Below are 57,671 nucleotides of genomic sequence, written 5' to 3' on the forward strand. Positions count from 1 at the left end.
CTGACCAGTTAACAATCCACTACACCCCACACCCCACACCCCACACCCCACACCCCACACCCTATCTACTACTAGCCACTAGCCACTCACTACTTGCTTTTTGATATTGCCACCTGACTCAACACCTGCATCGGTCCCAATTCTTTTAAGATTTGCATTTGTTGTTCGTTACGCACGAACATTGTGCCAGCAAATCCCAAAGAGTTGATGGCAATCGACTCAAAGCTTTCTTGAGAACGGGGAATCAACAGCATCCATTGGCGGGTTACGAGTAAGTTGTAAGCTCCTGCTTGGATGTTATTCGAGCCGATGTCATACTTTAGCCCCACTGCATTGAGCATTTGGTAGTAATAATTGAGCGTGACTGTGGCAGCTGTTTGAGGAGATTTTGTTTGAATCGGTTCTAGTTGTACGAAAGCATGGACAAAAGGCAAGCTTGGTAGAGTTTCGACTGTACCGCGATTAGTAGTTACCAACAAAGGTTCGAGGGGAATTTGGGGAAAATCTGCGGGTGTGAGTGGGAGGGGAACGATCTGCAAATGTTTGTGACGTTGGCTTGCGCCTGCTGTCTTGCCACCGTTATAGAATGTCAGTCCGTTAAACTCTGCCAGACAGATCCACATGGCAGTAAAGTCGGCGAGAGTTAGTAAGGCTTCCTGTTCTTCAAAGGCGCGGGTAATGAGTAGTAGGTGACAATCGACGACATTGAATTTATTTAGCAAACAAACATGAGTCTCGGAAATGTCTGCTACGTATAAGTTTTTGTCGTAGGGTAAAAAGGGATTAAAGTCTTTACCAGTCGTAGCATTTTGCCGATCCTGTTTTTGCTTTGCCTCGTCTTTGCGATTGAGATTGGTGGCTGTTCTGACCAGGAAACGCACGCCTTGCTGTTCTACAAACTGATATTCGGTAGGAATGGTGACTAAAGCCCCGCGTTCAAGGGCATGTTGGGTTATTGCGATCGCCCTATCCAGCAGCGTACCAGGTTGTAGTATTGTCCCGCGTGCATTCATGTCCTCTTGCATTATCGAATCTTGAATCGGCAGCGTAACTTGAGGCTTCTCGCCCTAGCTTTACCCAATAATGTACTCGATCGCCGTACTCTAACACAAAATATCTCTTGTCATGCGATGGTAGCGCGATCGCCTACTCCCCGATCGTGCTTTCAATTGGGTAAACACACGAGCTGTAAGGACGCACAGCCGTGCGCCCCTACAAATGTCACTCATACAGAGCAATTAACTATAGCGAACGTACTCGTCGCTAATCTTGAAGTAAGATGCGTTTAAATTCAGCGAATTGGGTGAAATACCCTGCAAGATCGCAATCAAATTTGGTTGGGTTTCTCCTACATTATTTGCATAGATTGCCGTGCCTGCTGGCAAGCCTTCCGGTGCTGCACCCAAACTGTATTCAATTATGTACTGAGATTGAGTTACAGGGCGGTTGGTTTTTGCTAAAAAGATTGTATCTTCATACTTATTGAAGTCAGTTATCAAAGCGTAGCTATCTCCTACTCCATAGTAAGTCCCTGAACCAGGTCTTCCTCCGCTACCTGCAAGGATAAATGTATCTTTTCCCGATCCTCCTGTCAGGACATCTTTCTCTGAGTCACCACGGCTGGAATCAACAGTACCGCGTAACCATCCACCACCAGCACCAATCAAGATATCGTCCCCAGATCCTCCATCTAAAACATCGCTCCCGAACTCGCCAACTAGTGTATCTTTGCCATTACCACCGTAGAGGCGATCGTTATCATCTTTTCTCACACCATAATCAGGACCAGAAATGACTCCATAGCCATCGCCAGCCAGTAGATCGTCACCATCATCGCCATAAATCGAATCGTTACCATAGCGACCGTAGATCGAATCGTTACCAGCACCGCCATAGATGCGATCGCTGTCACCAGTTCTGATTCGATAATCGTCGAGATCGCCTACTATTACATCGTCCCCTTTACCCCCATAGATGACATCTTCACCAAATCCACCCTCTATATAGTCATTGCCATCTCCTCCCTGTAAGTTGTCGTTACCGTCGCCACCGTATAGCTTGTCATCACCGTTGCAACCGTACAAAGTGTCATTACCGCTGCCACCGACTAGATAGTCGTTATCTTCGTCACCATACAAGGTATCGTTACCATCTCCACCACCTAAATAGTCGATACCTGCACCACCATAGATGCGATCGTCCCCTCCTAAACCGGAGATAGTGTCACTTCCTGCCTTACCATAAATTTTGTCGTTGCCATCCGTACCAGTTAAGGTGTCGTCTAAGTCCGTACCAAAGATATTTGCCATATCGATAAGCCTTTAATTCTAGTTAGTATGCGTAGCAGCCAGAAAAACTAGCAGTTAGGAAATTTGAAAATAAGACCCACTGAGACTTAGAGAGTCGGGAGAAACGCCTTGCAAGATCGCAATCAAATCTGGTTTTGCACCCAGGTTGTTTACATAGATTCCCGTCCCTTGTGGGAAGCCCTCTGGTGCTGCACCCAAACTGTACTCGATTGTGACTGCGGGATAGACTACAGGACTACTCTCAGTTTTGGCTAACGAGATAACATCTTCGTTCTTATTAAAGTCGGTAATCAGAGCGTAGTCACCATTGCCACTACCTATGTAAGAAGGTCCTACACCAGTCCGTCCAGAGCCTCCTGTAAGGATAAATGAATCTTTTCCCCATCCTCCTGTAAGAGTATCAATTTCACCTCTGCCGCGACTGACATCACCATCCCAGTGAAATACTCTTCCTCCAGCACCATTGATATAGTCGTCTCCATCACCTCCATTCAAATAGTCGTTACCGAACTCGCCAACCAACGTGTCTTTGCCTTTACCACCGTACAAGCGGTCGTTATCATTACTGCTGTTACCGATGAGTCCGCCGCTAATGATGTCGTCGCCGTCCTCACCATAAATTTCGTCGCTACCAGCGCCACCAGCGATGCGATCGCTACCTGCACCACCATAGAGGCGATCGTTGCCTACCTCAGTGTAGAAGTCGCCATAAATCGTGTCGTTACCGTCGCCACCAGCGATGCGATCGCTACCTGCACCACCATACAAGGTGTCGTTATCAGCTCCTCCTTTCAAGGTATCGTTACCGCTACCACCTTCTAGGAGATCGTCACCGTTACCACCATACAAGGTGTCATTTCCGTCTTCGCCTTTGAGAGTGTCTGCACCATAACTACCATCTAAAATGTCTTCACCTAAGCCGCCAGATAAAGTATCGTTGCCAGCTTTGCCATAGATTCTGTCGTTGCCGCTCGTACCAGTTAAGGTGTCGTCTAAGTCCGTACCAAAGATATTTGCCATGTCGATAAGCCTTTAATTCTAATAAGTATGCGTAGATGTTTTTACCCCGCGATCGCATTTCAAATCGCCACAACAAAACTATCCAAATAGTGTTTGGCTTTCAATGAAGTGAATCGTTAAATATATACCTAGCCAAAAACTAGTAAGCGATCGACTTACTGAAGTTAATTGATGCAAACCTCGATTAATTACCGCGTTTTGTCTTTGCTTACAAATAACATAGTCAATCTACAAAAGATCGGGATATTTTGCAAGTTAAACTGATGCGATATGGCTAACAATATAATGCTATTTTTGCATTGTTTTAGCGAATTTGTAATATTTTTTTAACAAATGTTTTTACAGATTTTCCTCTGTCTAAACAAGCCAAAAAAGCCTAGTTAACAACTAGGTTAACACTCTTATGTTCTTGGTAAAACACAGTATTATAGTAGGTTCTACTCGCTCTAAGTAATGATATACCAAATCAAATTGAGTATAAAAACACTACAAGCTGCAAACAGTGAACCGTTAACTGTCAACAGCAAAAGCGATAAGTTTACGACTTAAATAGAATTCGCTACATCACGACTAGAGTTTAACCAAGTGGAAATACTGAGACAGAAGTAAAACGTTAGTTCGATCGCTAAAATTAGGGCGAATCGATCGCATGAATACTGTATGAAACCATCGACATGTTTTCACACAAGTACACCACGATACAGGTAGGCGATCGCAATTTTTACAAGTCAGCTTTTACAAGTCAGCGATCGCCTTGTTCAGTTAAGCCTTACTAATCAGGCAAAACTCCTTATTAAGAATACCGAACATACTGGAAGTAGGATGCATTCAAATTGAGCGTGTCGGGAGAAACACCTTGCAAGATAGCAATTAGCTCTGGTGCTGCACTAGTGTTGTTCGCAAATTGCGCGTAAATTCCCGTCCCTGATGGCAAACCGTCAGGGGATGCACCCAGAGTATAAGTAACTTCAGTAAAAGTATAACTGGTGAATGGAGAGTTATCGTTGCGGCTGAGTTTAATGACATCCTCGTTTTTGTTGAAGTCAGTTATCAGAGCATAGTCATTGCTACCTGCGTAGGCAATGCCCTGACCGTCGCGACCAGCACCACTGCTTGTGAAGTTAAATGTATCTGCTCCAGCTCCACCAATGAGGATATCGATTTCTCCTCTGCCACGGCTGGCACTGCTATACATATCATTCGGTCTTCTGCCACCCGCACCATCTATATAGTCGTTTCCTGAACCTCCATTTACGACATCGTTCCCCCAAGAACCCGTCAACCAATCGTCACCACTGTCACCATAGAGGCGATCGTTACCGTAATAGCCGTTGAGAGAGTCATTACCGCTACCACCATGAATTTCATCTGTACCATAGCCACCAAACAAAAGATCGTTACCGGCATCACCGTAGATCCGATCGTTACCTGACTCGCTACCGTAGAGAGTGTCACCATAAACGGTGTCGTCGCCATCGCCACCACATAATAGGTCGTTACCTGAGCCGCCGGACACAGTATCTTTTCCGGCTTTGCCATAGATTCTGTCGTTGCTGTCTGTACCAGTTAAGGAATCGTCTAAATCTGTACCAAATATTACGGACATGATGTCAATCCCTCACTCAAAATAGTCGTAAATCGTAAAAAGTTAGTCTTGGTGTGTCTCAATTGCCAGCACAAACTTGTCATCCATAAACCATAGGAATGACTGAGTTTTGCTGGCTATTTCATGCGGCTAGAATACAAAGCCAGTTTTTATGTTTCCTGAAGAAATCCGCTCGATTCACATACTCTTTATATTTGGCGATCGCTATCTTTATATATGTAAAACTTTCAGAGAAAATATTCGTGTCTAACGTGTTTGTGCTTGAAATATCTGTATTTCGCGCCCTTGTTTTAAGTATAAAATAAAACACAGTAAATTTATATATTTTTAGTTTGACTACGAAAAAATGAGTGCGATCGCAAATTTGAAAAAAATAAATATGTATAAACACAAGTAAATGCAAGACTGCTAAACCTTGATAAAGCTAAGAACTATAGCCACCATTTTTTACCGAACTAAGGACTATATTTTCAGGAAATACTAAATATATATGCAGAAATAGACCTGGTAGCAAATTGCTTAATTTCTCTAAATTATCTGTTTAAAATTGAAAGAAAGTGTATTTTGATACTTGGTAGAACAATCTTGACTTTCCCGTACACCTAATGTTTCCGTAGGATAGATAAAGATTCACCTACAACGACAAGACTATCTGTGGCTAATCAAGAAGGAACCGCCCTACCTCTGGCGCAAACACCCCTCTATCACCTCGCTCTAGAACTGAAGGCAAGGTTAACTAGTTTTGGTGGCTGGGAAATGCCCGTGCAGTTTGTTGGAATCGGACAAGAACATGCTGCGGTCAGGACAACAGCGGGGATGTTTGATATTTCCCACATGGGTAAATTCGTCCTGCGGGGAAAACAGCTAGTCGCTCAACTACAAAACTTAGTCCCTTCCGATTTGAGTCGGCTGCGATCGGGAGAAGCACAGTATACGGTGTTATTAAATCCGCAAGCCGGAATTATCGATGACATCATCTTCTACTACCAAGGGGAAGATAATGACACGCAGCAAGGAGTATTAATCGTCAATGCGGCAACCACCAGTAAAGATAAAAAATGGTTGTTGCAACACCTCGACACAGAACAGGTAGAACTACAAGACATCTCCCGCCGGAAAATCTTAATTGCGGTGCAGGGACCGCAAGCCGTGGCACATTTGCAAAACTTAGTAGAAGCAGACTTATCTCAAGTCAAAGCCTTCGGGCATTTGGAAACCAAGATTTTAGGAGAACCGAGTTTTATGGCTCGGACTGGTTATACGGGAGAAGATGGATTTGAGGTGATGGTAGATCCAGAAGCAGGTGTCAAAGTGTGGCGATCGCTCGCTCAAGCTGGAGTCATTCCCTGCGGGCTAGGGGCAAGAGACACCCTGCGATTAGAGGCAGCTATGGCACTCTACGGGCAAGATATTGACGATAACACCACCCCCTTAGAAGCAGGTTTAGGCTGGCTCGTCCATCTCGACACCAAAGGCGACTTTATCGGGCGCGATATCCTAGAGCAACAGAAAACAAACGGAGTTTCACGACGATTAGTAGGGTTGCAAATGCCAGGGCGACACATTGCCCGCCACGGCTACCAAGTCTTATCTGAAGGTAAAGTCGTAGGAGAGATTACCAGCGGCACATTATCCCCCACGTTAGGTTATCCGATCGCCCTAGCCTACATTCCCACATCCCTCAGCCAGCCAGGGCAAACCTTAGACGTAGAAATCAGAGGCAAGACTTATCCAGCGGTAGTAGTGAAAAAACCCTTCTATCGGGCTAAGAATCGTCCGGCGAAGTAAGTCGTAAGTCGTAACTCACTACTCCCTACTCCCTGCTCCCTGATAACTGACAACTGACAACTGACAACTGACAACTGACAACTGACAACTGAAAAGGGATTGACTACTAGGCGATCGCGTCTATAGTAAAGCATATTAATTAACGATATATCCGCGATTTGGTTGAGGAACTGACATGGAGTTGGAATATCCAAGCGACCTGAAATATCTTGACTCGCACGAATACGTCCGCATGGATGGCGATATCGCTACTATTGGCATTTCTGCTTTTGCTGTCGATCAGCTCGGTGACATTGTATTTCTGGAACTTCCTGAAGTTGGCGATCGCGTCACTAAAGGAGAAACCTTCGGTTCCGTAGAATCAGTTAAAGCCGTAGAAGATATGTACTCCGCCGTGACTGGTACAGTCGTCGAACGCAATGAAACTGTACTAGAGACACCAGAACAACTAGCAGACGATCCCTATGGCGAAGGCTGGATGCTCAAAGTGCGTGTCGAAGATGCCAGCGAATTAGACGAGGCGCTCACTGCCGAAGAATATCGCACTCAGGTAGAGGGAGGCTAGGAAAGAGAGCTGGGGGAGCTGAGGAGGCTGAGGAGGCTGAGGGAGCGATCGGGAGAGATCGGGAGAGATCGGGAGCTGGGGGAGCAAGACAATTCAAAATTCCCCACACTCCACACCCTACACCCCACACCCCACACCCCACACCCTTTCTTCACTACTCCCTACTCCCTGCTCCCTACTCCCTTCATGTTGCAGAATATTAATAAGTCACTATTGGAGAAGCTATTTGTGGTACTAGACAGTCCTCGTATTCAACGCGATCGGCAGCAAAAACAAATAAGCAGCGAGTCAATTTCATTTCGACAAAGACACATTGGTCCTCAACCGATTGAGGTTGAGCAAATGCTAGAAGTGTTGGGGCTACCGACCCTTGATGCTTTGATTGACCGGACAGTGCCACAAGCCATTCGCCAACAGCGATCGCTCCAGTTAGAAGGCGATCGCAGCGAATATGCGGCTTTGGCGCAGTTAAAAGCGATCGCCTCAAAAAACCAAGTATTTCGGTCGCTAATTGGCATGGGATATTACGGCTGCATTACTCCACCAGTAATTCAGCGAAATATTTTGGAAAACCCAGGCTGGTACACTGCTTATACTCCCTACCAACCAGAAATCGCGCAGGGACGACTAGAGGCGCTGCTGAATTTTCAAACGACAATTATTGACTTGACAGGTTTGGAAATTGCCAACGCTTCTTTACTAGATGAAGGGACAGCCGCCGCCGAAGCCATGACTATGAGTTATGGTCTGTGCAAAACGAAGGCAAAAGCTTTCTTTGTCTCCCAAAACTGCCATCCCCAGACAATTCAAGTCGTGCAGACTCGTGCTAGACCGCTGGGAATTAACGTGATTGTTGGCGACCACCAAACTTTCAAGTTTGACGTGCCAGTATTTGGCGTATTGCTGCAATATCCAGCCAGTGACGGTACGATCTACGACTATCGGGCATTTGTGGAACAAGCCCATGCTGCGGGGGCATTGGTAACTGTCGCCGCCGACCCTTTGAGTTTAACTTTACTGACTCCCCCGGGAGAGTGGGGTGCTGATATTGCGGTAGGCAGCACGCAGCGCTTCGGCGTACCGATGGGTTATGGCGGACCTCATGCAGCATATTTCGCCACGAAAGAAGAATTTAAGCGACAAGTTCCAGGGCGGATTGTCGGAGTTTCTAAGGATGTTTACGGGAAAACAGCCTTACGCCTAGCACTACAAACTCGCGAACAACATATCCGCCGCGACAAAGCCACCAGTAATATTTGCACGGCGCAGGTCTTACTGGCAGTCATGGCTTCGATGTATGCGGTGTATCACGGTTCCGAAGGACTGAAACAAATTGCTACCAGAATCCACAAATTTACAGCAATTTTAGCAGCAGGATTACAGCAGCTAGGCTACACCATCAGTTCAGAATCTTTCTTCGATACATTACGGATTAATTTAGTCAATCGTAACTTAGATGATATTTTGCAGGCTTGCCAAGCTAAGAAAATCAATATACGGATATTTGATGAAAAGTCTGTAGGTATCTCTTTAGATGAAACGATCGCAGAAGCAGATTTAACCGACCTATTCGAGATTTTCGCAGGTAGCAAAAACCTACCCTTCACCATCGAAGAATTGGGGGCGGGTTTATCAGACAAATCTGTGGTTAGTCAGGCATCACGGCAAAACCCGCCCCTACAAGTTCCCACACAACTCACTCGTACCAGCGAATTTCTCACCCATCCCGTTTTCAACCGCTACCATTCGGAAACAGAACTGCTGCGATACATTTATCGATTGCAGGCAAAGGATTTGTCCTTGACAACATCCATGATTCCCTTGGGTTCCTGCACGATGAAACTGAATGCAACGGCAGAAATGATGCCCGTCACCTGGCAGGAATTCGGCAATCTGCATCCGTTTGCCCCACTGTCGCAAACGCGGGGGTATCAGATTTTGTTCCAACAGTTAGAAGCATGGTTAGCAGAAATCACGGGTTTTGCTGCGGTTTCTCTCCAACCGAACGCTGGTTCGCAGGGTGAATATGCTGGTCTGCTAACGATTCGGCAATATCATGAAAGTCGGGGGGAAGGACATCGGAATATTTGTTTGATTCCCCAATCTGCCCACGGTACGAACCCAGCTAGTGCGGTGATGGCAGGGATGAAAGTGGTGGCGATCGCCTGTGACGAACAAGGTAACGTAGACGTAGAAGATTTGCAGGCAAAGGCAGAAAAGCACAAAGACGAACTCGCCGCGTTAATGGTGACATATCCCTCCACCCACGGCGTATTTGAGGCACAAATTAAAGACATCTGCGCGATCGTCCATGCCTACGGCGGACAAGTCTACATGGATGGGGCAAATCTCAACGCCCAAGTCGGTTTATGTCGCCCTGGAGATATTGGGGCGGATGTCTGTCACCTCAACCTGCACAAAACCTTCTGTATCCCTCACGGTGGTGGTGGTCCTGGGATGGGACCAATTGGTGTAGCAATTCACCTCGCCCCCTTCCTCCCCGACACTTCTATTGCCCAAATAAGTAGCGATACTCATCCCTCACTCCTCACTCCTCACCCCTCCAATATTGGCGCTATCTCCGCTGCACCTTGGGGCAGTGCTAGCATCCTGACAATTTCGTGGATGTACATTGCCATGATGGGGGGCGAGGGATTGACAGAGGCGACTAAAGTGGCAATTCTCAACGCCAACTACATCGCCCGCAGACTAGAGCCACACTACCCCGTACTGTACAAGGGTAAAGCTGGTTTTGTTGCCCACGAGTGCATTTTAGATCTGCGATCGCTCAAGAAAACTGCTGGAATTGAAGTCGAAGACATCGCCAAGCGCTTGATGGATTATGGCTTCCACGCCCCGACAATTTCTTGGCCCGTAGCAGGGACGATGATGGTAGAACCCACAGAAAGCGAATCGAAGGAAGAATTGGATCGATTCTGCGATGCCATGATTGCGATTCGGCAGGAAATTGCCGAGATTGAAGCAGGTAAAGTCAGTCGGGAAGATAATTTATTAAAAAATGCTCCCCATACTGCCGAAAGCCTGCTAGCAAGCGATTGGCAACATCCTTACACCCGCGAACAAGCCGCCTATCCCGCCCCGTGGACGCGAGAACACAAGTTCTGGGTTGCCGTCGGACGAATTGATAGCGCCTTTGGCGATCGCAATTTCGTCTGTTCCTGCCAACCGATGGAGGCGTATAGCTAGGGGTTGCTTATAGACTTTGCTGACTAGGGGCGCACAGTTATGCGCCCCTAACCATCACTAATTCTGAGTTATCTCGCTATGCCTTCTACGATCGACTCATCCCCAGGCTTGCATACTTCTAAACTACTACGGCAGTTTCTAGAACGGCACGCCGAACAAGAGTATGTCAGTTTGGGAGAATTGGTGACAGAATTGGGCGATCGCGCTTACGGTCCTTTGCTGGTTATCTGCGCTTTACCAGAAGCATTACCTCTTCCCGTGGCGGGTGTGTCGGCGATTATCGCCATCCCCTTAATGCTGGTTTCGGCGCAATTAAGTTTGGGTTTTTCTCGTCCCCATCTACCAAAATGGCTGGCTAAACGGCGTTGGAAGCAAAAAAACTTAGCCAAGGTAGTAGAAAAAGGGCTGCATTACCTCGCAAAAGCTGAAAAAATCGTCCGTCCCCGTTGGGGTTTTATCACTTCGCGATTGGCACAAAGGTTGTTAGGATTATTTATTTTATTGATGGCGATAATTATTGCCTTGCCCATTCCGCTAGGAAATATGCTACCCGCGATCGCGATCGTTGTTATTAGTCTAGGTATGAGTGAAGGTGATGGCTTACTCGTCATTGTGGGAGTTGTAGCAGCTAGCGTTATTCTTGCAGTTATGGTCAGCGCGATCGGTTTTATTGCTAATAGTTTGAGAAGTTCTTTTCAACAACTCCGACAACAACTTAATTTTTAGTCATCCTAAAAGTATTTCTAATAGCAAACATAGAATTGAATACTCTTTGTTATCTTACGGCTTGTAAGACTAAACCAATAATTCCCCCAGCTAAAACCAGCCAAGCAGAATTAATCTTGAAGCGGAAAACAGCGATCGCGCTGGCAATTGCTAAAACTACAGTCACGATATCTATCAATGCCGTGCGTCCCAAAGTATACGAGACAACAGCCATTAATCCCAAAGAAGCAGCATTTACCCCATCTAAAAAACCACCAACTAAAGTAGATTGACGTAGTTTTGGAACCCAGGGATTGATAATACCAACTAGTACAAACGCAGGTAGGAAAATTCCGATTGTAGCTGCGATCGCCCCTGCATGACCAGCTAAAAGATAGCCGATGAAAGTAGCAGTGGTAAATACGGGACCAGGGGTAAATTGACCGATCGCGACTGCATCTAAAAGTTGTTGAGAGGTTAGCCACTGATTGCGTTCTACCAAATCTCGTTGCAAAAAGGCAAGTAAAACATAACCACTGCCGTACAGCACCGAACCAATTTTGAGAAAAAACAGAAACACATTCACCCAGCCTACAGGTGGAGTAGGGGTTGTACTACCTGCTTGTGCTAGCGGAAAAGATAGCGGCAACAGCCAAGCTGCCGCATTACCCCGACTGCGCCCCAGACTTTTTACCAACGTCACACTCAGTCCCGCCAGTAACAACAATACGATTTCATCCCAGCCAAAAAAAAAGGCAACTATGACCGCTACTGCTGCTATCCCCGTTGTTACATCCTTAATCGCTTTTTGACCTAACTTCCACAATGCTTGTAAGACGATCGCGATGATAACGGGTTTAATACCGTAGAGCAATCCTTCAGCTTGGGGTAAAGTTTGGTATTGCTTGTAGGCGATCGCCAATACCCAGACGATCGACATGGCAGGTAAAATAAAGCAGGTTCCCGCGATAATCAAACCGCGCCATCCTGCCCGTTCGTAGCCGATGTGAATAGCTAGTTCTGTAGAATTGGGTCCGGGGATTAAGTTAGTTACGCCCAGCAAATCGAGTAGTTTCTCGCGACTCATCCACTGTCTGCGCTTTGCCACCTCATCATCCATCATGGCGATATGCGCGGCAGGACCACCAAAGGCGATCGTACCTAACTTCAGAAATACGAGTGCTAATTCTTGCAGTCTTTGCTTTTTTTGCTGCGAATTGAGGGCAGCATAGGGAATTTGATGTTCTGATGATTGGATCTCTTCAGTTTCCTGAGACATTGATTGACAGTTGACGGTTGACGGTTGACGGTTGACAGTTGACAGTTGACGGTTGACAGTTGACGGTTGATGGTTGACTGATAACTGATAACCGATCGCTGATAACTGATAACTGATAACTGATAACTGATAACTACAGTTTCGCCAACGCTTTACGGGCGATCCGAGTTACGTACAGAGTTACCGTTACCGTAGCCATAAAACCAACTATGCGAATTATCCATACGACAGTTGAATTGGTGGGGCGATCGCTACTGCTGAGTGTGGCAAGGCTACCCGCTAGAGAACCAAGATATACATACATGATTGTTCCAGGCAACATTCCTACCGAGCCAAGGAAATAATCTTTGAGTGAAACTTGAGTGATGCTAAAAGCGTAGTTTAACAGGCTAAAGGGAAATATAGGTGAAAGTCTGGTTAACAAAACAATTTTGAATCCCTCTTTTCCGACTGCCTCGTCAATGGCTTGAAATTTTTGATTTCCAGCAATTTTTTTGGCTACCCAACCCCGTGCTAAATAGCGCCCAACTAAAAAAGCTGCGGTGGCTCCCAAGGTTGCACCGATAAATACGTAAATTGAACCGAAAATTGCTCCGTAAACAACTCCTGCGCCCAAGGTAAGAATTGTGCCGGGAATGAAAGCAACTGTGGCAATGACATACACTAAGATAAACGCGATCGCGCCTATAGTTCCGAGGTTTTCTATTCCCTGTAAAGTTTGCCGTAACAGTTCTGGTAAATTAAACCCCATCATGCCGAGACTTGAATTTCACCGCTACCACTCAACCCAAAAGCAGCATGAATTGCCTGGAGTGCAGCAACTCCTTGTTCTTGAGCGACGACACAACTAATTTTAATTTCGGAAGTCGCGATCATTTGAATATTAATTTGTTCTTGTGCCAAGGCAGCAAACATCTTTGCCGCGACTCCAGGTTGACCGACCATTCTCGCACCGACGACGCTGACTTTAGCGATCGCCGTATCTACCACGACTTGTCCCCAGCCATACTCTGGCGCTGCTTGTTCTAAGGCTTGCTTCGCCGCGATCGCATCCATCTGCGCTACCGTACAAACAATATCCCGCTTTGGCACGCCGTTGGCAATCCGACAGCGTTGAGATTGAATAATCGTATCCACGCTAATATTTTCCCGCGCCAACAATCCGAACAATCTCGCTGCCAATCCTGGGCGATCCGGTACTTGGAGAATTGCTAAACGGGCTTGGTTGATGTCTAGAGCTACACCGCGAACGGGAGAATTCGGAATTCGGAATTCGGAATTCGGAATTTGGAATTCGGAGTTATTTTTAACTTCTAACTTTTGACTTTTGACTTCCTCCCTGTCTAATACCACTCTCTCTTCTGCGATCTCAAAAGCTTCTCGCAGGGCTGCGACAGCGCGATCGCCGTCGGTTGCATCGATGACGCAACTGACTTTGACTTCTGAGGTAGAAATCATTTGAATGTTAATTCCTGCCTCAGCCAGGGTCGAAAACATTTGCGCTGCTACCCCAGGACGACCGATCATGCCTGCCCCATCGATGCTGACTTTGGCAATGTGCGGCTGTACCATCACTTCTGCTTCCTCCGATCGCGGGTCGGGATGGGAGCGTAATACGGGCGCGATCGCGGCGGCGACTGCTTCCGTCTGCTTCAGTAGCGAGGTCGTGACGGTAAAAGCAATGTCGTTGCTGTTACCTTCGTGGATCGACTGGACGATCAAATCTACGTCTAAGCCTTGACGAGCAATCTCGCTAAATAACCGTGCTGCTACTCCTGGGCGATCGGGGACGCGCAGCAAGGCGATTCTGGCTTGATCTGCGTCCAGTTCTACCCCATCAACCGGACGGGCAATTTCTAAATCTACTAGCGGGCGGGGTTGAGGTTTGGGCGAAACCACCCAAGTGCCAGGATCGCTCGTCCAACTGGAACGCACGACCAGCGGTACGCCGTAATTACGAGCAATCTCCACTGCCCTCGGATGCAAGACCTTTGCCCCCAAACTGGCAAGTTCTAGCATCTCGTTGCAAGTAATTTCTGTCATCAACTGCGCTTCTGGTACGAGACGGGGATCTGTAGTCAGAATGCCGGGAACATCTGTATATATTTCGCAACAATCGGCGCGGAGTGCTGCTGCTAGCGCTACAGCTGAAGTATCGGAGCCACCGCGTCCCAAAGTAGTAATTTCTAATTCTTCCGTGCTGGTAATCCCTTGAAATCCGGCAACAACAACGACTTTACCAATTTTCAGTTGCTTTTCAATCCGAGATGTTTGAATGTGTAAGATCCGCGCCCGCGTGTGTTCTGCTTCAGTTACAATCCCCACCTGAGCGCCCGTGAGCGAAATTGCTGGTTGTCCTAATTCTTGTAATGCCATGCTCAACAGGGCGATCGTCACCTGTTCTCCAGTTGAGAGCAACATATCCATTTCCCGGCGACTGGGATTAGCAGAAACTTCATGCGCTAGTTTGACCAGTGCATCGGTAGACTTACCCATCGCAGAAACGACAACCACCAAAGCGTTTCCTGCTTTCACTGTTTGGAGAACGCGATCTGCCACAGCTTGAATGCGTTCTACCGAACCAACCGAAGTACCACCGTATTTCTGGACAATCAGAGTCATAACTTTGAAAAGGGAGCAGAGATAAGGGAGCAGGGAGCAGAGGGGACAAGGGAGCAATTCTAGCTACTAGTCACCAGCCACTAGTCACTATTAAGATTAGCGCATAAGACTAGCACGAATTAAGGAGCGATCGCCTCGTTGCTACAATTGCTCGATTGATTGCATAAATACGGGGCAAACATCGCCGATTCCTTTGATTAACGGTAGGGTGACTGTAAAAGTCGTACCCATTCCCACCGTGCTTTCCAAGGTAATTTCACCGCTATGTGCTGCAACACATTTTTGCACAATTGCCAATCCTAAACCAGTCCCAGGAATCTTCTCGGCATTATTAGCGCGAAAAAACGGCTGAAATAGCTGTGCTTGGTCTGCTGGGGGAATACCGATCCCTTGGTCTTGAAATCGAAAGGTCACAGTTTTTTCTTCAACGATCAGTTCAAACTGTATCTGACCGCCAGCAGGAGAATATTTAATTGCGTTGTTGAGTAAATTACTTAAAATGTGTTTTAATAAGCTCTCATCCCAGACCGAACCATGCAAGCGATCGCCATGCTGGCAATGAAAAGTTAATATCAAGTCTTTGGCATTGGTACTTAATTTTGCTTCCTCTACTATGAAGTGGCAAAACTGCTCTAATTCGAGCGAGATGAGTTTGCATTTAAGTTTGCCTGCTTCAGCTTGGCTCAAAAGCAGAAATTCATCTAATAGCCTAGCCATATCGCTAATGGCAGAACGAATCAATTGAAAGTGAGCGAACTTTTTTTCTTGGCTTAATTTTTGGTCGTTATTTTGTAGCAATCCAGTTGCTAGTAGAATAGTCGTTAGGGGACTGCGAAAATCGTGCGAAAGTATGGAAGCAAAATCAGATTTAAACTGATTCATTTCTTTTGCTTTGATGAGTTCGGCAGTGCGTTCCTGCACGCTCACTTCTAAAGCTTGATTGACTGTTTTTAACGCTTCAGCTACCTGCTTGCGTTCGATCGCATAGCATAAAGAACGTATCAGCACGCCTGAATTTACCTGTCGCTTAACGAGATAATCCTGCGCTCCCTGACGGACTGCTTCTAGAGCCAGATCGTCATCATTCGTATTTGTCAGCACGACGATGGGAAGGCTGGGAACGGCTTTGAGTAATGGTATGAGCGATCCTAACCCGGCGCTATCCGGTAGAGTTAAGTCTAACAACACAACATCAAAGCAATCCTCGTGCAAGCGATCGAGCGCTTCCTGCAATCGCTGGACGTGTACTAGTTCAAACTGCTTGACTGGAGACTCCTTCAGCAGCTCTCGCATGAGTCTGGCTTCTGCTAAGTTGTCTTCAATCAACAGAACTTTTACCGGAGTCATTAGGAAGTCAAAAGTCAAAAGTCAAAAGTCAAAAGTCAAAAGTCAAAAGTCAAAAGTCAAAAGTCAAAAGTCAAAAGTCAAAAGTCAAAAGTCAAAAGTCATACCCATAATGATCGGGATACGCGCAATTAGCTTATAGGCAAAGTTACGGTAGAAAGCCAAAACTCTTCAATTCCTTTGACAATTTGAAACAATTGGCTGAGGTTGCGGGACTTGGTGATGTAGCAGTTGACGTGTAAATCGTAGCTGTGACAAATATCTTCCTCGTTTTTGGAGGTCGTCAAGATCACGACAGGGATACGTCGCAGTTGGGGATCGGCTTTGATTTCTGCCAAGACTTCCCGACCGTCTTTTTTGGTCGTGCATCAGGAAAGTGTGGAATTGATATTATGGTGAAAAAAATCACTCCTGTTCTAAGAAGCAATGCCTTGTCCCCTATGCAGTCACGATAAGACTTATAAACACGGGAAAACGAGTAAGGGAAGCCAACGCTACCGTTGTCCCAACTGCAAGCAAACATTCACCGATACTTTTGACACAATTTACTATCGGCGGCAAGTAAGTCAGGAGGAAGTACGGATTGTCTTGCAGTCGCATTGCGAAGGAACTAGTTTACGTGGTATTAGTCGAATTAGTGGACTGTCCTACAACACTGGAGTCAGCTTGATTCGAGCTGCCAGTCAAAAAGCACAACTAGTTCACAATGGCGAAGTCTCTTCTGTTGATACGGATGCCATCGCTGCCGACGAAATGTGGTCATTTGTCCAAAAAAACAAAAGCACTGCCTACCCGAAGAACTGGAAGCCGGAGACTGTTGGATAGCTTTGAGTTTAGCCCAGTTAAATGGCTTAATTTTATCTGGTCGAGTAGGCAAACGTACTGACAAGTTGGCAATTGAGTTGGTGACTAGTACCCAAGGTAAGACTGATTGTCAGGAATGGCATACCGATGGCTGGTCAGGGTATGAGCGAGTGTTGTGCACAGACGATGAAGTAGAGCACTACATTAGTAAAATTTTGACACAACGATTAGAGCGTACTAATGGTTCCCTTCGGCAACAGACAGGGCGTTGGCATCGACGACAAAACAAATTTGGCAAGGTTTGGGAGCAGACAAAAGTCACATTGCGTTTGGTCATCAGCTACTTTAATTGGATTTGGGTGCATTCTCGTTTAGGAACCACAGCCGCTCAACGAGCAGACTTAACCTCACAACCTTGGACTTGGCAAGATATTGCAACTTATTCCACGCTTTGCTGAGGCACCATCTCTTTTTTAGGTAAGTTGAGATCGAGCAGAATTAAATCTGGGTGGGGTGCGTCGGTATATTCCCCTTCTTGACGCAAAAAAGCGATCGCATCCATCCCGTTTCGTACAGATAGGACTTGGTTGGGGATAGAACTGCGCTTGAGTGCTTCTTCCACCAAGCGGACATCAGCCTTATTATCTTCCACTAGGAAAATGGTTTTGGGTTTTTCTGCCGTGCCTGTATTCATATTTCTTACCTCCGGCGGGAATTGTAAAGTAGAATGTTGCACCTTGACCTAATTCTGAAGCCACCCAGATATCTCCTCGATGGCATTCAACAACTTTTTTGCAAATTGCCAAACCCATTCCCGTACCAGAATATTCATCTCTGGTATGCAAGCGTTGGAAAATGACAAAAATGCGATCGCTAAACTGGGGATCGATACCGATCCCGTTATCTTTGACTGAAAATAACCAGGCATCTTCTAAGGGTGAGACACCAATGTGAATCACAGGTGGCTTGTCTCTACGAAACTTGATCGCGTTTCCAATCAGATTTTGAAATAGCTGAAGCATTTGGGTGCTATCTGCTAATACTGTTGGTAGCGGATCGTAAGAAATCGTAGCACCTGTTTCCGAAATCTTGCCTTGCAAGCCACTGAGAGCGCGTTTTAAGGCTACCTCCAAATCTACGGGTTGAAATTCGACATTCTGTCGATCTACCTTGGAATAAGCTAGTACGTCATCTATGAGCGTCTGCATGAGGCTGACTCCCGATACTGCATAGCTAATAAATTCTCTAGCATCTTCGTCTAGCTGTTCTTGATAGCGCATTTCTAACAACTGGACGTAATTTGCAACTTGATTTAATGGTTCTTGCAAGTCGTGGGAAGCGACGTAAGCAAATTTTTTCAGTTCGGCATTAGAACGTTCTAAATCGTAGGCGATTTGTGATAGTTCTTCTGCTTGTCTTAAAACTACCTCAATTGTGGCTTTACGCAGATCGATCGCAGCTTTGATTTCTACTTTTTTCCACGGCAAAGATTTACCCTGTACAGTTTCTTTCCATAATTGAAATGATTTGCGTGGAGACAAATACACGCTATCATTTTCCTGACCGAATTCATACGCTTCATGCGGATTTCCACCCCAATTCACTGTTTGAATGACTTCAGGACGAAACCATATAATATAGCTTTTATCGGCAATAGGAATCGCTAACAAGCCGCTAGCAACATGCTTATAAATTTCTGCTTCTGGAAATACCAGTGGTAGGGTATCCGTGTAGAAAACTTCCTCATCTCGAAATTGATGTTTTAACCACTGTACGATGACATTTAAGTGTTCTTGCTTGGGAACTTGTCCGATTGCCGTCCATTCGCTATTAAAATAGATGGCTGCTCCTTGAGCATCAACTAATTCTAATAAGTTCGGTTCTTGTTTAACTAAACCATCAATCCAATTTTCGGCTTGGGACATATATTCGACGAGTTGCGATCGCACGTGTGTGATGTGCAGGTTGTAGTCGTAATCGTCTGTTTCTTCTATTGCCGAAATTTCCGCAAAAATCATTCGTCCGAGAAACTCGCAAGCTTTACGTAGCTCGTAAGATACATATTTTGGCGATCGATGGTGACAAGCAATTAATCCCCAAAGTTTGTCTTCTTTAATTAAAGAAATTGTCAGCGAAGCACCTACTTCCATATTATGTAAGTACTTAAGATGACAAGCAGATGCACTTCTTAAGGTTGAATGAGTCAAATCTAGCGGACGTAAATTTGTCGGGTTAATTAAAGGAAAAAGTTCTACTGGTTTAGCATGAGCGTTGGGGATTATTCTAATCCAATTAGAACAAAATAGTTTTCTCGCTGGTTTAGGAATGTCCGATTCGGGAAAGTGCAACCCTAAATAAGCTTCCATATCATCTAATTTTTCTTCGGCAATGACAACACCATGTCCGTCATTGTCAAATTTATAGAGCATCACGCGGTCAAATCCCGTGACTTTATGTACTTCTTGAACGATAACTTGACCGAAATCTTGTAATTTCGTTGTTGTTGCTAATCGATTAATTGAGGCTCTAGCTAGATGATAAAAACTTAAAAATGGAATGTTTTCTTGAGTTAGAGCTGGCTCTAATTCTAAAATTAGTAATTTATCTCGATTGCGATGAAATATGCCGTCAAATACTACGTAATCGTCTCCTTTGACTCTCAACCAAATTTTTATAGGGTTGAGCAGATCGAAATTTTCTTCTGCTAGCCCTAGTTTGATTCTTTCTATTTGGTAAGGATCGAGAAGATCTGCCAAAGTCTGCAAAACCAATTCTTCAGGCGGAATCCCAAAAATAGAAAATGTATTAGTACTGACTTGTAAAATTTTGAGGTCTGGCTCTTCTAAAACTACAATGACTCCATGTGGTTGAATTTGGTTAATTAATTGAACTGGTTCTTCATCCCAAAGGGAAAATTCAACATCTGTTAATTGTAAGTTTTCTGACACAAAGAGCCTCCCCTGAAAGTCAAAAGTTAAAAGCTAAAAGTCAAAATACTGAATATATTGCGCAATTTTTTGTTAAGTCTAAGTACAACACTTGCATTGAAATATAGTTTTTATAGTAGTTTAAACCATATCACTACTAGCTCTATCCGTAATATTTATTAGTCAGTCTATATAAGTAAATTCATGGAAAACTGTTGCTTTTCTCTAGTTCCTCAAATGTTACTTGCGCCAACAGCTTAACATAGCGTTTTTGATTATTAAGGCAAATGTTAAGAAAAAGTAGTAGTTTTTGAATTTAGCGGCTATTTATGATGGAAAATAGCTGCATTTTTGCAATACAAAAGCTAGCTGAGTAATTGGTAAATGGTAATTGGTAATGAGTTTACAGATTGAAAAGCGCGATTATTATTAGTTGCTAACCCTTCGTTGCAAATCATTTAGAAAATATTAAAAATCAAAGATTTAGAAATAGTTCGTGCTATCTACTAGCAAGCTAAAAATCAAGTCAGCTTAACTAATCCATCGTCACTCTGAGCGATCGCAATTTTATATAGGAATCCGGTTTGACGAGCGCAAAAAATCTTAGTATGAGTAGGGTGTGTTACGCGCCTTGCGTCACGCACCAAAAACTGAGAGTGATGCGTTAGCACGATCGCATGACGCATCCTACGTAGGATATTTCAAAAATTCAATCTGAGTCCTATAGTAGGATGGGCAATGCCCACCTATACTCAATTGACTTTTATCTACAAAAAATTAGTTAAGCTAACACGCAAATTATTGAAAATAGCTGGAATATCGCCAGTCTAGTTAATAAGAGTAAATACTTAGCATCATCGAAAAAGCGATCGCCCCCTCACAAGCCATTTCATCCTACTGTTGCTCAAAGTAATAGAATGAAGATCTAGAATTGCAGTTGCAATGTAGTTGCATTGAGTACAGATTCCGTAACAATTTCTACAGAATTGGTGACAGAAAAATCTGTATTCATGAAGAGTTTGTCATATCGACCCAGTTGAAAGCTTTTTATGAGTTCTTCGATCCGCTTCTTAATGTGCGCCCCCGACCACTATGATGTGGACTACGTGATTAACCCCTGGATGGAGGGTAACATTCACAAGTCCTCCCGCGATCGCGCCGTCGAACAGTGGCAAAAGTTGTTCCACGTCTTGAAGGAACAAGCCGTTGTCGATTTGGTGCAACCGCAACCAGGCGTACCAGATATGGTATTTACTGCAAATGCAGGCTTAGTTTTAGGGGAAACAGTTGTCCTCAGCCGCTTTTTCCACAAAGAGCGTCAGGGAGAAGAACCATTTTTCAAGCAGTGGTTTGAGTCCAAAGGTTACACGGTACACGAACTGCCAAAAGACTTACCATTTGAAGGTGCTGGAGATGCACTGCTAGATCGGGAAGGACGCTGGTTATGGGCTGGGTATGGCTTTCGTTCCGAACTCGATTCTCACCCTTATCTCGCCAAATGGCTTGATATTGAAGTCTTATCCTTGCGCTTGATGGACGAGCGCTTCTATCACCTCGATACTTGTTTTTGTCCCTTGAGTGGCGGTTATCTCCTCTACTATCCTCCAGCTTTTGACTCCTATTCCAACCGTCTGATTGAAATGCGGGTTCCAGCGGAAAAGCGGATCGCCATTAAAGAAGCCGATGCGGTAAACTTCGCTTGCAACGCCGTCAACATCGACTCGGTAGTGGTGATGAATAAAGCGAGCGATGACTTGAAAGCTCGCTTGACTAAACTCGGATTTCGCGTCATTGAAACCCCGCTGACAGAATTTCTGAAAGCTGGAGGAGCTGCTAAATGTTTGACGTTGCGGGTGACAGAACCAGTAAGGGAAGAAGTCCACGCCAGCACGCCTGTGGAAAGTCGTGCTGTCCGTATGGAAGGACATTTACTCGATTCCGGTTTAATCAACCGCGCTTTAGATGCGATCGTGGAAAATGGTGGTAGCTTCCAGGTGCTGAATTTTAGCTTGGGAGAACAGCGACAAAGCACTTCTTCTGCTGAGGTGAAGGTGACAGCTCCTTCGCGCGATGTCATGGAGGAGATAATATCTCAGCTGATCGATTTGGGTGCTGTGCCACGTCCGCAAGAAGTTTGCGACGTGAATATGGAACCCGTACATCAAGCGGGTGTAGCTCCCGATGATTTTTACGTCACAACGATTTATCCGACAGAAGTGCGGGTAAATTGCGAGTGGGTGAAGGTACAAAATCAGCGGATGGATGGCGCGATCGCAGTTACATTTAACTCTGGTAGTCCTGTGGCTCGTTGCAAGTTATTGCGGGATTTGGAAGTTGGCGAACACGTCATCGTTGGGATTGAAGGTATCCGTACCATTCGCAAGACGGAATCGCGGGAACAGCGCAACAAGCAGGAATTTAGCTTCATGTCGGCTGGAGTTTCCAGCGAACGCCGCGTCGAGTTAGTAGTAGAACAAGTGGCTTGGGAATTGCGACAAGTGCGCGACCAAGGTGGTAAGGTTGTTGTCACGGCTGGACCTGTGGTAATTCATACAGGTGGCGGGGAACACCTATCGCAGTTAATCCGCCAAGGCTACGTGCAAGCTTTGTTGGGTGGAAATGCGATCGCCGTCCACGATATCGAGCAAAATATGATGGGGACTTCCCTCGGTGTTGATATGAAGCGGGGAGTCGCCGTACAGGGAGGACACCGCCACCACTTGAAGGTTATCAACACGATCCGGCGTTATGGCAGTATTGCCAAGGCTGTCGAGCAAGGTGTATTGCAAAGCGGAGTCATGTACGAATGCGTCCGTAACAACGTCCCCTTCTGCTTAGCTGGCTCAATTCGGGATGATGGTCCTTTACCCGATACCGAGATGGATTTGATTAAGGCTCAAACCGAATACGCTCGGTTGTTGCAGGGAGCAGATATGATTTTAATGCTCTCCTCAATGCTGCATTCGATAGGCGTAGGTAATATGACGGCTGCTGGGGTGAAAATGGTCTGCGTCGATATTAACCCCGCCGTAGTCACAAAACTAAGCGATCGCGGTTCGGTTGAATCTGTCGGTGTGGTGACAGATGTAGGATTATTCTTGAGTTTGTTAGTACAGCAGTTGGATAAGTTGACCAGTCCCTATCATTTGGTGCAAGTCTAGATTAGCGATCGACAATGGTAGGGTGCGTTATGTAACCTACCCTACTACTATTGGGTAGCACAGCCGTGCTACCTATTTTTGTGGAAATCCGCAATCGTACGGTATGCACTCACAACTAAATTTACATATTTTAATAATAAGAACGAGATTTACGATCGGGCGATCGCTATCTGTAACTTATCCTCTGCTGAGTCAATATTAAAAGAAAAGATTATGCAACCAACGATTTCATCTTCCAACCGCGATCCTCAAACCAATCTATTTCTCTCCCCTGGTGAATTCTGTACTTGTCATATTTGCGTCCCAGATTCAAATGAACGAATGGCTGCAATTATGTTTAACAAGCAATACTATAGTTTTTTCAAGTCAGTTAAAGATAGAGAAAAAGCCTTAAGCGTGGTTGCTAAACTTCAGGAAAAAGACAACAATGCTGTAATTGTTAAAACTCCTAAAGGATATACTGTTTGGGTTTTAGAACCTACAGCTTATTTAAGAAGGTCGAAACAATAAGTAGGGGCGCACGGCTGTGCGCCCCTACGCTGTCACAATTACGGTAAGAAGAACATGGCATAGGCAAAGAACCGAACATCCCCCCACGGCTGCCTTTGATAGCCTAATATTGGGTTGAGAAAAGTCAACCCCCGATAAATAAACAGCTGTTGAGTCGGAAATTCAGTTAATCGCGATCGCGTTTGTAGTGACACACGTTAGCTAGAGATACAGCAAAGTTCGGAGGTAATTATGGCACTAGTACGTTGGGAACCATTCCGCGAATTTGAAATGGAACCATTCCGCGAATTTGGCAGCTTACAACGAGAAATGAACCGCTTGTTTGATACCTTGTCACCTCGAACTGGTGGTAATGGTGGGATGGCGTTCGTACCAGCAGCAGAATTGCAAGAAACACCAGAAGCAATTCACCTGAAACTCGAAGTCCCTGGAATGGAAGCTAAAGATTTAGACGTACAAGTAACGGCTGAAGCTGTAGCCATTAGCGGCGAACGTAAATCTGAAACCAAGACAGAAGAAAAAGGCGTAACTCGTTCCGAATTCCGTTATGGTTCGTTCCGTCGCGTCATTCCACTCCCATCGAGAATTCAGCATGAAAACGTCCAAGCTAACTATCAAAATGGTGTTCTAACTCTCACATTGCCGAAAGCAGAAGAAGAAAAGAATAAAGTTGTGAAAGTTAATATTGGATAAACTCTCAGTCAGGTGGGCAAAAGCCCACCTGGTTCTCGTTCGGTGACAATGTGAAATGACATTCAATTCGATCGCCAGGTAATTAGATAAAATATCCGATTGGTAGGGGCGCACAGCTGTGCGCCCCTACATACATAAATGCCATCAATAATAAATCCACCCTGACAAGATCCTGGTGGTTCAATCCGATCGCGATTTATGATTGTGGCGAGGTTTTCTCGACTTTCTCCAAACAAGAATACGTCCCCAAAGCCGCGATCGCAGTTAAATTCCCCCATAATTGACTGGGTTCTGGTACGCTAGCGCTAGCGGGTGGCGATTGCCCATCAGGGGTTAAGACTGGTACGGGAACTTGCATTTTCTCGCCGCTAGGGTTAACTCTTACATCTTGGGTAACGGCAACAAAAGCGGTTTAGAACAGATTGCTCAACAGCTAGGTTTGGAGATCGACGCAGTTAGGCAAATTGCTTCCTCTGCTGAAGCTTAATTGACTCGAATCGCGATCGCACCTAGCCGCTAAATTAGCAAAATTAATATTTTTCTCTGTTTTCTACCATGAGTTGCTTCAATATCCCTGGTACTGTGGATTGTAAGGCGTGGCGAATCGCTTCTAGTTGCTCTAAATCCACTTCGTTCGTCCATTCATCCATAAAGAACTTTTTGACTTCAATCGAGAGGACACAAGCAGAATCGGGAAACTTTTGATGCGTCCATCTGGGAAAATGTCCGCCGTGAAATTTGACATTTTCTCTTACGTCGAGTTGCCTTCCCAAATAGTCAAAATTGCGGAGATCCGAGAGAAAACTTTCAATGACAAAATGCCAGCGATCGCGATCCAGCGTGGCAGTACCTAAATTGATTTCTGGATTATATCTCGGATCGGCAGGTTCAGCATCTCGTCCCAAACGGCGATGATTGTAGGTATGCAGTTCAAATACAACAAAACGTCCGTGACGGCGTTCTAAGTCTTTAAAAATTCGTTCTAAGCTAGCATAAAAAGTATCGTATTCAGCCAAGGAACGGGCAAGAATTTCAGCTTGTGGTACGGATTGCCAAACTTCCAAACCCCATGCATCTCTAGGGTGAATATAAACAGCTTTTTCTCTAGAACGGTTGAGATCTAATTCAAACCGCGATCGCTTCACTACAATTTGCGTATCTGCGATCGTCGTCCAAGCCGCTGTAAATGGGTCTTCTTCTCGCCAGCGATCGGCTTCACTGATGACCATTAAATCTGCAACTTCTTGCCTGACATCATGACCGTCATGTAAGGCTACAGATGCGATCGCACCATCTCCAGATTGATTTAATACCCAGCTTGGGTTCATCAGTTATCAGTTATCAGTTATCAACAAATAGAAAGTAGGTAGCAGTTTAAAAAGTATTATTTGACCTAATTTTTAGTAAATTGGTTTTTCATCCTCTAAATACTTATCAGCGTTTTTATTTTCTCGTATGTAGTGTACTATAAACTGTAGTAAATTGCACTTTTTAACTTCTGACTTCTGTACGGGCGGGTTTACCAAAAAACTTTGTACCGAACAGAAATTATAGGTGAACCCGCCTTTACGACTTCTTTTGTGGTAGTCTGCAAACATGGGCAAGGTTATACGCGGTACGATCGCGGCTGGAGATGCAAGAACCGCCGCAGCAGGAATTGAAATGTTTCGCCTCGGTGGTAATGCTTTTGATGCCGCCGCTGCTGCTGTTTTAGCTTCATTTGTCACCGAATCATCTCTAACTTCTGCTGCTGGTGGAGGTTTTCTTTTAGCTCATACCCAAGCAAATCAAAATATTTTATTTGATTTTTTTTCCCAAACTCCCATTTATAAAAGACCTCAACAAGAAATTAATTTTTACCCAGTAGATGTGAATTTTGGCGATGCCGTTCAAGAGTTTCATGTCGGCATGGGTGCGATCGCCACACCAGGAAATATTGGCGGGATTTTTCACGTTCAACAAAAGCTAGGAAAATTACCTTTTCATGTCGTTACTGAACCAGCAATTCACTATGCTAAATATGGTATAGAGGTGAATGAATTTCAAACTTACTGCTGGCAAATTTTACAACCAATTTTGACAGCTACCAAAGCAGCACGGCAAATTTACGCACCAAAAGGAGTGTTGCTAGAGGTAGGAGATAAGTTATTCATGCCTGATTTTGCAGCAACTTTAAATTATCTTGCTGAACGAGGAGTGCAAGAGTTTTATCGAGGAGATATTGCACGGCAATTAATTAAAGATTGTCAAACTGATGGCGGTTACTTAACTGATGCAGATTTAGCACAATATCAAGTTATTGAAAGAGAACCACTCACAATTAACTATCGAGGGAATACACTATTAACAAATTCCCCTCCTAGTTCGGGAGGAATTCTAATCGCTTTTGCCTTAGAATTGCTATCTCAATTCGATTTAACTAAAATTGGTTTTGGTACGCCACTACACTTAAAAATTCTGACAGCAATTATGCGATTAACCGATCGCGCTAGAAAAGAAAAGTACGATACTAGTATTTATCAAACTGATATAACGGAAACATTTTTAGCTGCTGCTCAAATTACCGAATATGCATTGCAGTTAAATTCAGTTGTGAATAAATGGGGTAGTACTACCCATTTAAGCGTTGTTGACGATGAAGGCAATGCTGCGAGTGTCACGACCTCTAATGGAGAGGGTTGTGGTTACATTATCCCAGGCACGGGCATTATGCTAAATAATATGCTAGGCGAGGATGATATAAATCCGCATGGTTTTCATCAATGGCAAGAAAATGTCCGAATTTCTTCAATGATGTCTCCCACAATTGTCTTAAAAGATAATCGTCCCGAAATCGTTTTAGGTTCTGGTGGTTCTAAGCGAATTAGAACGGCAATTTTACAAGTTATTTCCAATATTATCGATTTTCAAATGCCTGTAGATTTAGCCGTGAATAGTTCTCGCCTGCATTGGGAAGATAATGTCTTGAATCTAGAACCAGGGTGGAATGAAGAGGCGATCGCTAACCTAATTTCTGCTGATGAGAAAGCCTTACTATGGAATAAGCAGAATATGTTTTTTGGCGGCGTGCATACAGTTATGGAAGACGAATCGGAAATCATTTCAGGTGCGGGAGATCGACGGCGCAATGGTGCGATCGCTTCTATCTAAAGCCCTTCCTTTTTAAGGGGGTCGGGGAATCTATTGCCCCCCTTTTTAAGGGAATTGGGGGATCTATTGCCCCCCTTTTTAAGGGGGGTTGGGGGGATCTAACCTACCAATGTTTCCTCTTTAATTTTTGCCCCAAAATGTTCGACCAATAAGTCCCGCACTACTGATTTTAAATCTTCACAGGCAACCCGTTTCATCACCTCTTTACCCAAGTGGGCATCTTTGCCAACTTTACCACCCATCCAAATATCCACAGCTTCCACCGTGCGATCGTCTTTGCGCGTTTTCGTGCCGATAAAACCAATATCTGCAACTTGAGGTTGACCGCAGGAATTGGGGCATCCCGTCCAATGAATTCGCACTGGCTGAGTTAAGATTAACTCTTGTTCGAGTTCCTTAACTATTGCCAAAGCACGGTTTTTAGTTTCAATAATTGCAAAACCGCAAAATTCATTTCCCGTACAAGAAACTAAACCTCGATTTAAAGTTCCTGGTTCAATCGTAAAACGCTCTTTTAGCAAAGGCTCGGCTAAAAACGCACTCAAGCGCGTATCGGGAATATGGGGAATAATTAAATTTTGCTCGACGGTGAGGCGAATTTCTCCATTGCCATAAACTTCTGCCATTCGTGCCAGTTCAAACATTTCATTGGCATACAAGCGACCGACAGGAACGTGCAATCCGACATAATTTAATCCTGTTTGTTTTTGCGGATAAACTCCAATATGGTCGCGTTTTTCCCAATCAATTTCATCTTTTTCTGCGGCTGTGGCTAGCGGTTTACCAAATCGTTGTTCTACCTCAGCGCGAAACTTTTCTATTCCCCATTGGTTAATTAGATGCATCATGCGGCACTTTTGGCGGTTTTCCCTTGGTCCATTTTCGCGATAGACCATCATCATCGCCAAAGTTAAAGCAACCACATCTTCCGGGGGAATCCAAGCGTCAAGGGGAATTGCGCTCACGTATTGATTGGGGGCAAAATAACCGCCGACAATGACGTTAAACCCTAGCGTCCCGTTTTTATATGCTGGAAGCAAGCCGAGGTCATTGATTTCGGCGTGAACGGAGTTATCGCGACCACCAGCCACAGCTATGTTAAATTTTCGGGGTAAATCGCTCAGTTCGAGATTACCTTCACCGTTGTTGGTAATGGCATCTTGGAGAATGCGGCACAATCCTCGCGTGTCGATCAGTTCGTTGGCATCAATTCCAGCTACAGGGGAACCCGTAATGTTCCGCACGTTGTCCATCCCTGACTGGACGCAGGTTAGACCAGCTTGTGCCAGTATTTTGATAATATCAGCAATATCTTCAATGCGGATGCCGCGCAGTTGTAAGTTTTGGCGCGTGGTAATGTCTGCGTTACCTTGGTCTTGAAATCCCGCGCCTTGGCAGTAGCGTTGGACGATTTCTGCTAGGACTCGCATTTGAGTGCTAGTTAAGATGCCGTTGGGTATTCGCATCCGCATCATAAACTTACCAGGAGTCACTGGGCGATGGAAGAAACCCAACCACTTGAGTCCGAAATCTCGCTCGAACTCGTCCATTGCTTCCCAGCCAATTTGAGCAAAGTGTTCTAGTTCTTGTTTGAGTAGTAGAGGGTGTTTTTTAGCTTTGGCTTGTTCGACTTTATTTAATTTCTGTTTTTTAACTGCTTGTGTCATCGATCTAGCCTACGAGAGTTACTTTACAGCAAGTGCGATCGCATTTGCGCGTCAGATCGGGTTGTTCGGTAAAATCCTTTTGTTGCTAGATTATTCGGCTTTGATGAAAGGGTTCGTAGGCTTTGTTACCGTTACTCTAATTTTGTAGAAGTTATCTATCTTGAGAATCGATGCATCTATCTATAGTATTATTTTTAACCTAATGTTAGTAAATAAATTTGAGGGCGAATGCATTTAGATCGATCCGGAAACCACGGGTAAAATGACAGTAAATGTGGTTCCTACACCGACTTCACTCTCCACATAAATCTCGCCGCCGCAGGCTTCAATACACTTTTTAGCGATCGCCAGTCCTAACCCAGTACCAGGAGTACTACCGACATTGCTAGCGCGGTGAAAGGGTTGAAAAAGCTGTTGTAAATCTGCCTTGGGAATACCAATTCCCCAATCTTGAATTTGAAAAGTTACTATTTCTGGTTGAGCAATTAAATTAAATTGTACGCTACTGCCTGCGGCAGAATATTTAATTGCATTGCTGAGAAAATTAGCTAAAATATGTCGCAGCAGATTTTCATCCCATAATGCTTTTTCTATTTGTCCTTGACAAGTAAAAACTAGAGCGATTTGTTTCTTGGCTGCACTCAGTTCTAGTGCTGCAATTAGTTCTCGACAAAATTCTTGAATATCTAAATAGGTAGGTTGGCATTGAAGTTGTCCCGCTTCAGCTTTCCCCGCTAGAGAAACTTCATCCAACATCTGCGCCATATTTTTAATCGCAGCATTAATATGGTGAAAATGGGTTAATTTTTGTTTCTCAGTTAATTTCTTTTCGCTATTTTGCAGTAGTCCAGTTGCTAAGAGAATAGTTGTTAGTGGACTGCGAAAATCATGTGACAGCATCGAAACAAATTCCGATTTAAATCGATTCAGTTGCTTAGCTTTGTCTAACTCAACTGCACTTTCCTGCACCTGAGTTGCTAATGCTTGATTTTTGGCTTGTAAAGCTTCTGCTGCCTGCTTGCGCTCGATCGCATAACATAGCGATCGTACCAACAATTTAGCATCGATCTGCCGTTTAACTAAATAGTCTTGCGCCCCTTGTCGCACTGCCTCAATTGCTAATTCGTCATCGTTCATATTCGTCAGCACGACAATCGGTAAGCTAGGCGCTTGTTGTAGTATTAGGGGTAAAGATGCTAAACCCTGACTATCTGGGAGAGTCAAATCTAGTAAAACTGCATCGTAGGGTTGTGACGATATTAATCCTCGATCCAGTTCTGCTAAGGCATCTCCCAATCGCTTGACATGTACCAGATGAAAGTGTCTGAGATTGGCTTGCCGCAAAATCTCTTGTAAAAATCTGGCTTCTGCCAAACTATCTTCAATTAACAAGACTTTTACTAAACTGGCAAGCATAGTTTTCTGGTTTTTCCCCCTCCTTTTTTACAGTTATCAGTTATCAGTTGTCAGTTGTCAGTTATTAGTTATCAGGGTGTGATAATTGGTAGTTGATAATTGGGAACGCGGTAGTTGCTAGGTCGTAAGTGGGGTTTGTAAGTCACTGATAACTGGTCAGGAGTCACTGTTCACCGTTCACTGATAACTAATAACTGTTCACTGATTCATTGGCAATGTAACGGTAGAGAGCCAAAACTCTTCAATTCCCTTGACAATTTGAAACAATTGGCTGAGATTGCGAGATTTGGTGATGTAACAATTGACGTGTAAAGCGTAGCTATGGGCGATATCCTCATCGTTCCGAGAAGTCGTGAGGACGACAACGGGAATGCTTTTGAGTTGAGGATCGGCTTTAATTTCTGCCAAAACTTCTCGCCCGTCTTTTTTAGGTAAATTGAGATCCAACAAGATTAAATCGGGGCGAGGCGCATTGACGTACTCGCCCTCTTGACGCAAAAATGCGATCGCATTGACTCCATCCCTCACTGACATCACTTGATGCGGTACGGAACTGTTTTTCAATGCCTCTTCAATTAAACGGACATCTGCTCTATTGTCCTCTACCAAAAAGATCGTTTTGTGTTTTGCGTCCGTTTCTCCGCTCACGATCGCGCCCTCCTACGGGTAGCGTAAAATAAAATGTTGCCCCAGCCCCAAGTTGTGACTCTACCCAAATTCGTCCTCGGTGACACTCGACAATCTTTTTACAGATTGCTAAACCCATTCCCGTACCTGGATATTCGTCTCGTGGGTGCAAGCGTTGGAAAATAACGAAAATGCGATCGCTAAATTGTGGTTCAATACCCATCCCATTATCTCGTACTGCAAACAACCACTCATCCTCTTCTTGACGCTGTGCCGAGATGTGAATTTCTAACGGTTTGTCACTGCGGAATTTAATGGCATTACCAATCAAATTTTGAAACAGTTGCATCAATTGGGTGCTATCTGCCATTACAGTCGGTAATGGATCGCGGCTAATTTTCGACCCACTTTCAGTAATTCTTTGTCTCAAATTACCTAAAGCACGGTCTAATGCAGTGTCAACTTCTGTCAGTTCAAACTCAACTCCCTGCATTTCTACTTTAGAATACGCCAGCACGTCATCGATCAGGGTTTGCATTAAGCTGACTCCCTCGACAGCAAAATTAATAAATTCCTTCGCGTCTGCGTCAAGTTGTGCTTGGTAACGCATTTCTAACAATTGGACGTAATTTGCTACCTGATTTAGCGGTTCTTGTAAGTCATGGGAAGCAACGTAAGCAAATTTTTTCAATTCGGCGTTAGATCTTTCCAAATCAGCGGCTAATTGTGCTAATTCGTCAGCTTGGCGCAGTACGATATTGACAATTGCTTTTCTTAGTTCCAGCGCCGCTTTAATTTCTACTTGTTTCCAGGGTAAAGACGTGAGGCTGACTGTTTCTTGCCATAATTGGAAAGATTTGCGCGGACACAATCGCAGTCCATTCTCTTGATTCAATTCGTAAGCATTATGAGGATCGCCGCCCCAATTCACTGTTTGAATCACTTCGGGACGGAACCATAATACGTAATTGCGCTTAGAAATTGGAATTGCTAATAAACCACTAGCAACATGTTTGAATCTTTCCGCATCGGGATAAACTTGCGCTAAAGAATCGGTGTAGAACACTTCTTCTTGAACGTTATTTTTTAGCCACTGGACTAAGAGATTTAAGTCCTCTGCTGTGGGGGTTTTACCAATTGTCGTGCAAGTATTGCCAAAACAAATTGCTGCACCTTGGGCGTTAGCTAAGTTGAGAAGATTTGGTTTGTGTTTAATCAAACCATCAACAAAGTTCTCTTCTTGAGACATATATTCGACTAAAGCTGACTGTACGTATGTCAACTGTCGTCGATAGGCAAAATCTTCCGTTTCTTCTCTAGAAGCAATTTCCGAAAAGACCATGCGTCCCAAAAATTCGCACGCTTTGCGTAATTCGTAAGAAACATACATGGGTGTTTGATGGTGACAAGCAATTAATCCCCAAAGTTTTTGGTCTTTAATTAACGAGATCGTCAGTGAAGCACCGACACCCATATTATGTAAATACTCAAAATGACAAGCTGCGGCACTTCTAAGAATGGAATTCGTCAATTCTGTGGGTTCTTTGCTAATTGGATTAATTGCTGGTACGAGGGTTACAGGTTCGCAATGACTATCAGGAATTAAACGAATCCAATTAGAGGCAAATAATTTCCTCGCTGGTCTAGGAATATCAGATTCAGGAAAGTGTAGCCCCAAATATGGTTCCATGCTATCGAGTTTTTCTTCAGCAATGACCGAACCATGTCCGTCGTTATCGAATTTATACAACATGACGCGATCGAAGCCAGTCACGTTGCGAACTTCTTGGACGATAATTTGACAGAATTCTCTGAGATTTGAAGTTTCTTCTAAGCGATTGATAGATGCTCTAGCTAAGTGGTAAAAACTGAGGAAGGGAATATTTTCTTGTGCTATTGCTGGTTCTAGTTCTAAAATTAGAAATCCTTCTACATTGCGATGAAATATGCCATCAAATACAGAATATTCATCGCCCTTCTTTCGTACCCATAACTTAACGGGATTGATGATATCGAGATCTTCTGTTGCGGTTAAGCCAGTCTGAATTCTTTCTAACTGAAAAGGATCGATAAATTCTGATAAAGGTCTTTGTAACATGTGTTCGGCTGCAATTCCGAACGTGGCGATCGCATTACTACTAATTTGTAAAATTGTCAGATCTGGTTCTGCTAAAACAATTAAAATTCCATGCGGTTGAATTTGATTAAAAGTATGAATTGCTGGTTCTTTTAAACGGATAATGTCGATACCTTGAGCTTGAAAATCGATGACCATATTGCTTCTCCTAAGTTGATAGCGGAAGCAGCAACAGAAATGCGATCGCTCTTTTGATTTTTTGGCGATCGACCGTCTTGGTATTATCTAAATGTCGCTCCCGCGATGTATGAAAAAGTCCTTCTGCTCTGTCAGTAACGCAAAGCTCTTGGAGATCCCCCAACCCCCTTTTTAAGGGGGGCTTTGTTCCCTCTTGTTTGAGGAGACTTTATTCCCCCCTTTTTAAGGGGGGCTAGGGGGGATCTTGTCTTAACCGAAAAGTATTAAACTCACCTCTACAATTCAATCTTTATTCTTCAGGGAAGTGTATCATGCTCGGCAAAACAAAACTCTGCGCGATCGCGTTTTGTATCTTAATTAATGTGAGCTAATTTTGAAGGATTATAAACTTTTTATAAAAAATTCAATTTAAATAAATTTTTCGTCACAAATACTTTCGTAATGTAAGGGCGGCTTTACTTATATTTTGGTATGAAAGTCTCCCGTGTAGAGATGTTACATGTAACGTCTCTACACGGACAATTGATTTCACGATTCATCTAGGATTGCTATATATGGAAATAATTTAATTGTGAATCTATGTAGATAGTAACCTTTAGCCACTGGTGAGATATGTATCTACATCTGGTACGTCTACCCAACTGCGCTGCTGGTGAGAAGCATGGCTGAGATCCATTAACAATTGCGAGTAAACACCTTCGCGAATGGAAGGAATTAGGGATTCTCCGCTATCAATTCCCTGTACCCATTGATTAACTACGCGAATAAATGGGGCGATGCGTCCGTCTGTATAGGTTTTGTCAAATCCCAATCGCATTGGAATTTCCAATTCTGCTGGCGGTTGTCCGGCGGAAGCAGCCCAGAGGTGAAAGCCGTGGACGTAATCTTTTTGATTTTGACTGCACAATACTAAAGTACCGCGATCGCCATACACTTCTACTGAGTGCGTGCGATTGGCATACACTGCCGAACTAATGCTAACTTGGCAAGGCGTACCGTCTGCCAGCTCTAGCATCAGCATACAGGTGTCATCAGCATCTACTGGCTTCATTTCCCCCGTCAGAGGATCGAGTCGTTGAGGAATGCTAGTACTGAGCTGAGCGCAAAGTTTTTGTACTGCACCAAACAACCAATTCATGTAATCGAAAGTATGGGAAGCCAGCGCCCCCAAAGCCCCACCTCCCATATCCTTACGAGAATACCAATTCCAAGGGCGGGAAGCATCAGCGCGACTGGGAACCAACCAATCAATTTTAATCAGCCGTTTTTCACCCACATAATCTTCCGCTAGTAATTCAGCTAACCTTTGCCATGCAGGGACGAAGCGATATTCAAAATCTAGGGTAACGACGAGATTATTAGCTTTGGCTATGTGATACAACTCTCGCGCTCCTGTAGCTGAGAGCGCGGTGGGTTTTTCTAATAACAGGTGCTTTCCCGCTTGCAGTACTATTTTTGCCATTTCGTAATGTAGAAACGGCGGGGTAGAGATGCTAACGGCTTGAACTTCTGGTAGAGCGACAATCTCTTCTAGCGTAGGACTCGCATGGGGGATATTATGAGTTTGAGCGATCGCCTGAGCTTTGTCGCGATCGCGGTGATACACTGCTACAACCTGCGTCCGAGGATGAGCCTTAAACCCAGGTAAATGAACTTTTTGCCCAAAACCCGTTCCAACTACTGCCACACCAATTGAAGACATAACCCCATCTCATGCCACTGCTTTTTCTTATTGTGCGACAGATAGGCAGGTAACAGTTATCAGTTGTCAGTTATCAGTTGTCAGTTATCAGTTGTCAGTTATCAGTGATCTGGGAGCAGTTGATTTTGACTTTTGACTTTTGACTTCTGACTTTTGACTTTTGACTTTTGACTTACTAGTGAAACACTTCTGACTTGTGACTTGTGACTTCCGACTTCTCCTTCGTTTCTTCTAAAGTGGGGTGGTGATTAGCGGTTTGGCGTTGGAAAACGTCTGCTGGCTGCACGTTGTTAGCTTTGAGAATTTCCGCGTTGAAACGATATCCTACATTACGCACAGTTTGAATTAAGCTTGGTTGTCGCGGATCGATTTCGACTTTTTTCCGCAATGACAAGACGTGAGTATCGATAGTACGGGGATTATCTATAGCATCGGGCCAAGCGCGCCGCAGTAATTCGGAGCGGCTGAGGGGTAAACCTCCAGCTTGAGCCAAGACGTAAAGTAAACTAAATTCTTGAGGCGTGAGGTCGATGTATTCACCTTTGAAGTAAACGCGACGCTGGACTAGATCTATTTGCAAAGTGCCGTAGTCCAAGTAAGCTGGTGCGGCTGGCGTGCGTTGACGGCGAATCAGCGCTTCGATTCGCGCTAAAAATTCCTGCATCCCAAAGGGTTTGCACAAGTAATCGTCTGCTCCTGCTTTTAAGCCAGTGACAATATCCGCTTCGGTGTTGCGGGCAGATAGCATCAGAATCAGTGGTTGCTGCTGTTGCTGTAGCCAACGGCAAAACTCTGTCCCGTCACCATCAGCTAATTCAGCATCGAGAATTACCAGTGTAGGCTGGCGCGTTAAAAATACGTCTCGCGCTTGATAGAGACTAGCTGCTTGATATACTCGATAGCCTACCTGTTGTAAGTGCCAACTGAGTAGCGATCGCAGATGTGGGTTGCCCTCTACAATTTCTATACAAACCGAGGTCACAGGTGCAAGATTCCTTTTATACGTGACTCTCAAGGTATCAAAGCCTGTGTCAAGCTTTTGTAACAGCTGCTACCTCAGTATCAACTCTCTGGCAGTCTTGACGAGCGAACAGACATCAGTTAATATGTTTTTCTAAAAATAAACTTAAAAAAACTTAATATTCTGAGACTCGATCGATAGCTCAAGCATCTAACTGCGAATTGGTCAAGACCGCCACATGGGAAAAATCGCCCTAGAGATACAAACTTTTTGGTATTAATTTAGTCTATGATGAAATAAATGAGACAAAAATTATATACAGTACAGTCATTGTTCGACTATTAGTTAGTATAGAGGACTGAAGATAAAATCGACTTGCTAAAACTGAATACACTCTTACTAAGAAGAAATTCATAATTTCTATGTCGCTCGTTCAGCGATCGCTGCTTGAAAAACTCAGCTTAGAGAAGACAACTTAAAAGTTCCATCCTGGTAAATCCCTTTAAGAAACACATTTTCAAGGCACAATCGATCCCTTCATCTTGCGCTATGTTACAAGATACTCAAACAATTCGCCACTATCAAAAACTGACCGATGCCCTGGTCGAAATGTGGCAAAGAGGCTATCGCACGGACGATTTACGTTTGTATTTAGACGGCTATCTCGCAGCCATGAGGCATTCCAACATCCTCGAACCCTATCTAATTCATCGTTTGGAGGAAGAAGCAACCCGCTTTCTATACGATCCGTATAACTTTGAAATGCCGGTTCAGCCAGAACCAGAATCAGACTACTATTAAGTTATTCTAGATTGGATCGAAATAGGATTCAGTGGAAAATCAAATCAAAATTTTGAATTTTGAATTAAATTGGGCTTCTTCCGAGCGGGAAAGGTCAAGCTTGAACTGGTCAATTATTGATGCTGATGCTTAAAATTGGCTAAAAATTGCCAACAATTAAAAATCAACTTTGTAGCAAATGAATAGGGGCATACAACTGTACGCCCCTATATGCATTTCTATCCAAATCGTTAATTGTTAAGAAGCAAGCGCGACTTCTACCATCTGTTGTAGCTCGCCACTTTGGTACATTTCAATCAGAATATCAGAGCCGCCCACAAATTGACCGTTAACATAAACTTGAGGAATGGTGGGCCAATTGGAATATTCTTTAATTCCTTGTCGGATGTCATAGTCTGCTAAAACGTCAACAGTCTCGAAGGGAACTCCCAGAGTGTTAAGAATTTGCACGACATTGTTAGAAAAACCACACTGGGGCATCAACTTATTGCCCTTCATAAAAACCAAGATTTTGTTTTGTTGAACGAGATTATCGAGTCGCTCTTTCAATTCTGGAGTCATAGCTGTTATTCCTAGTCTTGAGGATGAGGTATTAGCGCTACCGTGGAATTATGGGAGAAGCCAGCTTACACCACTTGGCTGGCAGCTTGCCAAGCTTGGGGTGTGTAAGTCCTTAGTGCTAGGGCATGGATAGCTTCTGATGACATTGCTTGGTTGAGGGAGCTGTAGACGAGTTGGTGCTGTTGTACTCGTCCCTTACCTTCAAACTGGGAAGAAACGACTACTACTTGGTAATGATCTCCACCCCCAGTCAAGTCTTGTACTTGAACTTGGGCATCTGGCATCGCTACCTTAATCATTTCCTCAACTTGCTGAGGACTAATCATTTCAATTCCTAAATTGCTGAACTCTTTTCTAATTTAACTATTTCTGAGGATAGATGAGCGATCGCTCCTTCGCTACTGTTTTGGTGTAGATTGTTCGGGAGGCTTAGCTTCACTCCGTTGCGGCGCATTACCAGTATCGCCAGTACGAGGAAAAGGCGCGTCAACAAATCCTAACTCAAATAGCTGTTGATAGGCTTTTTTGCCCAAATCTCTAGTTGGGTTTTGACTGTTAACAATCTGAACCAGCAGCGGTACGGCAAGTTCTGGCTTGTTTTGCGCTCGATGTACCAATGCCAGTTGGTAAGTCGCGTCATCGCGCATTTGGGCAGTATCCAATGCTTTCTTGCGCTGGCTGTCGGCAACGCGATTGTCAATACCTTGAAAGTTCCCAGCTAGCTGTTGGTAGAAATTAGACATTTGATTGAAAACTTGACGCGCCTCCTGCAACTTTTTCACCGCTGTGTCGTAGTTTTGAGAGGAGATAGCGCTGCTAGCCTCCGACATCAGCCGTTGACCTCCAGCCACGCTCAAAACGCTATTATTCTGGGCAGAAGGTTGAATGATGTTAGGATTTTTTGGATCTATAGGTTGAGCTTGGTTAGGAGTTGCTGGTGCTGGCGGCGTTTGCGCCTGGACGTAAGTTGGGGATAGCAAAGTCATAGCTGCGATCGCCGAAAATAATGTTATGCAGCTATGGTAAAGGAAGCGTTGAGTTCCAGCAGAAATCATGGCTTAATTCCGTGCGCTAAAAAACACAAGACCGATTTTGAACTTCGGGTATCTTATCAGTTATCGGGGAGCAGGGAGCAGGGAGCAGGGAGCAGGGGAGAGTTTAGATATATTTCGCTTTTCTTCTGAACTTTTGACTTTTGACTTTTGAGTTTGTTCCCCAGCGGCGATACCTGAAGCTATTGTTTTAAATAAAAGATTCTTTTCTGTCAGAGTATAGGGAAGGAGTGCTATCTTGCTCTACGGTTGCTTGCGTCTTACTGCCCAACTGTTTAAGTGCTAGTTCTAAATCTTGTGTCAATTGCTTCGCATCTTTTTTAATCGAACCCGTGCTGTAATCTCCGACTTGGATAGGAGAACCAATACTAATCCTCACCTGACATCTCCACGGTACGGTCGGAGGATTATAGTAAATACCGAGCGGTAATATTTTGACACCTAAGTCTGGCTGACTTGATTCGGCTTGTAGTGCTAGGCGAGCTAAACCAGGTTGAAGAGAATTCAGCGTACACTCGCGATTTTTTTTCAGGTCGCCACCTTCAGGAAAAATGACTAGCATTTCTCCTTGTTGTAGTAATTCTACGCCATGTCTGAGAGTACTAATGGATGGACGCTTCACGTCAACAGCAAATCCTCCTAAATGGCTAATAAACCATCCTTGGATACCCTTCATTTCGTCTATAGACACCATAAATCGCGGATCTCGCCCAGTCGCAACCTTACCCACGATTGCAGGAACCATGAGCGCATCCCAACGAGAACGGTGGGTAGGTGCTACGATGACAGGACCTCCATTCGGCAAGTTTTCCCATCCGCTAACTTCAATCTTGTCAAAATAAAAGGGTAAGACCAAGCGCCGTCCGATAGGATAGACTATGGGCGTTAACCAAGGCGAAACGTGAGAGCTTGCAGCCACCTTGGTCTTTTTAGTTGTCCCAATCTCAGTGTGCGAGGAATCAAGCTGAATCATGAGGGTGGCGAGTGTGTAAGCGAACGTAAAGTTATATGGCTTTAATTCCACCCTAATTTTTTTTAGTCGCGATCGCTACACATAGGGGACAGTTTTATCAGCGTCTGTCATTGGTCATTTGTGTAATTGGCGGTTGGCGGTTGGCGGTTGACGGTAAACGCGCTTTGCTACACTCCGTGAAGACGGTTGACGGTTGAGTGTTGTTTTTTCTCCCTCAGCTCCCTCAGCAACCTGGCGCTCCCTCAGCTCTCTTTCCCCCTGCTCCCTGCTCCCTTGTCTCCCTTGCCCCTCTCTTCTGGCGGAACCAATCTTGTAACTGTTGACGACAGGTGGATTCTAAAATGCCAGCGAGAACGGGGAGGCGATGGTAGGAACAGGCGCTATCGGGAATGTTGGTGACGGTGCGAATAGCTCCAGTTTTCGGATCGTCTGCACCATAGACAAGTAAACCAATTCGTGCTTGTACGATCGCCCCCGCACACATGGGACAGGGTTCTAGGGTAACGTATAAGATACAGCGATCGAGATGCCAGTTTTGTAAGGTTTTACCAGCTTGGCGCAAAGCAATAATTTCTGCATGGGCGGTGGGGTCGTTGTCTCGTTCTCGTCGATTTTCTGCTTCGGCAATGACGTTGCTGCTTGAATCGATAATGACTGCACCAACGGGGACTTCTCCGGCTTCCCCGGCAATTTGGGCAAGGGCGATCGCCCGTTGCATCCATTGACGGTGGATAATATATTCTGGGGCTTCAACTGTCACGCTGCTAATCTTATGCTGGTTGGGCGAGAAGAGGATCTAATTTGCCTTCGCTATCTAATTTATAAATATCGTCGCAGCCGCCGACATGCTCGTTATTGATGAAGATTTGCGGAACGGTGCGCCGTCCGTTGGCGCGTTCCGCCATTTTATTTCTAGCTACATCATCACCATCAATCTTATATTCCGTGTAGTTGACACCCTTCCACCACAGCAATAATTTGGCGCGAATGCAGTAGGGGCAAGTCTGCCAGGTGTAAATCTCGACGTTGGCTTTGACTCGCTCTGGGTGACGGTTGAGAATCGGATTGAGGAAATCCAACATAGTTATATTATTGGCAGGATTCTGGGCAGAAATTTACGCACGCGATCGCATATTAATTCTGATTATACTTAACTACAGTCATCCTACGTGGGAGTTCGGTAATTGGTAATTGGTAATGAAAAAGTCAAAAGTTAAAAGTTAAAAGTCAAAACTAACTGATAACTGATAACTGATAACTGATTGGAGATTTAAGTTTTGGGTATTGAATTACGCAGTTATGTGTTTATAGATAGCTTACAACCTCAACATGCAGCTTACATGGGGACGGTGGCAGCGGGTTTTTTGCCATTACCAGGTGATGCTTCTCTGTGGATTGAAGTCTCGCCAGGGATTGAGGTGATCCGCTTAATGGATATTGCCCTAAAATCTGCTTCTGTGCGTCCAGGGGTGCAGGTGGTAGAACGGCTTTACGGATTGCTAGAAGTCCATTCTAGTCGCCAAGGGGAGACGCGGGCGGCGGGTAAGGCGGTGATGGAAGCAATGGGAGTACGCGAACGAGATTGCCTCAAGCCACAAGTGATGTCGAGTCAAATTATCCGCAATATCGATCCGCACCAAACACAATTGATTAATCGTACCCGCCGAGGGCAGATGATTTTGGCAGGGCAAACACTGTATGTATTAGAAGTACAGCCTGCGGCTTATGCAGCCCTAGCAGCAAATCAAGCAGAGAAAGCAGCTTTGATTAATATTTTAGAGATTCAAGCAGTGGGTAGTTTTGGACGGCTTTACTTGGGTGGGGAAGAACGAGATATTATCGCAGGTTCGAGTGCGGCGTTAGCGGCGATGGAAAATGCCCTCGGACGCGAAAACCCTGCCATTGGGGGGCGCAAGGAGTAGCAGAAATGGCAAATCGGGAGCATCTGGCGCTACTGCAACAGGGTGCGGTTACTTGGTTGGAGTGGCGCCAGCAAAATGTGCAGATTGAACCTGACTTGAGCGCAGCTAATTTGTGTGGGGCTAATTTTAGGGGTGCTAATCTTACCAAGGCTAATCTAAAAAGAGCCAATCTCGATCGCGCTAAACTGATTGCAGCTAATTTGTGTGGGGCTAATCTCAGTGCAGCTAGTTTGTGCGAAGCTGAATTGATTGATGCTAATTTGCAAAAAGCAGAATTAGTTGATGCTCAGTTAATTTCAGCTCAGTTAATGGGTGCAGATTTAGCTTATGCTAATCTAATTGGGGCAGATTTGCGGGGTGTCGATTTAAAAGCCGCAGATCTCAGCCATACTAATTTGACAGCGGCTGAATTTATTGGAGCTACTCTTAGCGAAGCAGATTTGAGTGTAGCGAAGTTGAGTCGGGCTAGTCTTGTTTATACTAATTTGACTGGGGCTAATTTCAGTCATGCTAATTTGAGTAGTACGAATTTATATGAGGCTGAGGCGATCGCCACTTATTTTTATCGTGCTAATTTATGTCAAGCTAATTTGAGTGAAGCTCATTTTGGTGGTGCATATTTGTTTGGAGCAGAGCTGGTTACAGCCGAGCTTTACATGACGGATTTGAGATGGACAAATTTAAGCAAAACTAATTTTACGGATGCTAATTTAATTAAGGCTGATTTGAGGGGTGCTAATCTTAGTAGAGCTAATTTCACAGGTGCTAATTTAAGCGAGGCTAAGTTGGATGGAGCTAACTTGAGTAAGGCAATTTTTCAGAGGACAATTATGCCTGATGGGAAGGTTCATCGATAATGGAAAATATCTTTTGTTTCTAATAATGGGATGATTTGTTTGGCTCATCTGTTGGGTGGGGGCGGGTTTATTGAGATTTCTGTTCGTTAGTCAGATTTTTCGGTGAACCCGCCCCTACAGACATCGTGTCTTTGCTTATTGAATACGGAGCCTTTGTACTTCTCTATCTATTTTTCTAGCTATAAAATATGGTTGAACTAACGGCATCATTCCAATTATTATTGCACAAGGTATTGTGGAAACTAACATAAATATCCAATGCGCGTACACCGCTACATAAATATATACAAAGAAGGCGAATATCATAAAATCTACTAATTGCACACAAATTCCGAAATAGAAGAATATCATATCAACTTTAGGATAAACAACTTTTAGCTTTGTTTTATCGCTCTCATCAATTGTGAGAAAGTTGAGGCAGTTTTTAAAAAAGTCTTGTCTAATTTCTCCAGATCGTTTATAAATCTTTTCAATAGCAATTCTTTTAGTAGGTGGAGCATTAAAACCATAGAGACGATGAAATTCTGTATTATTTCTTAATTTATACCCACTAGGATTTACGTAAGATTGTACCCAATCCTGCAAGCCAGCTTCAAATTGAACTCTAGTGACTTCTCTGCCATTTGTTGAATAATATAAAAGTTGTCCAATTAGATTAAGAACAATATTTTCGCGGTGTCGTCTCGGTAGTTGTGGATCAAACTTATCGTTTAAATATGTATCTAATTTATCACACGCACAACCTATAAAGGCTTCTAAACAGAAGATGTCGGATTTGATGATTTTAACTCCTGCATGGCGATTGTGATTTTGTTTTAAGTACTTAACGCAGCTTTCTTGTAATAGAACCAATTAAAATTAACTCATATTCATTAGCATCTTTAAAGTTATTTTTAATTTCTTCAGCTATACGTAGAATTTCTTCTCCATTAAATATATTTTGAGTCGATTTGACTTGAACTGCTTTCTTATACTTTTCTCTTCCAGTCTCGTACAGCCACAAAATATCTACTTTTTCTTTATCCGTATGTGGCTCTACAATAACGCTGTCCCAATCATCTTGGAAAGAATCAAGCACGCAAATTAAATGCTGATATAAATATCCTACGGCTGCATTGCGTCCACCATTCATAGAAAGCCTCCATAAGATATGTTTCTACCAGTCTGAGATATTTTAGTACAATTGCACTAAGGCGGCTACAAATCGATCGCCTCTTCAAATTCCCTCACTCCTCACTCCTCACTCCTTTCCCCTCTTTCAGCAGCAAAACTTAACAAAACCTGACTAAAGACTTGTAGTCCACGGGGTTACGCCGTTTGGTAGACTTATGTACTGATACAGCCGCAAAACAACAGCAGCAAACAGAGCATTGGGAGGACAGACCGCGTGGAAAATACTCTAGGTTTAGAGATTATTGAAGTTGTAGAACAAGCAGCGATCGCATCTTCCCGTTGGATGGGTAAAGGCGAGAAAAACACTGCTGACCAAGTGGCTGTAGAAGCCATGCGGGAGAGAATGAATAAAATTTACATGCGGGGTCGGATTGTCATCGGTGAAGGCGAACGGGATGAAGCCCCCATGTTATACATTGGCGAAGAAGTCGGGATTTGTACCCGTGCCGATGCCAAAGATTACTGTAACCCAGATGAACTAGTTGAAATTGACATCGCCGTTGACCCTTGCGAAGGCACGAACTTAGTCGCCTACGGACAAAACGGTTCAATGGCTGTACTCGCGATCGCCGAAAAAGGTGGTTTGTTTGCTGCTCCTGACTTTTACATGAGAAAGCTCGCAGCACCAGCCCCAGCACGCGGTCATGTAGATATTAATAAATCGGCTACCCAAAACCTCAAAATTCTCTCAGAATGCCTCGGACGCGCTGTAGAGGAGCTAGTTGTGGTCGTGATGGATCGTCCCCGCCACAAAGAATTAATTCAAGAAATTCGTCAAGCAGGGGCAAGAGTGCGCTTAATTAGCGATGGCGATGTCTCCGCCGCGATCTCCTGCGCTTTCTCTGGAACGAATATTCATGCCTTGATGGGAATTGGTGCAGCTCCAGAAGGCGTAATTTCCGCTGCGGCGTTGCGCTGTTTGGGCGGGCATTTCCAAGGACAATTGATCTACGATCCAGAAGTAGTCAAAACTGGTTTGATTGGCGAGAGTAAAGAGGGAAATATCGCCCGTTTGAAAGACATGGGAATTAATGACCCAGACCGAGTTTACAATGCTGAAGAGTTAGCTTCGGGTCAAACCGTCTTGTTCGCTGCTTGTGGTATTACCCCAGGTACGCTGATGGAAGGTGTCCGCTTCTTCAAAGGTGGAGCCAGAACCCAAAGTTTAGTTATCTCCAGCCAATCCCGCACGGCGCGGTTTGTAGACACGATCCATATGTTTGACGAACCAAAGACACTGCAACTGAAGTAGGAGGATAAGGGAGCAGGGAGTAGGGAGCAGAGAGTAGGGAGCAGGGAGTCGAGAGTCGGGAGTCGGGAGTCGGGAGTCACCGATAACTGATAACTGATAACTGATAACTGTTAATTCCCTCACCCCTCACCCCTCACTCCTCACCCCTCATTTGGGAGGAGACATGAACATTGCGGTTATCGGGTTAAGTCACAAAACAGCCCCAGTAGAAGTTAGGGAAAAGCTGAGTATTCCAGAATCGCAGTTGGAAGGCGCGATCGCACACTTGTGTAGCTATCCGCATATTACCGAAGCAGCAATACTTAGCACTTGTAACCGTCTGGAGATTTATATCGTGACTCCAGAAACGGAACAAGGGATTCGGGAAGTGACCCAGTTTTTGGGCGAACATAGCAAATTACCAGTCCGCGATTTAAGACAACACTTATTTATTTTGCTCCACCAAGATGCAGTCATGCACTTGATGCGAGTCTCGGCAGGTTTGGATAGCTTGGTGTTAGGAGAAGGGCAAATCTTAGCTCAGGTAAAACAAACCCACAGTTTAGGACAACAATATAACGGTATCAAACTCATTCTGAATAAGCTGTTTAAACAAGCAATTACGGCTGGCAAAAGGGTACGTTCTGAAACTAGTATCGGTACTGGTGCGGTTTCGATTAGTTCTGCGGCAGTAGAATTAGCCCAAATGAAAGTTGCTAATTTAGCAGCTTGCCGAGTGGCGATCGTTGGGGCGGGTAAAATGTCGGAGTTACTCGTTAAACATTTGGTAGCAAAAGGTGCGAGTCAAATTTGTATTTTGAATCGTTCTTTAAAGCGATCGCAAGCTTTAGCTAATCAGTTTCAACAGGCTAATTTACAACTTTGTTTGCTATCAGAAATGATGCCAGTGGTGGCATCATCGGATCTGGTATTTACTAGTACCTCGGCTACAGAACCACTGATCGATCGCGCTAAGCTGGAAATTGCTCTAGAACCAAATCGTCCGTTGATGCTATTTGACATCTCCGTACCGCGTAACGTACATGAAGATGTCAACGATTTAGAACACGTACAAGCATTTAACGTAGACGATTTAAAGGCTGTGGTGGCTCAAAATCAAGAAAGCCGTCGCAGAATGGCAATGGAAGCTGAAAAGCTGCTGGATGAGGAAGTAGAAACATTTGACGTGTGGTGGCGATCGCTGGAAACTGTTTCTACGATCAGTTGCTTGCGTCATAAAGTCGAAACCATTCGCGAACAAGAGTTAGAAAAGGCTTTATCGCGTTTGGGTTCGGAATTTGCCGAAAAGCACCAAGAAGTGATCGAAGCTTTAACCAGAGGAATCGTGAATAAAATTTTGCACGATCCGATGGTACAGTTGCGATCGCAGCAGGATATTGAAGCTCGGCGGCGTTGTATGCAAACTCTTCAAGTCCTGTTTAATTTGGATGCTGAAGAACAGTTTGGTTAATTTGTCATTTGTCATTCGTAGGGGCGGGTTCACCAAATATCTTTGGATTTATGCAAAGATTTTGGTAAGCTTGCCCTAATTGCGATCGAATTCGTTTTTTCTGTAGAGATGTTACATGTAACGTCTCTACAGGACATCGACAGAAGCATCTTGGTGGAACCGGATCACCCGTGAAAGTGAAAGCCGATTGTTCCCAGAAGGACACACTGTCAGTGCGATGCTACCTTGACCGGAATCTAGTACTTGCTTGACAGTACAGATTTGTCTCTTGCTATTACAATAGGCAACAATGCGATCGCCAATCTGAATGTTTAATGCTTGAATTTTCATTTGACTACCAGAGTATGAGAGGCTTGTTGTCCAGCTTTCTGAGTCCAAATATCACCGGATAATGGTAGATGAGACATCTTGACCTCAAAGGGATGTGGTGGTTCTAGCGCAAATGAGGTAAAACCTTTTTCATGAGACTGAACTAAGCTAACTATCCAAGGAAGAAAATCTAAGATTTCTTCTGGCAATAGAGTTAACTCGAAGTACCAACGCTGATTCAGTTTTTGAGAGTCTTGATGCTGTTTCGTAGATGTAGCTATACCAGCACCTTTATTAATAGCTAACTTCAGCAGAAATGGACGGTTGGGGATTAATTCATCAGGCGATAAGTGGACGTAAATATATATATAGTTTAATCTTTGTTGACGATCTACCCAAGAAGCTATAGATGGATTACTAGCGGATGAGTTACTGTTAGTAATAATTACTGGAACTCCCATCTCTGTAGCAAAGAGAGAATAAAACTCACGCCTTAATTGAGTCACAATGCGTATTGCTTCTGGAGTCATATTTTAAGTGATTTTTCTACTTAAGTTGCTTTCATGTCTGGCTATTTTGTCAATACTAAACGTGGTGCTTGTAGTTGCGAAAATGCAGTCATTCTAATCTAGCTGCGCTGCTTTGTCATAGAATCAACTAGGCTAGAATTTAGCCAACCTGCTTGCTATTTTCAAAAACAAAAGGGCAGACTCCTTGTCTACCCTCAAACCTTAGAGTCAAATTCTTTGTTCCAAAGTTTAGTAACGACGAGAGTATCCACCGTTACTGTTTCCACGTCTACCATCAGACGAGCCTCTGTCTTCTCTAGGCTTTGCTTTATTAACCTTCATATTCCGCCCCATCCACTCAGCGCCATCGAGGGCATCAATAGCAGTGGTTTCTTCGGCATCTGTATCCATTTCTACGAATGCAAAACCACGCACTCGACCTGTTTCGCGGTCGGTTGGTAATTGAACTCTTTTTACAGATCCATACTGTGCAAAAGCGGCGCTGAGGTCTTCTGGCGTTACCTCATATGATAAGTTACCTACATAAATTGACATACATTGTCTCCAAAATCAGAAGGTGCAGAGATTTAGATTTCGGAGAGAAGCCTGTTGATTTTAATCACAAACAATACAACCGAATTTCATTGTCTCGTCTATATGCTACCGCATTATGAGATTTTTGGACGATCGCGATCGCGGTAATAACGATCTCAATGGCGCGCTAGTTGACCTTTTAGAGCCAGCTTCAATTTTTTTCGTGTCGCCAGCGTCCCCTCACCAAGCGAATTTCGTCGTAGGAATAATCCTCGCCTAAATATTCTCGAATTGGGGTAAGGGAAATATCGCCAAGTTTTTCTAAAGCTTGACAAATTTTAACCTGGCGATCGCGATCGACTAACCGATCTAAATCCACATCCTGGTTTTTTTCCACTAAATCTGATAAGTGACGGATAATTGTTGTTGGGCGCAAATCTCGCTTTTGGGCAATTTCTGCTACGCTCAATCCTTGTTGATATAACTGTAAAGTATATTGTTCTGTTCCAGTTGGATGTGAATTCTGAGTTTGAGTATAAGCCTGAATTTCTATTAAGAACTTTTTGCCATACTGAGCTATTTTGTGTGAGGTTACACCCGAGAGTTTGGCAAATTCAGTTAAAGTTTGTGGTTGCTGCAATGCCATAAATTTCAGCGTAGAATCGGCAAAAATGACATAGGGTGGAACTGATTGTTCGTCTGCAATTTCTTTCCGTAGCGATCGCAGTTTTTGAAATAGCATTTCGACTTCAGCCGTTCGTGCTTCTAAAGGTTGAGCCGCAAGATTTGGTGTATTATCAATTGCAATTGAAACTGTCCGCTGTCGTCGCATCACCTCCCAACTTGCACTATTAAGTTTTAAAACAGAATAACCGTCTGTTGTCTGATCTAACAAACCTTGATGTAATAGCGATCGCCCTAACAATCGCCACTCTTCTACAGTTTTATCTTTGCCAATTCCATAAGTTGAAAGTTTGTTATGACCGTATTGCAAAACTTTCTGATTTTTAGAACCGCGCAAGATATCAATAATGTGATTCATGCCAAATTTCTCTTTGCAACGCGCCACGCAAGAAAGAAATTTCATCGCCTCGATTGTCCAGTCTGCAACTGGTTTGGGTGCAAGACAATTATCGCAACCGCTACATTGTCCGACAAATCGTTCGCCAAAATAGCCTAAGACAATTGTGCGCCGACAATCTGTTCCTTCGGCAAAATCAATGACCTGACGCAACTGTTGACGAGCAATTCTTTGTTCTTGTACGTCAGTTTTTTGGTCGATTAAATATTCAATTGTTTTAATATCGCCATAACCTAAAAATAATGTACAACGGGCTTTTTCCCCATCTCTTCCCGCCCGTCCCGATTCTTGATAGTAACCTTCAATATTTCGAGGTAAATCGTGATGGATAACGAATCGTACATCAGGTTTATTGATTCCCATCCCAAAGGCGATCGTTGCTACCATAACTCTGACATCATCGCGAATAAAACGGGTTTGATTTTCCGCTCTTTCTGTATCGCTTAAACCTGCATGGTAAGGTAGAGCCGCAATCTTGTCTTGTTGTAACTTAAAGGCAATTTCATCGACTTTGCGACGACTGAGACAATAGACAATTCCCGATCCTTCCGATTGCCGAATAATTTGTAGCAGTTGGCTGTAACTTTGCTTTTGTTTTGGTTGAACTTCGTAGTAAAGATTAGGGCGGTTGAAACTCGCAACATGAATGCTAGGTTGTTCCAATCCTAATTGTTGAATAATATCTTGACGAACTCTATCTGTAGCTGTAGCGGTGAGGGCGAGGGTTGGTACACCAGGGTAACGCTGACGCAACTGTTTTAACTGGCGATATTCGGGGCGAAAATCGTGTCCCCACTCCGAGACGCAATGGGCTTCATCAATTGCAAACGCCGCAATCCCCATTTTCTCCCGGATTAAGTCGAGAAAAGGCAGAAATTTTTCGTTTAACAGCCGTTCTGGGGCGACGTAGAGAAGTTTAGTTTTGCCACTGAGAATCGCTTGTTCCCGCGATCGCACTTGGTGTAAATTAAGGCTGCTATTGAGAAATGTTGCTCCAATTCCGTTATCTCGCAGCGCCTCCACCTGGTCTTGCATGAGGGCAATGAGGGGAGATACCACCACGGTTAAACCTGGCTGTAACAGGGCTGGCAGCTGAAAGCAGAGAGACTTTCCACCGCCTGTAGGCATGACAATCAGTTGATCCCGATTTTGCAGCGCTTGTTCGACGATTTGTTTTTGTCCAGGGCGGAAGCTATCGTAGCCAAAATAGTGTTTGAGTGCTGCTTCCAGGGATTGAAACCGAGGCATGGTTGAGAGAATGTGCGGGATGACTATATTGTATTTTGCCCAGATTCACGATGCGAGAAAAGACTGGTAGTTACAAAATGTATGGGAGAGGGCAGCTATAGGCAGTATATATTTGTATAGTTAGACTTCACCAGCTAGCCTTAAAACGCGATCGTACAAGGATTGAGCTACCCAGAAACCTGCTTGGTTTATTAAGGCATCTAGTAAAGGTTTCACTTCAGGAATTAGTTCTTGACTTTTTGCTTCGATTAGAATACCTAAAATCCCTGTATATCTTAGATTCAGTCTAGCTGCAACGATACGACCAAGCCGTTCATCAATGAGAAGTTGTTCCGCTTGTGTTTCTAGTGCTAAAGCAATTGCTTCAGCTTCACCAAAATCTAGTTCGTTTTGAAGTGCTATAACTACTCCGTTGTTATTAACTTGGCGTACCTGAATCCAATCAAAAGTTTGCACTTCTATTGCGCCTGCTACTGGAAAATCAGGCTCGGTTAATTCGCGGTAAACAGCTTGAGGAATAGTAATCGTGCCGTAGAGTTGTTGTAAAAGATTGAGTCGATTGATAGCTGCAAGATTATTAATCGGAGAAGTATCGCTGACAACAATCACAATCTACCCATTTCCCGTAAATTCTTAATATCTTGCTCAAAATCTTCTACATCGTAATGCACTGGAATTTGACGACTTGCCAGTAAATGCTGAAACGCAACTCGATTCATTCCCGCAAACCGACTCGCTTGGGCTAGGGTTAGTTTCTCCTTTTGAAATAGCATAACTGCAATTTCCTGTTTCATTTCGGCTTCACTCATGCGAGTCGCAGCTAGCATCTCGTCAGGTATAGTAATACTCATCGTTTTCTTTCTCTTATGTTGATATTTATCTTATAATACATTAACAATACATTATGTATTTAAGCTGTGAGGCTCTTTCAGGTATTTGATGGTCATTCTCTATTTTCAAGCAAAGTGGCGTGGATAGTAGTTTAAGCTAGGTGACTTATGGATGATATTTTACTAGAGCAGTTATTGAATGAAGATGAAAGCTCATCGTTGGACTTTAAGCGAGACCAATATTCCTTTGATCGAGCTAGCGCTCAGCAAAAAAGTGAACTTCTTAAAGACATATTAGCTTTTACTAATGCTTGGCGAAGAACATCTGCTTATATACTTGTTGGAGTCGATGAGATAAGGGTCAGATTGGTATTATTACTATACCGATGCAGAAGCGTCCAGTTTTTCTAAAGCAAAACTATGGACAATTGAGAAAAATATTGTCTATTTATATGGGAAAATATTATCCAATTGTTTGGCGTAAGCCTTCAAGTTAGATATCTGTACATATGAAGGAATCAAACATTCTCGCTCGATCGCTTGTATTGCGATCTCACGTCATTATTGGTATTGATGGTGAGAATGGTACTGCCGATCGTGCCCTTACATATAGCTCTAGTTTATATCGTGCCGATTCAAGAACGACAAGATTTTATTATACAAAGAGAAATCTCTGCGATCGCTCTAGTCTAGAAACGAGAGAAAGCAAAATAGCATATTCAGGTGCAAGCTGCGGTATTTTAATATACATAAATTTGAAGTAGGGGCAAACACAAAAGAGAATAGCGAAAGCTGGCTCGGGTGGGACAACTGCTTGACTTCAGGAGGGCTTAGACTTTATGCTCTATGAAAAAAGTCAAAAGCGATAAGCGATATAAATCTGCAAATAGCTTAATTTTCTAAAGATTATTACTGGTAATTGACAATTTGCTTCTAGCACTATTAAGTATTCACAAATTCTCTTATTCTTATTAATCAGAATTAGTAACCGAGTCAATGGAGTGAAATGCCAGCAGTAGAAGCGCTCGATTTAGCAGGTAGCATTTGAGGCTGACCTGCTCTACTGAGAAAGTGAGTCGGCGCACACATGTTGCGTCAACACGAACCAGATTGTCACAGATCGACCACCAACACAAGCATCTGCCACATGGAATCGGCAATGACTGAGAGTCATTTATATACAGTGAAACTAAACAACTGGCTACACGCTTGGAGCCAAGGGCAATTGAGAAACGGTAGGTTGAAGATTCAAAACTCCAATGGACGGCAGCAGTGGAGTTTGTATTTTCACTTGGGTCATCTGATTGGGGATGCAGGCGGAGTGCATCCCAGGCGACGCTGGCTGCGTCAGTTGGCGCAGTATTGCCCTCAAATTCAAGTCGATCCGATCCACCTTTACCAAGAACAAAAATATCGCGGCGACGATTATGAGTTTTTAGCTGCATTGATGAGCAAGCGAGAGATCCTGCGCCAACAAATGGTATCAGTGGTTCAAGGTAGCGTCGCAGAAGTCTTATTTGATATTCTGCAACAGGAACAGTGGCTGCGCGATCGCTCGCTTCCACCCCTGAGCTACACTTTTACTCCCGAAGAAAAGTTATATACTTCGCCTTTAGTTTTTCTCTCTCCAGACCGTTCTTGGCAGCAAGCAAAGCAGGCTTGGCAGAAATGGTGTCAGGCGGGACTAGAAGAGTTTTCACCAAATGTGGCTCCGTTGATCTGGCAGCGCGAAGAATTGCAGCAACAATCTTCACCCGTAGTCTACCGCAGTCTGGTATCGATGGTAGATGGTAAGCGAACGCTGCGAGATTTAGCCTTGAGATTGCGACAAGACCCCATATTACTCACCCAATCTCTACTCCCCTATATTCGGCGCGGCTGGATGAAGTCAATTGAAGTAGGGGATATCGGTGAGAAGCTGGAACACGTTGTCACGCGAGGCTTTCAGTCTTCTCCCGCACAGCCAAAGACGACGAGTCCTCTCATAGCCTATATCGATGACAGTCCCAGAGATAGCCAATTGTTAGGCAGAATTCTCACCCAAGCAGGTTATCGATACATCAGCTTGCAAGACTCCGTGCTTGCCCTACCAATGCTTTTAGAACATAAACCCAGTTTAATTTTCTTAGATTTGGTGATGCCGATCGCCAACGGTTACGAAATTTGCGCCCAAATCCGCCGAACTTCTGTATTGAAAGATACACCAGCGATTATTTTAACCAGTAACGACGGGATTATCGATCGCGTCCGTGCCAAAGTCGTGCGATCGACAGAGTTTATCTCAAAACCAATCGAAGCGCCGAAAATCCTCAACGTGGTGAGAAAATATTTAGAATTCGGCGATCGGAATACTCGTCAGACGGACGAGAAACCAACAATGGAATATGGAATTGATTGAAATCGACCGTGCCTTGTTGTCGTGAGTGAGGTGGTAAGCGGGACAATTGAATTGGAGCAATTGGTAGGAGAGAGTTTGTGAGTACAGTTTTGTTAGTAGAAGATAGTTTGACTGATGCCGAACTATTAACCCGCTATCTCAGACAAATAGGATTAACGGTAATTGGCGTGCAAAGCGGTGAAGAAGCCGAAGCACAGCTAAGATTGCAAACACCAGACTTGGTGATCTTAGATGTCATTTTACCTGGTCAAAGTGGATTTGAACTCTGTCACAGCTTGAAAACAAATGATGCAACCAAGAAAATCCCGATCGTGATTTGTTCTTCCAAAGGTACGGAAGTCGATCGCCTGTGGGGTTCTATGTTAGGTGCAAATGCTTACATAGCTAAACCAGTAGACCAACAACAATTACTGCAAGTCATCCAACAGTTTATTTTATAGTTTTAGAGAACTTATGGAGATACTTGATTCTCTAGCTAAAACGAGTTCGTTACGACTGGATGGAGGATCGCCATCCTCCCAGGAAAAGTTTCTCCGCTGTCGCCTCGGCTCCCAAGATAGCGGTTTGCTGGCTTTAATTCACGTTGCCGAAGTTATACAAATTGTATTAACAGAAATATTACCCGTACCCGCCATGCCTGAATGCATTTTGGGAATTTGCAACTGGCGGGGAAAAATGCTGTGGCTAGTCGATCTGAATCTCTTTCTCGACTATCCACCCCTTATCGCCTCAGAAATCGCCAGCGTCCCGCTGATGGCGATCGTCATGCAGATTGAAGGACAGTCAATGGGTCTAGTTGTATCGCAAGTACAGGATATTGAATGGCACGATCTGAGTCAAATTCAACCAGCGACGGCAAGTTTATTTGCTGCCAAAACCTTACCCTTTTTACAAGGATACTTGCCTCAAGCCGATGCTATAGTCCTCGATCCCGCAGCGATCGCCCGTTGTCCGATGTGGCAACTGCATAGGGGATAGAGGAGAAGTCGTAAGTCGTAAGTCGTAAGTCGGAATTAACTGATAACTGATAACTGATAACTGATAGGACGGGCTAATGCAATTTAAAAATTTATTTAAGCAAGAACAGGAACTTCCAGAACAGAGACAACAATATCGTGGTAGCACAAAAATACTGCCACCTTTAGATAGCACGCAGCAGTCTGCTAGTGACGCAGTTGCAGATGCAACTCAACCTACCGCACTAGTCAATGCCATGAAGGCGGAATTAGAACAAGCGGGACTGTTGAATGCACCAGAAGCTAGAGCGAAGTTTCTTCAGTTGGAGCAATTGGCGCAAATGCTGCAAATGGGGATGAAAGACCAGACTGTAGCAACTGCTAGTAGCTTCAAAAGCGAACGGCAACGATTGAGCGCGATCGCTAGCGTCATGCGACAAGCGGCAGCAGAAGACGGACTGTTACCAACGACAGCTCATCTGGTGTGTCAGTATCTGCAAGCCGACCGAGTATTAATTTATCGCTTTTTGGATGAGGAAAAAGGTGTTGTTTTAGCAGAGGCAATGGTAGGAGATTTTACCCCGAGTTTGGGGGAAACTCTAGCAGTGCGGATGTTTGGGGCAGAAAATTTACAAGCGTACCAACACTCGCCCGCGATCGCTCTAGCAGATATTTATCAAGCTTCCTTGAGTCCCTATCAAATTCAATTGCTAGAACGGTTTCAAGTTTGTGCTAGCTTAAGCGTCCCGATTGCTTTGCCAGAGGGAGGATGGGGTCTGTTGGTGGCGCAGCAATGCCAGAGTCCTCGTAGTTGGACGGAAAGCGAAATCAGTCTGCTGGAGCGAGTTGCCACTGAATTAGCCCTACTCGTACAACCAGAAGAATACAAGATTCTTTTGCGATCGCTCGGCGACCAGCAAAAAGTTTTAGCGCGGGTGATTGAAAAAATTCAGGGTTCCCCCGACATTAGCAGCATCTTCCGCACGACTACCCAAGAATTACGTCAGTTACTCAAAGCCGATCGAGTGGCAATTTATCGTTTCAATCCCGACTGGAGTGGGGAATTTATTGCGGAGTCCGTCGCGGCTGGCTGGGTGTCGGTTATTGAAGCGCAGGAGGGAGACGAGGTTTTAAAAAGCGATCGCGCCACCCAAGACCGCTGTACGTTAAGAAACTTAACGGCGTATGCTCCTAATGCCGATGCCGATACCTATTTGCAAGATACCAAAGGTGGTGGCTACGCTAGAGGGGAAAAATTTAAGCGCGTGGATGATATCTACACGGCGGGATTTTCTCCCTGTTATATCGCCAGCTTAGAGAAATACCAAGCGCGGGCATATGTTATCGTTCCCATTTTCCAAGATACGAAACTGTGGGGACTGCTAGCTGCTTATCAAAATTCTGGTCCCCGCCACTGGCAAGACGGGGAAGTTAATATCATGCTGCAACTGAGCAATCCTCTGGCAATTGCTTTGCAACAGGCAGAAGTCCGTCAGCAATTGCAGTCTCAAGCCGATCGAATTGCCCAAGCCGCCGAACGGGAACGTACCGTGACTCGGATTATCGATAAGATCCGGCAGTCTTTGAATATCAATAATATATTTAGAACCACAACCTACGAATTACGCCAATTGCTCAAAGCAGATCGAGTCGTAATTTATCGCTTCAATCCCGATTGGAGTGGGGAGTTTGTGGCGGAATCCATCGCTCCTGGGTGGCGATCGCTACTAGAAGCGCAAAAACAAGATGACAGCCTCCAGCAGAACTTTACAGCAGATGAAGGCTGTGTCATCAAAAATATACCTGCGCCAGGATCGACTACCGTTGATACTTTCTTACAAAATAACAAGGGTAGTTCGCTGCGGGATCGGCAATATCTTCAAGTCGATGATGTTTACGCTGCCGATTTTTCTGCTTGCTATATAGAATTGCTCGATAAATTCCAAGCCAGAGCCTACATCACCATACCAGTTTATCAAGGGGATAAGCTGTGGGGCTTGTTGGCTGCCTATCAAAATTCGGGAGCGCGCCACTGGCAAGCAGAGGAAATAGAAATTATGCTGCAAGTCCGTAACCCGTTAGGGATTGCGCTACAACAGGCAGAAGCATTACAGCAAGTCCAAGCAACATCGGCAAAATTGAGCCGTGCGGCAACTATAGAACAAGCTGTGACTCGAATTACCAGTCGCTTATTGCGATCGCTCGATACGGAGTCGGCAATTTATAAAATTATTCCTAAAGAAGTGCGGCAAATGCTGGCTGCCGAGCGCGTAGTTTTGTATAAATTCAAGCCCGACTGGGGCGGAGAGTTTGTAGCAGAATCCGCGGCTGCTGGGTGGAGTAGCTTGCTAGAAGTCTTACCCGTAATTGAAGACAGCCACTTACAAGACACCCAAGGCGGACGCTATCGCCAAGGCGGGACTATAGCGGTAAACGACATTTATACAGTAGGACACTCTGCTTGTCATGTGGAACTGCTAGAGCAAATGGAAGCCAGAGCCTACGCGATCGTCCCCGTCTTCGTTCAGCAGGAACTCTGGGGTTTACTCGCAGCCTATCAGAATTCTGCGCCCCGGGAATGGGAAGAAACAGAAGTCAGCGCTTTAGCACAAGTAGGCAACCAAGTCGGCGCAGCGTTACAAAAAGTCAATTATCTAGCACAAATTCGCATTCAGACAGAACAGTTGCAACAACTCGCCCAACGAGAAAAAGTAGCCAAAGAACAACTTCAGCAAAGGGCGATGCAGCTACTCGTTGCCGTGCGCCCCGCTCTCAATGGCGATCTGACAGTCCGCGCTCCCATCACCGATGATGAAGTCGGAACGATCGCGGATGCTTACAATAACACCTTGCAAAGCTTGCGGCGAATTGTCATGCAACTACAAACGGCATCGACACAAGTGAGCCAGACTTCCCAAAATAGCGAATCGGCAATGTCAGCACTGACGATACAAGCACAGCAACAATTGACAGCGTTGCAGCGTGCCATGACCGAAATTCAAGCGATGGTTGATGCTACCACAGTGGTAGCTGCCGATGCCGCACAGGTAGAAAAAGCGGCGCAACGCACCCACCAGACCGTACGGCAAGGGGATGCGGCAATGAACCGCACGGTTGAGGGGATTCTTGCCTTGCGGGAGACAGTAGCAGAAACCAGCCAATTAATCCAGCGCTTGAGTGCCTCCTCGCAAAAGATTTCTAAAGCCGTAGACGCGATCGGCAACTTTACGACCCAAACCCAACTCCTCGCCCTCAACGCCGCGATTGAAGCGACTAGAGCCGGAGAATACGGTCGAGGCTTTGCCGTAGTTGCCGATGAAGTGCGATCGCTTGCCCGTCAGTCAGCCACGGCAACCACAGAAATTGGCAAGCTCGTACAAGAGATCCAAGCAAGCACGGCGCAAGTCAGCCAAGCAATGGAAACAGG

General features: G+C 44.5%; 54 protein-coding genes and 2 pseudogenes (1 of these 56 running past the window's edge). 20 read left to right on the forward strand and 36 right to left on the reverse strand.

What is annotated here, in order from left to right; genetic code table 11:
* Positions 1 to 89 precede the first annotated feature (89 nt).
* The 5 genes from QH73_RS23235 to QH73_RS23250 all read right to left on the reverse strand — a co-directional run bounded on the left by QH73_RS23235 (position 90) and on the right by QH73_RS23250 (position 4,935).
* A complete protein-coding gene (locus QH73_RS23235; RefSeq protein WP_374189060.1) occupies positions 90 to 1,025 on the reverse strand; it encodes an ATP adenylyltransferase family protein in 936 nt (311 codons plus the stop codon).
* A 78-nt stretch (positions 1,026 to 1,103) separates the two neighbouring features.
* Positions 1,104 to 1,229 carry a hypothetical protein gene (locus QH73_RS28985; protein ID WP_286194172.1) on the reverse strand — a complete coding sequence of 42 codons (126 nt, stop codon included), beginning with the start codon at positions 1,227 to 1,229 and terminating at the stop codon, positions 1,104 to 1,106.
* Positions 1,230 to 1,238: 9 nt separating this feature from the next.
* The gene (locus tag QH73_RS28990) at positions 1,239 to 2,309 is read right to left on the reverse strand and encodes a calcium-binding protein (protein ID WP_052289754.1); all 1,071 of its coding nucleotides are present in this window, start codon (positions 2,307 to 2,309) and stop codon (positions 1,239 to 1,241) included.
* Positions 2,310 to 2,363: 54 nt separating this feature from the next.
* Positions 2,364 to 3,329, reverse strand: a complete 966-nt coding sequence (locus QH73_RS28995) for a calcium-binding protein (RefSeq protein ID WP_052289755.1) — start codon at positions 3,327 to 3,329, stop codon at positions 2,364 to 2,366.
* 793 nt (positions 3,330 to 4,122) lie between these two features.
* Positions 4,123 to 4,935: a calcium-binding protein gene (locus QH73_RS23250; RefSeq protein ID WP_052289756.1), complete on the reverse strand. Its 813-nt coding sequence runs from the start codon at positions 4,933 to 4,935 to the stop codon at positions 4,123 to 4,125.
* 654 nt (positions 4,936 to 5,589) lie between these two features.
* Between QH73_RS23250 and gcvT the strand changes: the two genes are divergently transcribed.
* On the forward strand, positions 5,590 to 6,723 hold the full coding sequence (gene gcvT / locus QH73_RS23255) for a glycine cleavage system aminomethyltransferase GcvT (protein WP_039713481.1): 1,134 nt from the start codon (positions 5,590 to 5,592) through the stop codon (positions 6,721 to 6,723).
* Here gcvT and QH73_RS23260 read toward each other — a convergent pair.
* Positions 6,693 to 6,857 carry a hypothetical protein gene (locus QH73_RS23260; RefSeq protein WP_165587768.1) on the reverse strand — a complete coding sequence of 55 codons (165 nt, stop codon included), beginning with the start codon at positions 6,855 to 6,857 and terminating at the stop codon, positions 6,693 to 6,695. The two genes, gcvT and QH73_RS23260, sit on opposite strands and share 31 nt — an antisense overlap.
* Positions 6,858 to 6,898: 41 nt before the next feature.
* Here QH73_RS23260 and gcvH point away from each other — a divergent pair, with 41 nt between their 5' ends.
* From gcvH to QH73_RS23275, 3 genes are all read left to right on the forward strand, one after another.
* A complete protein-coding gene (gene gcvH, locus QH73_RS23265; protein WP_039713482.1) occupies positions 6,899 to 7,288 on the forward strand; it encodes a glycine cleavage system protein GcvH in 390 nt (129 codons plus the stop codon).
* 228 nt (positions 7,289 to 7,516) lie between these two features.
* On the forward strand, positions 7,517 to 10,495 hold the full coding sequence (gene gcvP / locus QH73_RS23270; RefSeq protein WP_039713483.1) for an aminomethyl-transferring glycine dehydrogenase: 2,979 nt from the start codon (positions 7,517 to 7,519) through the stop codon (positions 10,493 to 10,495).
* 78 nt (positions 10,496 to 10,573) lie between these two features.
* Positions 10,574 to 11,221, forward strand: a complete 648-nt coding sequence (locus QH73_RS23275) for an exopolysaccharide biosynthesis protein (RefSeq protein WP_132867498.1) — start codon at positions 10,574 to 10,576, stop codon at positions 11,219 to 11,221.
* Between the two features lie 49 nt (positions 11,222 to 11,270).
* Here QH73_RS23275 and QH73_RS23280 read toward each other — a convergent pair whose 3' ends face one another.
* The 5 genes and pseudogenes from QH73_RS23280 to QH73_RS23300 all read right to left on the reverse strand — a co-directional run.
* Positions 11,271 to 12,479 (reverse strand): chromate transporter, encoded by a 1,209-nt coding sequence (locus QH73_RS23280; protein ID WP_052289757.1) that lies wholly within the window; start codon positions 12,477 to 12,479, stop codon positions 11,271 to 11,273.
* 133 nt (positions 12,480 to 12,612) lie between these two features.
* Positions 12,613 to 13,233, reverse strand: a complete 621-nt coding sequence (locus QH73_RS23285; protein ID WP_201278311.1) for a TVP38/TMEM64 family protein — start codon at positions 13,231 to 13,233, stop codon at positions 12,613 to 12,615.
* Positions 13,230 to 15,101 carry an aspartate kinase gene (locus QH73_RS23290; protein WP_039713485.1) on the reverse strand — a complete coding sequence of 624 codons (1,872 nt, stop codon included), beginning with the start codon at positions 15,099 to 15,101 and terminating at the stop codon, positions 13,230 to 13,232. The genes QH73_RS23285 and QH73_RS23290 overlap by 4 nt, the downstream gene beginning before the upstream one ends.
* 141 nt (positions 15,102 to 15,242) lie before the next feature.
* The gene (locus QH73_RS23295) at positions 15,243 to 16,448 is read right to left on the reverse strand and encodes a hybrid sensor histidine kinase/response regulator (RefSeq protein ID WP_039713486.1); all 1,206 of its coding nucleotides are present in this window, start codon (positions 16,446 to 16,448) and stop codon (positions 15,243 to 15,245) included.
* 128 nt (positions 16,449 to 16,576) lie between these two features.
* A pseudogene (locus QH73_RS23300) lies at positions 16,577 to 16,804 on the reverse strand (response regulator); the annotation flags it as partial.
* Positions 16,805 to 16,871: 67 nt separating this feature from the next.
* On the opposite strand from QH73_RS23300, the gene QH73_RS23305 reads away from it, so the two are divergent.
* Positions 16,872 to 17,707 (forward strand): IS1 family transposase gene (locus tag QH73_RS23305; protein WP_132867499.1). Its coding sequence is split into 2 segments (ribosomal slippage): positions 16,872 to 17,213 and positions 17,216 to 17,707, totalling 834 coding nucleotides; the frame shifts between segments, so codons are not numbered across the junction.
* Positions 17,708 to 17,715: 8 nt separating this feature from the next.
* Here QH73_RS23305 and QH73_RS23310 read toward each other — a convergent pair.
* Together QH73_RS23310 and QH73_RS23315 are read right to left on the reverse strand one after the other, a co-directional pair.
* A pseudogene (locus tag QH73_RS23310) lies at positions 17,716 to 17,943 on the reverse strand (response regulator); the annotation flags it as partial.
* Positions 17,891 to 20,197: a sensor histidine kinase gene (locus QH73_RS23315; protein ID WP_039713487.1), complete on the reverse strand. Its 2,307-nt coding sequence runs from the start codon at positions 20,195 to 20,197 to the stop codon at positions 17,891 to 17,893. The pseudogene QH73_RS23310 and the gene QH73_RS23315, both read right to left, overlap by 53 nt.
* 1,028 nt (positions 20,198 to 21,225) lie before the next feature.
* On the opposite strand from QH73_RS23315, the gene argZ reads away from it, so the two are divergent.
* Together argZ and QH73_RS23325 are read left to right on the forward strand one after the other, a co-directional pair.
* Positions 21,226 to 23,337, forward strand: coding sequence for a bifunctional arginine dihydrolase/ornithine cyclodeaminase (argZ, locus tag QH73_RS23320; protein ID WP_039713488.1), 2,112 nt, complete (start codon positions 21,226 to 21,228; stop codon positions 23,335 to 23,337).
* A gap of 213 nt (positions 23,338 to 23,550) precedes the next feature.
* Entirely contained in the window at positions 23,551 to 23,847 is a 297-nt protein-coding gene (locus QH73_RS23325) for a hypothetical protein (protein ID WP_039714518.1), read from the forward strand.
* Positions 23,848 to 23,885: 38 nt separating this feature from the next.
* Here the strand turns inward: QH73_RS23325 and QH73_RS23330 are convergent, their stop codons facing one another.
* On the reverse strand, positions 23,886 to 24,041 hold the full coding sequence (locus QH73_RS23330) for a hypothetical protein (RefSeq protein WP_165587769.1): 156 nt from the start codon (positions 24,039 to 24,041) through the stop codon (positions 23,886 to 23,888).
* A 37-nt stretch (positions 24,042 to 24,078) separates the two neighbouring features.
* Here QH73_RS23330 and QH73_RS23335 point away from each other — a divergent pair, with 37 nt between their 5' ends.
* Positions 24,079 to 24,540, forward strand: a complete 462-nt coding sequence (locus tag QH73_RS23335; protein ID WP_039713489.1) for an Hsp20/alpha crystallin family protein — start codon at positions 24,079 to 24,081, stop codon at positions 24,538 to 24,540.
* A gap of 62 nt (positions 24,541 to 24,602) precedes the next feature.
* Here QH73_RS23335 and QH73_RS23340 read toward each other — a convergent pair whose 3' ends face one another.
* Positions 24,603 to 24,818 (reverse strand): hypothetical protein, encoded by a 216-nt coding sequence (locus QH73_RS23340; RefSeq protein ID WP_132867500.1) that lies wholly within the window; start codon positions 24,816 to 24,818, stop codon positions 24,603 to 24,605.
* Positions 24,819 to 24,892: 74 nt separating this feature from the next.
* On the opposite strand from QH73_RS23340, the gene QH73_RS29000 reads away from it, so the two are divergent.
* A complete protein-coding gene (locus QH73_RS29000; RefSeq protein ID WP_286194174.1) occupies positions 24,893 to 25,027 on the forward strand; it encodes a hypothetical protein in 135 nt (44 codons plus the stop codon).
* A gap of 43 nt (positions 25,028 to 25,070) precedes the next feature.
* Here the strand turns inward: QH73_RS29000 and QH73_RS23345 are convergent, their stop codons facing one another.
* Positions 25,071 to 25,868, reverse strand: coding sequence for an N-formylglutamate amidohydrolase (locus QH73_RS23345; protein WP_039713490.1), 798 nt, complete (start codon positions 25,866 to 25,868; stop codon positions 25,071 to 25,073).
* A gap of 268 nt (positions 25,869 to 26,136) precedes the next feature.
* On the opposite strand from QH73_RS23345, the gene ggt reads away from it, so the two are divergent.
* A complete protein-coding gene (gene ggt, locus QH73_RS23350) occupies positions 26,137 to 27,690 on the forward strand; it encodes a gamma-glutamyltransferase (protein ID WP_039713491.1) in 1,554 nt (517 codons plus the stop codon).
* 98 nt (positions 27,691 to 27,788) lie between these two features.
* Here ggt and QH73_RS23355 read toward each other — a convergent pair whose 3' ends face one another.
* From QH73_RS23355 to QH73_RS23380, 6 genes are all read right to left on the reverse strand, one after another.
* Complete coding sequence (locus QH73_RS23355; RefSeq protein WP_039713492.1) at positions 27,789 to 29,357, reverse strand: ferredoxin--nitrite reductase; 1,569 nt, start codon at positions 29,355 to 29,357, stop codon at positions 27,789 to 27,791.
* A gap of 234 nt (positions 29,358 to 29,591) precedes the next feature.
* Positions 29,592 to 30,773: a hybrid sensor histidine kinase/response regulator gene (locus tag QH73_RS23360; RefSeq protein WP_039713493.1), complete on the reverse strand. Its 1,182-nt coding sequence runs from the start codon at positions 30,771 to 30,773 to the stop codon at positions 29,592 to 29,594.
* A 198-nt stretch (positions 30,774 to 30,971) separates the two neighbouring features.
* Positions 30,972 to 31,421 carry a response regulator gene (locus tag QH73_RS23365; protein WP_039713494.1) on the reverse strand — a complete coding sequence of 150 codons (450 nt, stop codon included), beginning with the start codon at positions 31,419 to 31,421 and terminating at the stop codon, positions 30,972 to 30,974.
* Positions 31,366 to 33,675: a sensor histidine kinase gene (locus QH73_RS23370; protein WP_039713495.1), complete on the reverse strand. Its 2,310-nt coding sequence runs from the start codon at positions 33,673 to 33,675 to the stop codon at positions 31,366 to 31,368. The genes QH73_RS23365 and QH73_RS23370 overlap by 56 nt, the downstream gene beginning before the upstream one ends.
* A 595-nt stretch (positions 33,676 to 34,270) precedes the next feature.
* On the reverse strand, positions 34,271 to 35,377 hold the full coding sequence (locus QH73_RS23375; RefSeq protein WP_039713496.1) for a Gfo/Idh/MocA family protein: 1,107 nt from the start codon (positions 35,375 to 35,377) through the stop codon (positions 34,271 to 34,273).
* A 175-nt stretch (positions 35,378 to 35,552) separates the two neighbouring features.
* Complete coding sequence (locus QH73_RS23380) at positions 35,553 to 36,359, reverse strand: response regulator transcription factor (RefSeq protein ID WP_039713497.1); 807 nt, start codon at positions 36,357 to 36,359, stop codon at positions 35,553 to 35,555.
* Between the two features lie 528 nt (positions 36,360 to 36,887).
* Here QH73_RS23380 and QH73_RS23385 point away from each other — a divergent pair.
* Positions 36,888 to 37,139, forward strand: coding sequence for a DUF6761 family protein (locus tag QH73_RS23385; RefSeq protein WP_015157298.1), 252 nt, complete (start codon positions 36,888 to 36,890; stop codon positions 37,137 to 37,139).
* 237 nt (positions 37,140 to 37,376) lie between these two features.
* Here the strand turns inward: QH73_RS23385 and grxD are convergent, their stop codons facing one another.
* The 6 genes from grxD to grxC form a co-directional block, all read right to left on the reverse strand.
* On the reverse strand, positions 37,377 to 37,700 hold the full coding sequence (grxD, locus tag QH73_RS23390) for a Grx4 family monothiol glutaredoxin (protein WP_039713498.1): 324 nt from the start codon (positions 37,698 to 37,700) through the stop codon (positions 37,377 to 37,379).
* Between the two features lie 65 nt (positions 37,701 to 37,765).
* A complete protein-coding gene (locus QH73_RS23395) occupies positions 37,766 to 38,026 on the reverse strand; it encodes a BolA family protein (RefSeq protein ID WP_039713499.1) in 261 nt (86 codons plus the stop codon).
* Positions 38,027 to 38,098: 72 nt separating this feature from the next.
* The gene (locus QH73_RS23400; RefSeq protein ID WP_039713500.1) at positions 38,099 to 38,755 is read right to left on the reverse strand and encodes a hypothetical protein; all 657 of its coding nucleotides are present in this window, start codon (positions 38,753 to 38,755) and stop codon (positions 38,099 to 38,101) included.
* Between the two features lie 187 nt (positions 38,756 to 38,942).
* The gene (locus QH73_RS23405) at positions 38,943 to 39,671 is read right to left on the reverse strand and encodes a lysophospholipid acyltransferase family protein (protein ID WP_309476525.1); all 729 of its coding nucleotides are present in this window, start codon (positions 39,669 to 39,671) and stop codon (positions 38,943 to 38,945) included.
* Between the two features lie 277 nt (positions 39,672 to 39,948).
* Positions 39,949 to 40,485 carry a tRNA adenosine(34) deaminase TadA gene (gene tadA, locus QH73_RS23410; protein WP_052289759.1) on the reverse strand — a complete coding sequence of 179 codons (537 nt, stop codon included), beginning with the start codon at positions 40,483 to 40,485 and terminating at the stop codon, positions 39,949 to 39,951.
* Positions 40,486 to 40,495: 10 nt separating this feature from the next.
* Entirely contained in the window at positions 40,496 to 40,807 is a 312-nt protein-coding gene (grxC, locus tag QH73_RS23415) for a glutaredoxin 3 (protein WP_039713503.1), read from the reverse strand.
* A gap of 195 nt (positions 40,808 to 41,002) precedes the next feature.
* Between grxC and ccmP the strand changes: the two genes are divergently transcribed.
* Both ccmP and QH73_RS23425 read left to right on the forward strand, forming a co-directional pair.
* Positions 41,003 to 41,647 carry a beta-carboxysome protein CcmP gene (gene ccmP, locus QH73_RS23420; RefSeq protein WP_039713504.1) on the forward strand — a complete coding sequence of 215 codons (645 nt, stop codon included), beginning with the start codon at positions 41,003 to 41,005 and terminating at the stop codon, positions 41,645 to 41,647.
* Positions 41,648 to 41,652: 5 nt separating this feature from the next.
* Complete coding sequence (locus QH73_RS23425; protein WP_039713505.1) at positions 41,653 to 42,504, forward strand: pentapeptide repeat-containing protein; 852 nt, start codon at positions 41,653 to 41,655, stop codon at positions 42,502 to 42,504.
* 135 nt (positions 42,505 to 42,639) lie between these two features.
* On the opposite strand, the gene QH73_RS23430 is transcribed toward QH73_RS23425, so the two are convergent.
* Positions 42,640 to 43,356: a hypothetical protein gene (locus QH73_RS23430; RefSeq protein WP_039713506.1), complete on the reverse strand. Its 717-nt coding sequence runs from the start codon at positions 43,354 to 43,356 to the stop codon at positions 42,640 to 42,642.
* The gene (locus QH73_RS23435; RefSeq protein WP_039713507.1) at positions 43,328 to 43,636 is read right to left on the reverse strand and encodes a hypothetical protein; all 309 of its coding nucleotides are present in this window, start codon (positions 43,634 to 43,636) and stop codon (positions 43,328 to 43,330) included. Before QH73_RS23435 ends, QH73_RS23430 begins: the two co-directional genes overlap by 29 nt.
* A 255-nt stretch (positions 43,637 to 43,891) precedes the next feature.
* Here QH73_RS23435 and glpX point away from each other — a divergent pair, with 255 nt between their 5' ends.
* The gene (gene glpX, locus QH73_RS23440; RefSeq protein ID WP_039713508.1) at positions 43,892 to 44,929 is read left to right on the forward strand and encodes a class II fructose-bisphosphatase; all 1,038 of its coding nucleotides are present in this window, start codon (positions 43,892 to 43,894) and stop codon (positions 44,927 to 44,929) included.
* 163 nt (positions 44,930 to 45,092) lie between these two features.
* Positions 45,093 to 46,379 (forward strand): glutamyl-tRNA reductase, encoded by a 1,287-nt coding sequence (locus QH73_RS23445; RefSeq protein ID WP_039713509.1) that lies wholly within the window; start codon positions 45,093 to 45,095, stop codon positions 46,377 to 46,379.
* Positions 46,380 to 46,505: 126 nt separating this feature from the next.
* On the opposite strand, the gene QH73_RS23450 is transcribed toward QH73_RS23445, so the two are convergent.
* The 6 genes from QH73_RS23450 to QH73_RS23475 all read right to left on the reverse strand — a co-directional run bounded on the left by QH73_RS23450 (position 46,506) and on the right by QH73_RS23475 (position 50,911).
* Complete coding sequence (locus QH73_RS23450) at positions 46,506 to 46,709, reverse strand: hypothetical protein (protein WP_015157311.1); 204 nt, start codon at positions 46,707 to 46,709, stop codon at positions 46,506 to 46,508.
* Positions 46,706 to 47,218 carry a hypothetical protein gene (locus QH73_RS23455; protein WP_015157312.1) on the reverse strand — a complete coding sequence of 171 codons (513 nt, stop codon included), beginning with the start codon at positions 47,216 to 47,218 and terminating at the stop codon, positions 46,706 to 46,708. The genes QH73_RS23450 and QH73_RS23455 overlap by 4 nt, the downstream gene beginning before the upstream one ends.
* A 228-nt stretch (positions 47,219 to 47,446) precedes the next feature.
* Positions 47,447 to 47,752: an RNA-binding regulator gene (gene rbp / locus QH73_RS23460; protein ID WP_015157313.1), complete on the reverse strand. Its 306-nt coding sequence runs from the start codon at positions 47,750 to 47,752 to the stop codon at positions 47,447 to 47,449.
* Positions 47,753 to 47,942: 190 nt separating this feature from the next.
* Positions 47,943 to 50,060: a DNA helicase RecQ gene (recQ, locus tag QH73_RS23465; RefSeq protein WP_039713510.1), complete on the reverse strand. Its 2,118-nt coding sequence runs from the start codon at positions 50,058 to 50,060 to the stop codon at positions 47,943 to 47,945.
* Between the two features lie 120 nt (positions 50,061 to 50,180).
* Positions 50,181 to 50,669, reverse strand: coding sequence for a PIN domain-containing protein (locus QH73_RS23470; RefSeq protein WP_039713511.1), 489 nt, complete (start codon positions 50,667 to 50,669; stop codon positions 50,181 to 50,183).
* Positions 50,666 to 50,911: a UPF0175 family protein gene (locus QH73_RS23475; RefSeq protein ID WP_039713512.1), complete on the reverse strand. Its 246-nt coding sequence runs from the start codon at positions 50,909 to 50,911 to the stop codon at positions 50,666 to 50,668. Before QH73_RS23475 ends, QH73_RS23470 begins: the two co-directional genes overlap by 4 nt.
* A 488-nt stretch (positions 50,912 to 51,399) precedes the next feature.
* On the opposite strand from QH73_RS23475, the gene QH73_RS23480 reads away from it, so the two are divergent.
* The 5 genes from QH73_RS23480 to QH73_RS23500 form a co-directional block, all read left to right on the forward strand.
* Complete coding sequence (locus QH73_RS23480) at positions 51,400 to 51,654, forward strand: hypothetical protein (protein WP_132867501.1); 255 nt, start codon at positions 51,400 to 51,402, stop codon at positions 51,652 to 51,654.
* Positions 51,655 to 52,073: 419 nt separating this feature from the next.
* On the forward strand, positions 52,074 to 53,288 hold the full coding sequence (locus QH73_RS29235; RefSeq protein WP_309476526.1) for a response regulator: 1,215 nt from the start codon (positions 52,074 to 52,076) through the stop codon (positions 53,286 to 53,288).
* Between the two features lie 77 nt (positions 53,289 to 53,365).
* Complete coding sequence (locus QH73_RS23490) at positions 53,366 to 53,728, forward strand: response regulator transcription factor (protein ID WP_015157319.1); 363 nt, start codon at positions 53,366 to 53,368, stop codon at positions 53,726 to 53,728.
* A gap of 13 nt (positions 53,729 to 53,741) precedes the next feature.
* Positions 53,742 to 54,266: a chemotaxis protein CheW gene (locus QH73_RS23495; RefSeq protein ID WP_039713514.1), complete on the forward strand. Its 525-nt coding sequence runs from the start codon at positions 53,742 to 53,744 to the stop codon at positions 54,264 to 54,266.
* 76 nt (positions 54,267 to 54,342) lie between these two features.
* Positions 54,343 to 57,671: the 5' portion of a GAF domain-containing protein gene (locus QH73_RS23500; protein ID WP_039713515.1), read on the forward strand. 289 nt of this gene lie beyond the right edge of the window; 3,329 of the gene's 3,618 nt are visible here — the first part of the coding sequence; the start codon lies at positions 54,343 to 54,345; its stop codon lies beyond the right edge, outside the window.

Source organism: Scytonema millei VB511283 (assembly GCF_000817735.3).
In the GTDB taxonomy this organism is placed as follows: domain Bacteria; phylum Cyanobacteriota; class Cyanobacteriia; order Cyanobacteriales; family Chroococcidiopsidaceae; genus Chroococcidiopsis; species Chroococcidiopsis millei_B.

Coding starts and splice junctions, on each gene's coding strand:
- QH73_RS23235 (WP_374189060.1), bottom strand. CDS start 1,025: ATGCAAGAGGACATGAATGCACGCGGGACAATACTACAACCTGGTACG.
- QH73_RS28985 (WP_286194172.1), bottom strand. CDS start 1,229: ATGAGTGACATTTGTAGGGGCGCACGGCTGTGCGTCCTTACAGCTCGT.
- QH73_RS28990 (WP_052289754.1), bottom strand. CDS start 2,309: ATGGCAAATATCTTTGGTACGGACTTAGACGACACCTTAACTGGTACG.
- QH73_RS28995 (WP_052289755.1), bottom strand. CDS start 3,329: ATGGCAAATATCTTTGGTACGGACTTAGACGACACCTTAACTGGTACG.
- QH73_RS23250 (WP_052289756.1), bottom strand. CDS start 4,935: ATGTCCGTAATATTTGGTACAGATTTAGACGATTCCTTAACTGGTACA.
- QH73_RS23260 (WP_165587768.1), bottom strand. CDS start 6,857: ATGCTTTACTATAGACGCGATCGCCTAGTAGTCAATCCCTTTTCAGTT.
- gcvH (WP_039713482.1), top strand. CDS start 6,899: ATGGAGTTGGAATATCCAAGCGACCTGAAATATCTTGACTCGCACGAA.
- QH73_RS23275 (WP_132867498.1), top strand. CDS start 10,574: ATGCCTTCTACGATCGACTCATCCCCAGGCTTGCATACTTCTAAACTA.
- QH73_RS23280 (WP_052289757.1), bottom strand. CDS start 12,479: ATGTCTCAGGAAACTGAAGAGATCCAATCATCAGAACATCAAATTCCC.
- QH73_RS23285 (WP_201278311.1), bottom strand. CDS start 13,233: ATGATGGGGTTTAATTTACCAGAACTGTTACGGCAAACTTTACAGGGA.
- QH73_RS23290 (WP_039713485.1), bottom strand. CDS start 15,101: ATGACTCTGATTGTCCAGAAATACGGTGGTACTTCGGTTGGTTCGGTA.
- QH73_RS23295 (WP_039713486.1), bottom strand. CDS start 16,448: ATGACTCCGGTAAAAGTTCTGTTGATTGAAGACAACTTAGCAGAAGCC.
- argZ (WP_039713488.1), top strand. CDS start 21,226: ATGAGTTCTTCGATCCGCTTCTTAATGTGCGCCCCCGACCACTATGAT.
- QH73_RS23325 (WP_039714518.1), top strand. CDS start 23,551: ATGCAACCAACGATTTCATCTTCCAACCGCGATCCTCAAACCAATCTA.
- QH73_RS23335 (WP_039713489.1), top strand. CDS start 24,079: ATGGCACTAGTACGTTGGGAACCATTCCGCGAATTTGAAATGGAACCA.
- QH73_RS23340 (WP_132867500.1), bottom strand. CDS start 24,818: ATGGGGGAATTTAACTGCGATCGCGGCTTTGGGGACGTATTCTTGTTT.
- QH73_RS23345 (WP_039713490.1), bottom strand. CDS start 25,868: ATGAACCCAAGCTGGGTATTAAATCAATCTGGAGATGGTGCGATCGCA.
- ggt (WP_039713491.1), top strand. CDS start 26,137: ATGGGCAAGGTTATACGCGGTACGATCGCGGCTGGAGATGCAAGAACC.
- QH73_RS23355 (WP_039713492.1), bottom strand. CDS start 29,357: ATGACACAAGCAGTTAAAAAACAGAAATTAAATAAAGTCGAACAAGCC.
- QH73_RS23360 (WP_039713493.1), bottom strand. CDS start 30,773: ATGCTTGCCAGTTTAGTAAAAGTCTTGTTAATTGAAGATAGTTTGGCA.
- QH73_RS23370 (WP_039713495.1), bottom strand. CDS start 33,675: ATGGTCATCGATTTTCAAGCTCAAGGTATCGACATTATCCGTTTAAAA.
- QH73_RS23375 (WP_039713496.1), bottom strand. CDS start 35,377: ATGTCTTCAATTGGTGTGGCAGTAGTTGGAACGGGTTTTGGGCAAAAA.
- QH73_RS23385 (WP_015157298.1), top strand. CDS start 36,888: ATGTTACAAGATACTCAAACAATTCGCCACTATCAAAAACTGACCGAT.
- grxD (WP_039713498.1), bottom strand. CDS start 37,700: ATGACTCCAGAATTGAAAGAGCGACTCGATAATCTCGTTCAACAAAAC.
- QH73_RS23395 (WP_039713499.1), bottom strand. CDS start 38,026: ATGATTAGTCCTCAGCAAGTTGAGGAAATGATTAAGGTAGCGATGCCA.
- QH73_RS23400 (WP_039713500.1), bottom strand. CDS start 38,755: ATGATTTCTGCTGGAACTCAACGCTTCCTTTACCATAGCTGCATAACA.
- grxC (WP_039713503.1), bottom strand. CDS start 40,807: ATGTTGGATTTCCTCAATCCGATTCTCAACCGTCACCCAGAGCGAGTC.
- QH73_RS23425 (WP_039713505.1), top strand. CDS start 41,653: ATGGCAAATCGGGAGCATCTGGCGCTACTGCAACAGGGTGCGGTTACT.
- QH73_RS23435 (WP_039713507.1), bottom strand. CDS start 43,636: ATGAATGGTGGACGCAATGCAGCCGTAGGATATTTATATCAGCATTTA.
- QH73_RS23445 (WP_039713509.1), top strand. CDS start 45,093: ATGAACATTGCGGTTATCGGGTTAAGTCACAAAACAGCCCCAGTAGAA.
- QH73_RS23450 (WP_015157311.1), bottom strand. CDS start 46,709: ATGAAAATTCAAGCATTAAACATTCAGATTGGCGATCGCATTGTTGCC.
- QH73_RS23455 (WP_015157312.1), bottom strand. CDS start 47,218: ATGACTCCAGAAGCAATACGCATTGTGACTCAATTAAGGCGTGAGTTT.
- rbp (WP_015157313.1), bottom strand. CDS start 47,752: ATGTCAATTTATGTAGGTAACTTATCATATGAGGTAACGCCAGAAGAC.
- recQ (WP_039713510.1), bottom strand. CDS start 50,060: ATGCCTCGGTTTCAATCCCTGGAAGCAGCACTCAAACACTATTTTGGC.
- QH73_RS23475 (WP_039713512.1), bottom strand. CDS start 50,911: ATGAGTATTACTATACCTGACGAGATGCTAGCTGCGACTCGCATGAGT.
- QH73_RS23480 (WP_132867501.1), top strand. CDS start 51,400: ATGAAGGAATCAAACATTCTCGCTCGATCGCTTGTATTGCGATCTCAC.
- QH73_RS23495 (WP_039713514.1), top strand. CDS start 53,742: ATGGAGATACTTGATTCTCTAGCTAAAACGAGTTCGTTACGACTGGAT.